The organism is Pseudomonas sp., assembly GCF_049300855.1.
Taxonomy (GTDB): domain Bacteria; phylum Pseudomonadota; class Gammaproteobacteria; order Pseudomonadales; family Pseudomonadaceae; genus Aquipseudomonas.
The window spans coordinates 1-40405 of record NZ_JBAQKH010000057.1; the positions used below are offsets into that span (position 1 = coordinate 1).

The 40405-nt window shown below is 60.3% G+C and carries 39 protein-coding genes, 4 tRNA genes and 1 riboswitch; of the genes, 12 read left to right on the forward strand and 31 right to left on the reverse strand.

Annotated features, from left to right (window positions below):
- The 6 genes from WA225_RS27550 to WA225_RS27575 all read right to left on the reverse strand — a co-directional run.
- Window positions 1-2035: DUF6531 domain-containing protein (locus WA225_RS27550; protein WP_422610390.1), on the reverse strand; the 2035-nt coding region annotated here is incomplete at its 3' end.
- Between the two features lie 239 nt (window positions 2036-2274).
- Entirely contained in the window at window positions 2275-2682 is a 408-nt protein-coding gene (locus WA225_RS27555; RefSeq protein WP_422610391.1) for a sel1 repeat family protein, read from the reverse strand.
- Window positions 2683-3054: a hypothetical protein gene (locus WA225_RS27560; RefSeq protein WP_003223109.1), complete on the reverse strand. Its 372-nt coding sequence runs from the start codon at window positions 3052-3054 to the stop codon at window positions 2683-2685.
- Window positions 3051-3392 carry a helix-turn-helix domain-containing protein gene (locus tag WA225_RS27565; protein WP_422610392.1) on the reverse strand — a complete coding sequence of 114 codons (342 nt, stop codon included), beginning with the start codon at window positions 3390-3392 and terminating at the stop codon, window positions 3051-3053. Before WA225_RS27565 ends, WA225_RS27560 begins: the two co-directional genes overlap by 4 nt.
- Before the next feature lie 112 nt (window positions 3393-3504).
- On the reverse strand, window positions 3505-3960 hold the full coding sequence (locus WA225_RS27570; protein ID WP_077571749.1) for a YkvA family protein: 456 nt from the start codon (window positions 3958-3960) through the stop codon (window positions 3505-3507).
- Between the two features lie 292 nt (window positions 3961-4252).
- Entirely contained in the window at window positions 4253-4972 is a 720-nt protein-coding gene (locus tag WA225_RS27575; protein WP_008077889.1) for an FKBP-type peptidyl-prolyl cis-trans isomerase, read from the reverse strand.
- 270 nt (window positions 4973-5242) lie between these two features.
- Between WA225_RS27575 and WA225_RS27580 the strand changes: the two genes are divergently transcribed.
- Both WA225_RS27580 and WA225_RS27585 read left to right on the forward strand, forming a co-directional pair.
- Entirely contained in the window at window positions 5243-7051 is a 1809-nt protein-coding gene (locus WA225_RS27580) for a di-heme-cytochrome C peroxidase (RefSeq protein WP_422610393.1), read from the forward strand.
- Entirely contained in the window at window positions 7048-8217 is a 1170-nt protein-coding gene (locus tag WA225_RS27585) for a catalase family protein (protein ID WP_422610394.1), read from the forward strand. The genes WA225_RS27580 and WA225_RS27585 overlap by 4 nt, the downstream gene beginning before the upstream one ends.
- A gap of 150 nt (window positions 8218-8367) precedes the next feature.
- On the opposite strand, the gene WA225_RS27590 is transcribed toward WA225_RS27585, so the two are convergent.
- The 4 genes from WA225_RS27590 to WA225_RS27605 all read right to left on the reverse strand — a co-directional run bounded on the left by WA225_RS27590 (window position 8368) and on the right by WA225_RS27605 (window position 8901).
- A tRNA-Asp gene (locus WA225_RS27590) sits at window positions 8368-8444 on the reverse strand.
- Window positions 8445-8463: 19 nt separating this feature from the next.
- Window positions 8464-8539 (reverse strand) — tRNA-Val (locus WA225_RS27595).
- A gap of 190 nt (window positions 8540-8729) precedes the next feature.
- Window positions 8730-8806, reverse strand: a tRNA-Asp gene (locus tag WA225_RS27600).
- Window positions 8807-8825: 19 nt separating this feature from the next.
- Window positions 8826-8901, reverse strand: a tRNA-Val gene (locus tag WA225_RS27605).
- Between the two features lie 159 nt (window positions 8902-9060).
- On the opposite strand from WA225_RS27605, the gene rdgC reads away from it, so the two are divergent.
- The 3 genes from rdgC (at window position 9061) to sugE (ending at window position 11542) form a co-directional block, all read left to right on the forward strand.
- Window positions 9061-9981: a recombination-associated protein RdgC gene (gene rdgC, locus WA225_RS27610; protein WP_007919763.1), complete on the forward strand. Its 921-nt coding sequence runs from the start codon at window positions 9061-9063 to the stop codon at window positions 9979-9981.
- Window positions 9982-10142: 161 nt separating this feature from the next.
- On the forward strand, window positions 10143-11108 hold the full coding sequence (locus WA225_RS27615; protein ID WP_422610395.1) for a bile acid:sodium symporter family protein: 966 nt from the start codon (window positions 10143-10145) through the stop codon (window positions 11106-11108).
- 119 nt (window positions 11109-11227) lie between these two features.
- On the forward strand, window positions 11228-11542 hold the full coding sequence (gene sugE, locus WA225_RS27620; protein ID WP_122597317.1) for a quaternary ammonium compound efflux SMR transporter SugE: 315 nt from the start codon (window positions 11228-11230) through the stop codon (window positions 11540-11542).
- 122 nt (window positions 11543-11664) lie between these two features.
- Here the strand turns inward: sugE and WA225_RS27625 are convergent, their stop codons facing one another.
- From WA225_RS27625 to WA225_RS27640, 4 genes are all read right to left on the reverse strand, one after another.
- Entirely contained in the window at window positions 11665-13539 is a 1875-nt protein-coding gene (locus WA225_RS27625) for an MFS transporter (protein WP_422610396.1), read from the reverse strand.
- Window positions 13540-13638: 99 nt separating this feature from the next.
- Window positions 13639-14790 carry a TDT family transporter gene (locus WA225_RS27630; protein ID WP_422610397.1) on the reverse strand — a complete coding sequence of 384 codons (1152 nt, stop codon included), beginning with the start codon at window positions 14788-14790 and terminating at the stop codon, window positions 13639-13641.
- A gap of 105 nt (window positions 14791-14895) precedes the next feature.
- Window positions 14896-15207 (reverse strand): cupin, encoded by a 312-nt coding sequence (locus tag WA225_RS27635; RefSeq protein ID WP_422610398.1) that lies wholly within the window; start codon window positions 15205-15207, stop codon window positions 14896-14898.
- A 51-nt stretch (window positions 15208-15258) separates the two neighbouring features.
- Complete coding sequence (locus WA225_RS27640; RefSeq protein WP_422610399.1) at window positions 15259-16446, reverse strand: MFS transporter; 1188 nt, start codon at window positions 16444-16446, stop codon at window positions 15259-15261.
- A gap of 91 nt (window positions 16447-16537) precedes the next feature.
- On the opposite strand from WA225_RS27640, the gene WA225_RS27645 reads away from it, so the two are divergent.
- A complete protein-coding gene (locus WA225_RS27645) occupies window positions 16538-17080 on the forward strand; it encodes a TetR/AcrR family transcriptional regulator (protein ID WP_422610400.1) in 543 nt (180 codons plus the stop codon).
- A 247-nt stretch (window positions 17081-17327) separates the two neighbouring features.
- Window positions 17328-20798 carry a NahK/ErcS family hybrid sensor histidine kinase/response regulator gene (locus WA225_RS27650; RefSeq protein WP_422610401.1) on the forward strand — a complete coding sequence of 1157 codons (3471 nt, stop codon included), beginning with the start codon at window positions 17328-17330 and terminating at the stop codon, window positions 20796-20798.
- A gap of 109 nt (window positions 20799-20907) precedes the next feature.
- On the opposite strand, the gene rmuC is transcribed toward WA225_RS27650, so the two are convergent.
- The 3 genes from rmuC to WA225_RS27665 all read right to left on the reverse strand — a co-directional run bounded on the left by rmuC (window position 20908) and on the right by WA225_RS27665 (window position 23525).
- Window positions 20908-22272, reverse strand: a complete 1365-nt coding sequence (gene rmuC, locus WA225_RS27655) for a DNA recombination protein RmuC (protein WP_422610418.1) — start codon at window positions 22270-22272, stop codon at window positions 20908-20910.
- 175 nt (window positions 22273-22447) lie between these two features.
- Window positions 22448-22771 carry a hypothetical protein gene (locus WA225_RS27660; RefSeq protein ID WP_081265164.1) on the reverse strand — a complete coding sequence of 108 codons (324 nt, stop codon included), beginning with the start codon at window positions 22769-22771 and terminating at the stop codon, window positions 22448-22450.
- A gap of 400 nt (window positions 22772-23171) precedes the next feature.
- Complete coding sequence (locus WA225_RS27665; protein WP_422610402.1) at window positions 23172-23525, reverse strand: hypothetical protein; 354 nt, start codon at window positions 23523-23525, stop codon at window positions 23172-23174.
- Window positions 23526-23732: 207 nt separating this feature from the next.
- On the opposite strand from WA225_RS27665, the gene WA225_RS27670 reads away from it, so the two are divergent.
- The 3 genes from WA225_RS27670 to WA225_RS27680 all read left to right on the forward strand — a co-directional run bounded on the left by WA225_RS27670 (window position 23733) and on the right by WA225_RS27680 (window position 26133).
- Entirely contained in the window at window positions 23733-23957 is a 225-nt protein-coding gene (locus WA225_RS27670) for a hypothetical protein (RefSeq protein WP_034156218.1), read from the forward strand.
- Window positions 23958-24232: 275 nt separating this feature from the next.
- Window positions 24233-24715 carry a hypothetical protein gene (locus WA225_RS27675; RefSeq protein ID WP_008077902.1) on the forward strand — a complete coding sequence of 161 codons (483 nt, stop codon included), beginning with the start codon at window positions 24233-24235 and terminating at the stop codon, window positions 24713-24715.
- 146 nt (window positions 24716-24861) lie between these two features.
- Window positions 24862-26133, forward strand: coding sequence for an OmpP1/FadL family transporter (locus WA225_RS27680; RefSeq protein ID WP_422610403.1), 1272 nt, complete (start codon window positions 24862-24864; stop codon window positions 26131-26133).
- Between the two features lie 102 nt (window positions 26134-26235).
- Here WA225_RS27680 and WA225_RS27685 read toward each other — a convergent pair whose 3' ends face one another.
- The 14 genes from WA225_RS27685 to cobO form a co-directional block, all read right to left on the reverse strand.
- Complete coding sequence (locus WA225_RS27685; protein WP_422610404.1) at window positions 26236-26796, reverse strand: glutathione peroxidase; 561 nt, start codon at window positions 26794-26796, stop codon at window positions 26236-26238.
- Between the two features lie 54 nt (window positions 26797-26850).
- A complete protein-coding gene (locus tag WA225_RS27690; RefSeq protein ID WP_422610405.1) occupies window positions 26851-26973 on the reverse strand; it encodes a hypothetical protein in 123 nt (40 codons plus the stop codon).
- A complete protein-coding gene (locus tag WA225_RS27695) occupies window positions 26970-28178 on the reverse strand; it encodes an MFS transporter (RefSeq protein ID WP_422610406.1) in 1209 nt (402 codons plus the stop codon). The genes WA225_RS27690 and WA225_RS27695 overlap by 4 nt, the downstream gene beginning before the upstream one ends.
- A 53-nt stretch (window positions 28179-28231) precedes the next feature.
- Window positions 28232-28636, reverse strand: a complete 405-nt coding sequence (locus tag WA225_RS27700; RefSeq protein WP_007919794.1) for a MarR family winged helix-turn-helix transcriptional regulator — start codon at window positions 28634-28636, stop codon at window positions 28232-28234.
- 174 nt (window positions 28637-28810) lie between these two features.
- Window positions 28811-29542, reverse strand: coding sequence for an adenosylcobinamide-GDP ribazoletransferase (locus tag WA225_RS27705; RefSeq protein ID WP_422610407.1), 732 nt, complete (start codon window positions 29540-29542; stop codon window positions 28811-28813).
- A gap of 1 nt (window position 29543) precedes the next feature.
- Entirely contained in the window at window positions 29544-30119 is a 576-nt protein-coding gene (cobC, locus tag WA225_RS27710) for an alpha-ribazole phosphatase family protein (protein ID WP_422610408.1), read from the reverse strand.
- The gene (cobT, locus tag WA225_RS27715; protein WP_422610409.1) at window positions 30116-31171 is read right to left on the reverse strand and encodes a nicotinate-nucleotide--dimethylbenzimidazole phosphoribosyltransferase; all 1056 of its coding nucleotides are present in this window, start codon (window positions 31169-31171) and stop codon (window positions 30116-30118) included. Before cobT ends, cobC begins: the two co-directional genes overlap by 4 nt.
- On the reverse strand, window positions 31168-31689 hold the full coding sequence (gene cobU / locus WA225_RS27720) for a bifunctional adenosylcobinamide kinase/adenosylcobinamide-phosphate guanylyltransferase (protein ID WP_422610410.1): 522 nt from the start codon (window positions 31687-31689) through the stop codon (window positions 31168-31170). Before cobU ends, cobT begins: the two co-directional genes overlap by 4 nt.
- Window positions 31690-31836: 147 nt before the next feature.
- Window positions 31837-33288 (reverse strand): cobyric acid synthase, encoded by a 1452-nt coding sequence (locus tag WA225_RS27725; protein ID WP_422610411.1) that lies wholly within the window; start codon window positions 33286-33288, stop codon window positions 31837-31839.
- Entirely contained in the window at window positions 33285-34277 is a 993-nt protein-coding gene (gene cobD / locus WA225_RS27730; RefSeq protein ID WP_422610412.1) for a threonine-phosphate decarboxylase CobD, read from the reverse strand. Before cobD ends, WA225_RS27725 begins: the two co-directional genes overlap by 4 nt.
- Window positions 34270-35178 (reverse strand): adenosylcobinamide-phosphate synthase CbiB, encoded by a 909-nt coding sequence (cbiB, locus tag WA225_RS27735; protein ID WP_422610413.1) that lies wholly within the window; start codon window positions 35176-35178, stop codon window positions 34270-34272. The genes cobD and cbiB overlap by 8 nt, the downstream gene beginning before the upstream one ends.
- Window positions 35175-35825 (reverse strand): 5,6-dimethylbenzimidazole synthase, encoded by a 651-nt coding sequence (gene bluB / locus WA225_RS27740; protein ID WP_422610414.1) that lies wholly within the window; start codon window positions 35823-35825, stop codon window positions 35175-35177. Before bluB ends, cbiB begins: the two co-directional genes overlap by 4 nt.
- Window positions 35822-37222 carry a cobyrinate a,c-diamide synthase gene (locus WA225_RS27745; protein WP_422610415.1) on the reverse strand — a complete coding sequence of 467 codons (1401 nt, stop codon included), beginning with the start codon at window positions 37220-37222 and terminating at the stop codon, window positions 35822-35824. The genes bluB and WA225_RS27745 overlap by 4 nt, the downstream gene beginning before the upstream one ends.
- On the reverse strand, window positions 37219-37830 hold the full coding sequence (cobO, locus tag WA225_RS27750) for a cob(I)yrinic acid a,c-diamide adenosyltransferase (protein WP_003223053.1): 612 nt from the start codon (window positions 37828-37830) through the stop codon (window positions 37219-37221). Before cobO ends, WA225_RS27745 begins: the two co-directional genes overlap by 4 nt.
- Before the next feature lie 80 nt (window positions 37831-37910).
- Window positions 37911-38136: riboswitch (cobalamin riboswitch) on the reverse strand.
- A 163-nt stretch (window positions 38137-38299) separates the two neighbouring features.
- On the opposite strand from cobO, the gene WA225_RS27755 reads away from it, so the two are divergent.
- On the forward strand, window positions 38300-38884 hold the full coding sequence (locus WA225_RS27755) for a hypothetical protein (protein ID WP_422610416.1): 585 nt from the start codon (window positions 38300-38302) through the stop codon (window positions 38882-38884).
- Window positions 38885-38950: 66 nt separating this feature from the next.
- Window positions 38951-40264 carry a PQQ-dependent sugar dehydrogenase gene (locus WA225_RS27760; RefSeq protein WP_422610417.1) on the forward strand — a complete coding sequence of 438 codons (1314 nt, stop codon included), beginning with the start codon at window positions 38951-38953 and terminating at the stop codon, window positions 40262-40264.
- Window positions 40265-40405: the final 141 nt, after the last annotated feature.

Below are 40405 nucleotides of genomic sequence, written 5' to 3' on the forward strand. Positions count from 1 at the left end.
CCAGCCGCGCACGCTCGTCGTGGACGTAAACCTCTTCGGTGCCATCGACGTAATGCACCGCGACACTGCCGTCGTCCGCCCAGACGTAACGGGTGTTCATCTGCGAGAACGAGGCCCAATGGCGCACGCAACGAGCCGATTTCCCTGACCGTTCCCATTCCCAGAAGAAACTCGCTCCGCCGGTGAGCTGCCGCTGCAGAATCACGTGGGCGTCGTCGTAGTCGTAACGCTCGCTGTCGCCGATAGCATTGGTCGCGGCCAACAAGCGCTGACGGGCGTCGTAGCAGTAACTGACCAGCGTCTGCTCGGTGTGCCAGACGCCTTCACGCCAAACCTGATAATCGACCGCGAGCAATTGCGCGCGCTCATAGCGCAACAACAACGAGCGTCCGGCCCCGTTGTCCAGTCGCTGAATCCTGTCAGACCGATCGCGCTGCACGGTCAGACGATTGCCATACGCATCGCTGATTGCAGTCAGCCGCCCGGCACGAAAGTGATAAAACCGCGGCGCTTGCCCCGCCAGCGCAAGGATCAATTCCTCCGGCGCATCGCCGAGAAAAATCGCCGCCCGCGACAGGCTGTTGTGAATCGCCGGGCGCTCGATGTTCGGCAGCGGAAATCGCGTACGGCGGTTTTCATGGTCGACCCAAACAACACAATCGCCCTCGAACTCCAGCCGATGCGCCAGCGAATGACTCCAGCCAAACCCCAGCCCGGAATCGAGTTCCACCGCGCTGCTGCGGTACAAACGCGTGAACTCGAACGGCAGCACGCCATCGAGCACCGCATCGGTCAGGGTCAGCAGTTCCTCGCCGGTGACCATCGACACCGGACAGCCGTTGGTGCAGGTGCGCGGTACGCAATCTGTGCTGTCGCCGTTGGGGTTTTTCGCCTGATCCGGCGAGTCGTCGTGATGCTCGTCTTTCTTCAACAAGGCGTTGCGCCTGGCATCCCAGCGCAATTGCATCCGGCCCTTTTTCACCCCGGCTGCGATGCCACGGGCAGCAACGGTTTTGTACTGGTCGACGTATTTGATGAAGCCCTCGACGATGCCGAACATCGCCTTGACCAAACGCACCACAGCCGACAGCAATTGCACGGCACGGTCCGCCAGACGCAGCGTCAGATAAGCGATGCCGGCGCCACCACTGACGAACGTTAAAACGACGCCGATCAACACATCGATGAGCAACTGCACCATCATCATCGACGCCGCTTCAGCGGTTTTGCCGGCGATCTCGCTGGGCGGCAACATCTCCAGCCACAGGCTGGCGGTGCGCAGCAATAAACACAGTGCGGCTTCGTCACTGACCAGCAGTTGAAGCTTTTCCATGACGTCGGGAGCCGTCGCCGCCAGTTGCATCAACTGCGTGGCACCGTCCCCCAACCGCTCGGCGAACGCCCCGGGATCCTTGAGAATGTCCGAGAGCAGGCCAATGCTGTCCCACACGCCCTCGATCGCCGCCCAGCTCCCGGCGAGCATGCCGTTACCCGCCGCCGTCGCCACCGACTGCGACCACTGCGGCTTGAAGCCCTGCCACTCACTGCGCAGCCAGCCATCCAGCTCGGCGCTCAGGCCGTCATAGGCTTTGAAAAGATCCTCGACCTGATCGGAGGTGACCTTGCTGTGCACCAGCACCCGATAGAACTTGCCAGGTGTTCCTTTGAATGAGCCCTTGCCCTGCGCATCAAGGGTGACAGGCGTGGTTTCGCCACTGTCCATGGCGATCACATCGACCACGATGTTGCCCAGCGGAATGTCGTAGACCGATTCGAATTTGCTTTCGATCAGCATCGGGCCGCTCTTTGGGCACTGGACGACACCGGAGAAAAATTCACTGTCGCTGCTGCTGACGGCAGTGCTATCGGCGCCGAAGCGAATGATCCGCTCCATGCCCATCAACGACGGCAGATCCGCCGCGTGACTGACGTTATCCGCCGCTCGACTGGCCCAATGCTTGAGCTGCTCGCGGTAGAGGCTGAGGGTGTCGGGAAAGCGGTCGAGTGCTTGCTCGATGCGGGTGACGGCTTCCATCAGCGCACGCGGGTGTGCGAAGTGGACGGAATAAGCGGGTCAAACATGAGCGTTCCCTCGCGCAAAAATTAGGCGCGGGAACTGTGCGGGGGATCAATCAGGAAAGAAGTCAGGCAAGTAGGCGATAGCTGTAGGACTAATCTGTAAAAACCAGTTTGTAGATAAACAGGTGCGCGAAAACGCAAACGTGGCTTGAGGAAAACCTCACGCCACGTTTATCTGAGCAGACATAAATGGATTTACTGCGTTGAATCCCGAGCATTCAGCGCTTTCAATTTCAGCTCGGCCAACGGATGCCCGGCCTTGGCGGCCATGCCCCACCATCGGGCGGCCTCCGCCGGGTCTGGCGCCTTGCTCGGCGTACCGGCGAGGCTGATCACGCCGACCTGATAAGCCGCTTTGCCATCACCCGCCAGTGCTGCCAGACGCAGCAAGCGCACGCCCTCCTCGCGCGCGCCCAGGCCAACACCACGAAAGGTCAGGATGTGCCCATAGAAGCTTTGCGCACCGACATCACCAAGATTGGCCATGCGCGCAAACTGCCCTTCAAGCCAGCGCCAGCCACGTGGCTGGCGGACAAACCATGACCAGTGAAACAGCCGGCGGGCCAGCCAGTAACTGGCCCGCGCCTTGAGGCGTAAAAACACTCAGGCCTCCGCCGATTCCGGGTACTCGTATTCGAAAACCCTGACCACTTCCGAGGCATGCCAAGAGGCGGCAGCAACGCCGTCGGACGGCCCGGAAAAACGCCCCAGGCGTTCAACACACTCAAAAAAACCGGTGCGTGGCAAACGGCTGGCACCCTGGCTGATCACCAGCGAACTGCGCAAGGGTTGTTCAGCCTTGGCGTCCAGCGCCGCCAGATGCTCGAGTGCTGCGGTCAGGGTCTGCATCGCCGGCGTCGGCAACTGCAGACGCTCGAGCAAGGCCCGATAGGTCAGCAGATGGCGCTGGCGTCGCGCCTGATCCAGTTCCCCGAGCAGTCCGTCCCAATGTTGACGACTGATGCGTACGCTCACGATTCGTCCCTCCAACCTGGCACCGTCAGTTCCCAGGCCAGGCTGCGACGAATCGCGGCGTCGGGTTGACGCTCGCCACTTTCGATCATGGCCAGATAAGACGGGCTGATGCCTACCGTGCGGGCCAACGCCTCGATGGCGATGCCCTTCCCTTCGCGCAAACTGCGTAGTTGATCCAGACCTGGAAGAATCGGGTCTGATGTTGCCGCAATCGGCACTTGAGCCGGCTGCGACGGTGCTTCGTTGATCCCTGCTGCTTTCAGTAGAGCCTGATATTGAGCCCAAGGTAGAACCGCGTATTCGGGCTCGCCATCGCGTGCAATTATCTGAATATCCATGACTACCCCGTAGGACAACAACACTTAGCGAGTCGGCACTTTTCCCTAGAAGTGTAATCCTAACAGCGGCCAAGGTCGCGGGGGGTATCTATCTACAGGAAGACTTAATCAATCAGGGCTTTTTCGGACCCTGAAGTTGCAGTTGTTCAGGGGTATCGGGCAGGCGCTCGACCACGGCGAGTTTTTCCGGTTGCTGGCGGTTGCGCCACAGGCGAAAGGCATTGAGTTCATCGTCGAGGGTTTTCATCAGCCAGGCGAGGACGGCGATGTCATCGAGCATGCCGAACACGGGAATAAAATCCGGTATGGCATCCACCGGGCTGAGGAAATACATCAGGCCCGCCACCACCGACACCAGCGCTTTACCACTGATCGCACGGTACTCACCGCGCCAGTAAGCCAGGCACAGCGCCTGCAGCAAGCGCAGGTCGTCCTTGAGTTTGCCCAGACGATTGCCTTGCGCCGCGCCTTTGCTGGCCACCGCAAACAACAGCGTCGGCAAGCGTCCCCGGGCCAGCAGGCGGCCAGCGAGGGGCAGGAATCGAGCGAAATTCCACGGAGCTTTCATCTATTCCTCCCGTTGAAATGTTATCCACACAAATTGTGGATAACCTTGTGAACAGAGCTGCATTTCAGCGCCAAGAGCCCCGTTTTATAAGGGCTGCGCTCAGATCGGGCGTTTTTTACTCACATAAAAAACCCCAAGATTTCATTGACTTGGCGGTTCAGGGCGGCTAGCGCCAGGCGCCTCAAAGCTATGACTCTCCTGACCGACGTCGGTTCGCTCTGTTTACCCTTGCCATCCTCCAGATGCAACAACGCCCCGCATAAGCGAGGCGTTGTTGTCGAAACCGAGGTGCTTACTTGGCAGCAGCGGCGTCTTCTTTGGCTGGATCCTTGATGGCCAGCAGTTCCAGGTCGAAAACCAGAACCGAGTTGGCAGGGATTGCCGGGCTTGGCGATTGAGCGCCGTAAGCCAGATCGCTAGGGATGTACAGTTTGTACTTCTCGCCAACGTGCATCAGTTGCAGGCCTTCAACCCAACCCGGGATCACGCCGCTTACTGGCAGATCAATCGGGCTGCCGCGCTCGACGGAGCTGTCGAATACGGTGCCATTGGTCAGCTTGCCGGTGTAGTGAACGGTCACTACGTCAGTCGGCTTGGGCTGTGGGCCGTCGGCTTTCTTGACCACTTCGTACTGCAGGCCGGAAGCGGTAGTCGTTACACCCGCCTTCTTGCCGTTTTCTTCGAGGAATTTCTTGCCGGCAGTAGCCGACTCTTCGCTCATCTTGGCCATACGCTCTTCGGCACGCTTTTGCAGCGCGGCGAAAGCTTCGACCAGTTCTTCATCTTTCAGCTTCTGTTCTTTCTTGCCGACGGCATCTTCGATGCCCTGGGCTACTGCTTTGGAGTCCAGATCATCCATGCCTTCCTGAGCCAGGCTCTTGCCCATGTTCAGGCCGATACCGTAGGAAGCTTTCTGCGCCGGGGTTTTCAGCTCTACGCTGGTCTGCGAATCACAACCCGCGAGGACCAGGCTAACCAGGGCTACCGCCGCCGCCAACCGATGCTGTTTCATGCTATTTCCTTGTTCATGCGCCGAAAGGGCAATCGAGTAAAGCCGCGAGCTTATCAGGCCGCCACGACCAATGGCTACCGGCATGAGAGCAGTAAAGCGGCGATAAGTTCAGGGATTAAAACGCTTTTGGGCAAAGGCACGATGAAGCTTCTGTCATCTTGCCTGCGAATGAATTGCCCGCCATGCCCACAACAACTGGCGTAATGGCCACTTGCCGCATAGGGTCCGGCTCAGGCATAACAGCGGAACAACTCGACAAGGATGTTTATCTTGCGCCTCTTATTCCGTGTGCTGACCCTGATCGCGCTGCTGCTTGGCTTAATCCTCGCGGTGGTTTTGTACTATGTCGCCAACCCGAAACTGCCGTTCTACGACCCCGTTCAACAGGTGCATTACCTCAATCAATGGACGGATGAACAACGCCAGACCTACTACTTCACGCCGCAAGGCACGCAAGTCAAAGGCTTGCGTTACGAGTGGTTTCAGGTGCTTGAGCTGCCGTTCTCCGAGCAACGTTTCGCCGCCCCGGACTACCTCGCCCGCTTCGGCTTTTTGATTGATCCACAGCAAAAAGCCACGCCCGCCAACCCCGGCAACCTGCCCGTGGGTTTTGCTCGACACCAGAACCCTGGCAGCTCAGCGCAATACCTCGACATAACGTGCGCTGCGTGCCACACCGGCGAACTGCGTTTCAAAGGCCAGGCCGTGCGCATCGACGGCGGTAGCGCGCAGCATGTATTGCCTTCAAGCGTTCCTACACTACGCGGTGGCAGTTTCGGACAGGCATTGGTGGCAAGTCTCACCGCGACTTACTACAACCCCTGGAAATTCGAACGCTTCGCGCGAAACGTGCTGGGCGATCAATACGAGGCGCGCCATGAGCAACTGCGCAAGGACTTCAAAGACTCGCTGAACACCTTTGTGAAGGTTGCCTGGAATGACACCCATCGCGGCCTCTATCCGACCGAGGAAGGCCCGGGGCGCACCGACGCGTTCGGGCGTATCGCCAACGCCACCTTCGGCGATGCGATCTCCCCTGCCAATTACCGCGTTGCCAATGCACCGGTGGATTACCCGCAGTTGTGGGACATGTGGACTTTCAACTGGGTGCAGTGGAACGGTTCGGCGCAACAGCCGATGGCGCGCAACATCGGCGAGGCCCTGGGTGTCGGGGCGACGTTGAATTTCTTCGACGCCAACGGCCAGCCGCTGCAGGGCGAACAGCGGTATGCCTCAAGCGTGCGCGTGCGTGATCTGCACAAGATCGAAGAAATCCTGCAAAAACTTCAGCCTCCCGCCTGGCCGGAGGAGCTGCTGGGCGCCATCGACAAACCTCTCGCCGCGAAAGGACGCACGCTGTTCGCGGAAAACTGCGCCGGTTGCCATGTTCCACGCCAAACCCAGGAAGGCCTGCGTTGGGTGCAGCACCTGCACATGTTGCCAGTGGACGTCATCGGCACTGATCCGAACGCGGCCACCAACATCGCCAACCACCGTTTCGACCTGACGGCCCTGCAATGGGACGTCAAAGAGCTGGAAAAGATGGACGTCAAACTGCACCCCAAGCCCAAGGAGCCATTGGACTTGAGTCAGCTCTCGGTGGCCAAGGGCCTGGCTTACGTCACCGCATTCGTCGAGAACCGGGCTTATCGCGAAGCACAGGTGACGCCGGAGGAAAAACCGCAGCTCGATGGCTTCGGTTTGCCCATCGGCGTTCGGGAAAAAGTGGCGTACAAGGCGCGCCCATTGGCAGGCGTCTGGGCCACCGCGCCGTTCCTGCATAACGGCTCGGTGCCGAGTATTTATCAGCTGCTGTCACCGCAGGATGAACGCGCCACCACCTTCTATAAAGGCACCTTCGAATACGACCCGCGACACTTGGGATATCGCACCGAAGCCTTTACCAACGGATTCCTGTTCGACACGCGAATCAGCGGCAATCACAACAGCGGCCACGAGTTCCGCGCCGGCGAGCGCGGCAAGGGCGTGATCGGTCGCTGGTTGCAGCCCGAAGAACGCTGGGCGCTGCTCGAATACCTGAAAGTCCTCGGCGGCCCATTGGAGGCGCAATTGCCATGATCTTGCCAACCTTCAAGAGAGAACTGCCGCTGTTGGCCAGAATCTGGCTGTGGCTGGGCCGCTTGCTCGGCAAAACCCTGCTGATTCTGCTCGCCATCGGCCTGATCGGTTGGGCCATTGCCACCGCCTGGTTCGCCTGGCAGCACCGCGGACCGGTGTCTGCCGTGGAACAGATTGCGCCCGGCGAAGCGGCGATGACTCAGGACGTGATCCAGACGGCGGTGCGCATCGTCGATCAGCATCGCGAGGGCACGCGTTATCTGCGTGATGCGCACGCCAAGGCGCATGGTTGCGTCAAAGCGCAGGTGCAAGTGTTGCCGCAACTGGCGCAATCACTGCGCCAGGGAGTCTTCGCAGAGCCTGGGAAAACCTGGCAGGCGATGATTCGCCTGTCCAATGGCAACGCCTATCCGCAGTTCGACAGCCTGCGCGATGCTCGGGGAATGGCGATCAAATTGCTCGATGTGCCGGGAAAATCCTTGCTCAATGACCGCCAGGAGCAGCGCGAACAGGATTTCGTGATGTTCAGCCACCCGAACTTTTTTGTCAGTGACGTCGCCGAGTATCGGCAGAACGTGGCGGCGCAGGCTGACGGCAAAAAGATCATGGCGTTTTTTCCGGGGTGGGATCCGCGGACCTGGCAGGTGCGTCATGTGTTTATTGCACTGGCAACGCTGTCACCGCCGCCGGACAGTCCGACCGAGACCACTTACTTTTCGGTATCGCCGTACAAATTCGGTGAGGCCAACGCAAAGTTTCGGGTGGCGCCGGACCCGGACAATTGCCCGGCCTACACGCTGCCAAAACAGAATCATGATTTGCCGAACTTCCTGCGCAGTGCGCTGAGTCAGCAATTGTCGACAGACCGGATACCCGCATGTTTCGTCCTGCAGATCCAGCGTCAGGATACCAACAAGTACATGCCGATCGAGGACACCAGCATCGAATGGCGCGAGCAGGACTCGCCGTTTGAAACCGTGGCGCGGATCACTCTGCCGCCGCAAGACTTCGATACACCGGCGTTGAATCTGGCGTGTGACAACCTTTCGTTCAATCCGTGGTTCGGCATCGAGGCGCATCGGCCGATTGGCGGGATCAATCGTCTGCGCAAGGCGGTTTACGAAGCGGTGAGCGATTACCGGCACAGCCAGAATGCCAGCCAGTAAAAAGATGCACACATCACCTGTGGCGAGAGAGCTTGCTCCCTCGCCACAGGTTCAGCAAAGTATCCCGAGAGCCAAATCCCAGACAGCAAAAAGCCCGCACTAGGCGGGCTTTCTGTGGCATCTGGCGTTCAGTGTTCCAGATGCCGAATATGGCGCAGCGGACGGGACTCGAACCCGCGACCCCCGGCGTGACAGGCCGGTATTCTAACCGACTGAACTACCGCTGCGCGAAACGCTTGAAACGAATGGTGGGTGATGACGGGATCGAACCGCCGACATTCTGCTTGTAAGGCAGACGCTCTCCCAGCTGAGCTAATCACCCTTCGCTTCGTTACGGGACGCATTATGCCACAAGTTTTCGTAAAGTGTTGATTTAATTGAAGTTTTTTCAAATAAATCCGAAAACCAGTAAAACGACACATCCCGCGGGTACAACCTTGGAGCAGAAAAAAACCCGCCTTGGCGGGTTTTTCCGTGGTGACCTGGCGTTCAGTGGTCCAGGTTACCGAATATGGCGCAGCGGACGGGACTCGAACCCGCGACCCCCGGCGTGACAGGCCGGTATTCTAACCGACTGAACTACCGCTGCGCTAAACACTTGAAACGAATGGTGGGTGATGACGGGATCGAACCGCCGACATTCTGCTTGTAAGGCAGACGCTCTCCCAGCTGAGCTAATCACCCTTCGCTTCGGTGTGGCGCGCATTCTACGGAGCGACCCAACCTCTGGCAAGCACTTTTTTAAATAATTTTCTCAGGCCTTCCAAAGGCTTAGAGAAGGGTTGGCCTATGGCACGGCGAAGACAATAATGCCCCCCTTTGTATAAAGGAGAGACTCACCCCATGTGGTTCAAGAACCTGCTTATCTATCGCCTGACCCAAGACCTGCCTGTCGATGCCGAGGCGCTGGAAACTGCACTGGCCACCAAACTGGCGCGTCCATGTGCAAGCCAGGAGTTGACCACCTACGGTTTCGTCGCGCCGTTCGGCAAGGGCGAAGATGCTCCACTGGTGCACGTCAGCGGTGACTTCCTGCTGATTTCCGCGCGCAAGGAAGAACGCATTCTGCCGGGCAGCGTCGTGCGTGACGCGGTCAAGGAAAAAGTCGAAGAGATCGAAGCCGAACAGATGCGCAAGGTCTATAAGAAGGAACGCGACCAGATCAAGGATGAAATCATCCAGGCGTTCCTGCCGCGCGCCTTTATCCGTCGCTCGTCGACCTTCGCCGCCATCGCGCCGAAACAAGGCCTGATCCTGGTCAACTCGGCCAGCCCGAAACGCGCTGAAGACCTGCTGTCGACCCTGCGTGAAGTGATCGGCACCCTGCCCGTCCGTCCGCTGACCGTGAAAATGTCGCCAACCGCGACCATGACCGAATGGGTCACCACGCAAAAAGCCGCTGACGACTTCTATGTACTGGACGAGTGCGAACTGCGCGACACCCACGAAGACGGCGGTATTGTCCGTTGCAAGCGTCAGGACCTGACCAGCGAAGAAATCCAGCTGCACCTGAGCACTGGCAAGGTCGTGACTCAACTGTCGCTGGCCTGGCAAGACAAGCTGTCGTTCATGCTCGACGACAAGATGACCGTGAAACGCCTGAAGTTCGAAGATCTGTTGCAGGATCAGGCGGAACAGGACGGTGGCGACGAGGCACTGGGTCAACTGGATGCCAGCTTCACCCTGATGATGCTGACCTTCGGCGACTTCCTGCCGGCGCTGGTTGAAGCGTTGGGTGGGGAAGAGACTCCGCAGGGCATCTAAAGCCAACCAGTTCCCAATGATGGAACCGGTTCAAATGTGGGAGCTGGCTTGCCAGCGATAGCGGTGTTACAGATGGCTTATAGGGAGTCTGACACGCCGCCATCGCTGGCAAGCCAGCTCCCACAATGTTTTGTGGTGTAACAAACAATAAGGAACAAGCCATGCGCGCACTGGCTGCACTCAGCCGCTTTGTCGGCAATACCTTCGCTTACTGGGTTCTGATTTTCGCGGTGATTGCGTTCTTGCAGCCGGCGTGGTTCCTCGGCCTCAAAGGCGCGATCGTGCCGCTGCTGGGCCTGGTGATGTTCGGCATGGGCCTGACCCTCAAACTCGACGACTTCGCTGCTGTCGCCCGCCAGCCATGGCGCGTGGCACTGGGCGTGGTCGCGCATTTCGTGATCATGCCCGGCATGGCGTGGTTGCTTTGCCAGGTGTTTCACCTGCCGCCGGAAATTGCCGTCGGGGTGATTCTGGTCGGCTGCTGCCCGAGTGGCACGTCGTCCAACGTGATGACCTGGCTGGCCCGCGGCGACCTGGCGTTGTCGGTGGCCATCGCCGCCGTCACTACCCTCCTCGCCCCGCTGCTGACCCCGGCGCTGATCTGGCTATTGGCTTCGGCGTGGTTGCCGGTGTCGTTCATGGAGTTGTTCTGGTCGATCCTGCAAGTGGTGCTGCTGCCGATCATTCTTGGTGTGGTTGCCCAGCGCTTGCTCGGCGACAAGGTTCGTCACGCCGTGGACGTGTTGCCGCTGGTGTCGGTGGTCAGCATCGTTATTATCGTCACCGCCGTGGTCGCGGCCAGTCAGGCGAAAATCGCCGAATCCGGTCTGCTGATCATGGCCGTCGTCATGCTGCACAACAGCTTTGGCTACCTGCTGGGTTATTTCACCGGGCGCCTGTTCAAACTGCCATTGGCTCAGCGCAAATCGCTGGCGCTGGAAGTCGGCATGCAGAACTCGGGATTGGGCGCCGCACTGGCCAGCGCACATTTCTCACCATTGGCGGCGGTGCCGAGTGCGCTGTTCAGCGTCTGGCACAACATTTCCGGGGCGCTGCTGTCGACCTACTTCCGGCGCATGAGTGAAAAGCAAGATCGCGAGGCAGTGGCGCAGCGAGCGGTCGACTGAGGCGCCAACTTGATCCCCGGGTTAATGCTCGGCACACTATCGCGCAACGCGGGGACGACCCTGCGGCTCGGTCGAGTTATTAATCTGGGGACGACCCCGTCAATCGATGGAGGTCTTGCATGTCCTGGATCATTCTGTTTTTCGCCGGCCTGTTTGAAGTCGGCTGGGCCGTCGGGCTGAAATACACCGACGGTTTCACCCGTCCGCTCCCCACCGTACTGACCATTGCGGCCATGGCCATCAGCCTGGGTCTGCTGGGTCTTGCGATGAAGGAATTACCGCTGGGTACGGCTTATGCGATCTGGACCGGCGTCGGTGCCGTGGGCACGGTGATTGCCGGGATCATCCTGTTCGGCGAGTCGATGGCGTTGATTCGCTTGGCCAGTGTGGCGTTGATCATTACCGGGTTGATCGGGCTTAAGGTCAGCGCCTAAGCTTCTGGCCCCATCGCTGGCAAGCCAGCTCCCACAGGTTCGTTGGTGGCCTCAAATCAGGTGTCCACTGAAGATCACTGTGGGTGCTGGCTTGCCAGCGATGAGGCCAGCACAGCCACCGACTATCTGACTGCCCCACGCAATTCGCCCACCAACCCCTGCAACTTCGCCGGCTCAGCCGCTTCAACGCCTACCGGCGCACCCGCCACCAGCGTCACCCGCGACCACAACCGGTGAAACAGGCCCTTGTTCGGATCGCGACTGAAGAAACTTCCCCACAACCCCTGCAACGCCAGCGGAATCACCGGCACCGGTGTCTCCTCGAGAATCCGTGTCAGCCCACCCTTGAACTCATTGATCTCGCCATCGGCGGTCAACTTGCCTTCCGGGAAGATGCACACCAGCTCACCGTCCTTCAGGTATTGGGCAATCCGGGTGAAAGCCTTTTCGTAAATCTGGATGTCTTCATTGCGCCCAGCTATCGGAATCGTCCCCGCCGTGCGGAAGATAAAGTTCAGCACCGGCAAATTATAGATTTTGTAGTACATGACAAAGCGAATCGGCCGACGCACCGCGCCGCCAATCAGCAAGGCATCCACAAACGACACGTGATTGCACACCAGCAGCGCGGCGCCTTCGTCAGGAATCGCCTCAAGGTTGCGGTGCTCGACACGGTACATGGAATGGCTGAGCAGCCAGATCATGAAGCGCATGCTGAATTCGGGGACGATTTTGAAGATGTAGGCGTTGACGCCGATGTTCAGCAGCGACACCACAAGGAACAACTGCGGGATCGACAGCTTGGCCACACTCAACAACACAATCGAGACGATGGCCGACACCACCATAAACAGTGCGTTGAGGATGTTGTTGGCGGCAATCACCCGCGCGCGCTCGTTCTCGGCGGTGCGCGACTGGATCAGTGCGTACAGCGGCACGATGTAGAAACCACCAAAGATGCCAAGACCGAGGATGTCGACCAACACCGCCCAGGTGTGCACGAAACCAAGCACTTCAATCCAGCTGTGGCCGCTGACGCTGTCGGGGATTCCACCGGAATGCCACCACAACAGCAGACCGAACACGGTCAGGCCAAACGAGCCGAACGGCACCAGGCCGATCTCGACTTTGCGCCCGGAAAGCTTCTCGCAGAGCATCGACCCCAGCGCAATACCCACCGAAAACACGGTGAGAATCAGCGTCACCACGGTTTCATCACCGTGCATCCACTCTTTGGCGTAGGCCGGAATCTGTGTCAGGTAAATCGCCCCGACAAACCAGAACCACGAGTTACCGACGATCGAGCGCGACACCGCCGGGGTTTGGCCCAGACCGAGTTTCAAAGTGGCCCAGGACTGGCTGAAGATGTTCCAGTTCAGGCGCATTTCCGGGGAGGACGCCGCCGCGCGAGGGATGCTGCGGCTGGCCAGATAACCCAGCACGGCAATGCCGACAATGGCCGTCGAGACCAGCGGCGCGTAATGGGTCGATGACATGATGACCCCGGCACCGATCGTCCCGGCGAGAATCGCCAGAAACGTGCCCATCTCCACCAGGCCGTTACCGCCCACCAACTCATCCTCACGCAGTGCCTGCGGCAGAATCGAGTATTTCACCGGCCCGAACAGCGCTGAGTGCGTGCCCATGGCGAACAGCGCCACCAGCATCAGCGACAAGTGATCAAAGAGAAAACCGACCGATCCTACGGCCATGATCGCGATTTCTGCGAGCTTGATCAGACGGATCAGCGCGTCCTTGGCGAACTTCTCCCCGAACTGCCCGGCCAATGCCGAGAACAGAAAGAACGGCAGAATAAACAGCAGCGCACACAGATTGACCCAGATCGAGCGGTCACCCTCGATGGTCAAGCGATAGAGAATGGCGAGGATCAGCGACTGCTTGAACACGTTATCGTTGAACGCGCCGAGCGACTGCGTGATGAAAAACGGCAAGAAGCGCCGCGTGCGCAGCAGGTTGAACTGTGAGGGGTGACTCATCTTCCGTGTTTTCCTGATGTTGAAGGTAGCGAGGCCTGGGTACTGCTTATTGGAATCGCGAAGCGCGATCCAGGCCACACCTTACCTAAAACTTTCAGGTTATTTCTTCAAACCTGCAATGCACGGCGAGACAAACAGCTCGCCACGCCACGCACCTTGCACGGTGCGTTTGCCGACAATCAGCCACATCACCGCCAGCAACAGCACCAGCGCGGTGCCGAAAACACTGAAAAACGTCAGGTTCAGGGTGCTTGCCAGTTTCAGGGTTGCCAGCGAATACACGCCCAACGGAAAGGTAAAGCCCCACCAGCCGAGGTTGAACGGAATGCCGTCGCGCAGGTAACGCACGGTGATCAGCAACGCCATCAACATCCACCACAGACCAAAACCCCACAGCGTGATACCGGCGACAAGGCCCAGGCCCGAAGCGATTTCGCCGACACCCGGCAGGCCGTTGGCGGCAAAGATCGCTGGTGCATCACCGCCCAGCAACAACATGCCCAACGCACCAGTGCCGATCGGACCAAGTGCCAGCCAGCTCGATGCCGCCATGTTTTCGTGAGGCAATTTGTGCAAAGCCATGCGCAGCAAGAGGATGGTCAGAATGCTGAACGCGACCGGCAGGGAAAACGCCCAGAGGACATAGCTCGTGGTCAGCACCACCAGTTGCGCGTGAGCATCGGCCAGATGCGGGGCGAGCAAACCACCGCTGGCCGCCGCCACTTCCGCGGCCACCACCGGCAGCAGCCAAACGGCGGTCATCTGGTCGATGCTGTGTTCCTGGCGGGTAAACATCATGTACGGGATCAACACGCCGCAGGCCAGCGACATGGCCACGTCAATCCACCACAACACTTCGGCGAGATGAATCACACCCTCGCCCCAGCGTGGCAGGCCGAATACCAGAAAGCCGTTGATGATGGTCGCCAGGCCCATGGGAATGGTGCCGAAAAACATTGATACGGTGGAATGCCCGAAAATCCGCCGGGCTTCGTCGAAGAAAAGTATCCAGCGCGCCGCATAGGCCACGGTAAACAGGCTGAATAACAGAATGTTGAACAACCACAGCCCTTCGGCCACGGCGTGCAGTGCGGGATTGGCCAGCGACAATTGTGCGAGCGCCAACGCCAGCACCCCGGTGCCCATGGTGGCGGCGAACCAGTTCGGGGTGAATTGGCGGATCACTTCGCGCGGATGCTGAAGCTGGCTGAACGGCTTGATGCCGGGTTTGGCGCTGTTGGGGCAAGTCATCATGAACTCCTGTCCTCTGGTGAGGTTGAGTCCATGGTAGAACCGAATAGAATATCTATATAACGGGTAATATCTCTAACTGTTATCTGTTTTGTAGATATGTGCTCAGACGCTGCCTTCGCTTTCGATCACCAGAATCCGCGCCACGCCTTGGGGATGGGCGACGTGCTCGGTGCCCACGCTCGCATAGAAGATGTCACCGACATCAAGCTGCACCTGTTTTTCTTCGCCATGCTCGCGGTAATGCATCTGCACTTGCCCATCGAGCACCACGAACACTTCCTCGCCATCGTTGACGTGCCATTTATATGGCTGATCGGTCCAGTGCAGGCGCGTGGTGATGCCGTTCATGTTGGCGATGTCCAGCGCGCCCCAGGCACGGTCCGCGGTGAAGGCCTTGCTGCGAATAATCTTCATGAATCCATCCGTTAGATAAGGGCTGGGCAAGGCTAACCGAAACCGCGACGGTTATGGAGCACTGCAGGCCTTGGCCGCTGGTGACCGCAGACTGAGTAACAGCGCGCCGACCGCCAACACAATCAAAATCACCCCGTAACCATCAGTGGTCGCCAGCAACCCGTAGTGGCGAGATAAATGCCCGGCGAGCAGCGCCGGCAGGCAGAACGCCAGATAGCTCAGCGCGTAATACGCCGACATCAATCCCGCGCGCTCATGGGGCAATGCCAGCGGTACCAGACTGCGGACCGCGCCAAGAAATCCCGAGCCGAAACCACAACCGGCCACCAGCGTGCCGAGGAAAAACAACGCCAGGCTGGCACTGTGCACGCCGAGCAGAATCAGTAGAAGACCGATCGGCAGCAAACTCGCGCCCAATTGCAGCGCGCGGGCGGCAGGTCGGTTGCGCATCGTGAAAATCATCAGCGCGCCCGTGACGGTCAGTGCCGCCACCGTGGCGCCGCCGATCAGATTCGACGTCGAACCGGTGGCAGTGCGCACCAGCGACGGCGCCAGCGACGCGTAAAAACCACCGAGCGCCCAGGTCGCAGTGTTCAACGGCAGTACACGCCACAGGGTGGCGCGCGCCTGCACCGGCACGTGCAACGTCGGCCGCAGCGACGCCCACGCTCCGGCTTGCCGAGTGACGCTTTCTGGCAGGCGCCAGACATACAACGCCTGCAATACGAAAAGGCCGAGCAACAACCAGTACGTCAGTTGCAGCGGTGCCGGGGCGAACTCGGCCAGCAAGCCACAACCCATACCGCCCAGTGCCATGCCCAGCAGCGGAGCGACGCTGTTGATCAACGGCCCTTGCTGGCGATCCGTATCGAGCAGCGTCGCGCTCAACACAGCGGTGGCCATGCCGGTGGCGAAACCCTGCAACACGCGAGCACTGATCAGCCACGCGACGCTGTCGGCGTAGATAAACAACAACATCGCCAAGGCGTTGAGCAGCACGGCGGTGAAGATCACCGGTTTGCGGCCCAGGTGATCGGACAGCGAACCGACGGTTAATAGCGCCGCCAGCAAGCTGAGCGCGTAGACACCGAAAATCAGGGTCAGGACAGCGGCCGAGAAGTGCAATTGATCCTGATACAGGTGATACAACGGCGTCGGCGCCGTGGACGCGGCGAGAAAACTCAGTAGCGTTATCGCCAGAAACCACAGGCTGGAACGGTTAGAAGCTAGGCTGGTCATGGACACACTCCGCAAAAGCTAATTTTTTGCTTTTGCGGAGTGTGCTACCGCCTCGCGCTTAAAGCAAATTCTTTGTGTTAAGGTCTGCGCCATGGCTATTAAAGAAGGTTTACGCCCCGGCGGCCGCAGTGCCCGGGTGCAAGATGCAATTCATTCGGCAGTCCGCGCGCTTCTGCAGGAGCAGGAGCGTTCGAGCGTGACCGTCCCGCAGATCGCCGCCCGTGCGGGGGTGACGCCGTCGACGATTTATCGGCGCTGGGGTGATCTCGCAGCATTGCTCGCGGATGTCGCCCTCGCGCGCATGCGCCCTGACAGCGAGCCGGCGCAAACCGGCAGCCTGCGCAGCGATATTCGCGCGTGGGCCGAGCAGTATCTCGACGAGATGAGCTCGGAGCCTGGGCGCAACATGATGCGCGACGTGCAGGCCAGTGCTACGCCGGGCTACTGCGTGACGATCATTGGTGCGCAGTTGCAGACGATCATTGAGCGGCATCCCGATGAGGTGGCGCCGAGTGTCGATCGATTGATCAATCTGGTGGTCGCGCCGGTGGTGTTCCGGATTCTGTTTTCGGCGGCGGCGCTGGAGGTGGAAGAACTGCATCGGCTGATTGATATTGCATTGCAGCAGAATTGACGCCATCGCTGGCAAGCCAGCTCACACAGGGAGCGTCAGCGAATGCGGATTTTCTGCTCACCCGAGTCACTGTGGGAGCTGGCTTGCCAGCGATGAGGCCCGCCTGGTCACCGCAAAAACCACCCGGTTCCATACCTGCGACACCCCGCCACGCCACGACCTTGGTCGACACTGACTAACCGCCCCGCGCATGCGAGACTGTCCGCCCGGGCAGGAGTGCCGGGGAGTCTTCTGTCGGGAGTGTTGCATGTCGTTGTCCACCGGGCTGATCGCCGCCGTCGCCCTGGCCTATATGGCCATCATGTTCGCCATCGCCTTCTACGGCGACCGTCGCAGCGCGCCCTTGCCGCCGCGCATGCGTGCCTGGGTGTACAGCCTGTCGCTGGCGGTTTACTGCACCAGTTGGACGTTCTTCGGCGCCGTCGGCCAGGCGGCGGAACAACTGTGGTCTTTCCTGCCGATTTACCTCGGGCCGATCCTGTTGTTAGTAGGCGCACCGTGGGTTCTGCAGAAGATGGTGATGATCAGCAAGCAGGAGAACATCACCTCCATCGCTGACTTTATTGCCGCGCGTTACGGCAAATCGCAATCGCTGGCGGTGGTCGTCGCGCTGATCTGTCTGGTCGGCGTCCTCCCCTACATCGCCCTGCAACTCAAAGGCATCGTCCTCGGCGTGAACCTGCTGATCGGCGCCGGTGCCGATGCCATGGGCACCCGCGCCCAGGACACCGCGCTGATCGTGTCGCTGGTGCTGGCGCTGTTCACCATCGTCTTCGGCACGCGCAACCTCGACGCCACCGAGCACCACCGTGGCATGGTGCTGGCGATTGCCTTCGAATCACTGGTCAAACTGTTTGCCTTTCTCGCCGTCGGCGCCTTCGTCACGTTTGGCCTGTATGACGGTTTCGACGACCTGTTCAATCAGGCGATGCTCGCCCCAAGGCTTGAGGAATACTGGAAAGAAACCATTAACTGGCCGTCGATGGTGGTGCAGACCGGCGTGGCGATGATGGCGATCATTTGCCTGCCACGGCAGTTCCACGTGACGGTGGTGGAGAACATCGATCCGCAGGATCTGCGGCTGGCCAAATGGGTGTTTCCCGCTTATCTGGCGTTGGCCGCCCTGTTCGTCGTGCCGATCGCGCTGGCCGGGCAGATGCTGCTGCCGAGCGACGTCTTGCCCGACTCGTTCGTGATCAGCCTGCCGCTGGCCCAGGCGCATCCGGCCTTGGCGGTGCTGGCCTTTATCGGTGGCGCGTCGGCGGCGACCGGCATGGTGATTGTCGCCAGCGTGGCGTTGTCGACCATGGTCTCCAACGACATGCTGTTGCCGTGGTTGCTGCGGCGCAACAACGCCGAGCGCCCGTTCGAGGTGTTCCGCCAGTGGATGCTCTCGGTGCGCCGCGTCAGCATCGTGGTGATTCTGTTGCTCGCCTATGTCAGCTACCGCTTGCTCGGCTCGACGGCAAGTTTGGCGACCATCGGCCAGATTGCCTTTGCGGCGGTCACTCAACTGGCACCGGCCATGCTCGGCGCCTTGTACTGGAAACAAGCCAACCGTCGCGGCGTTTTCGCAGGTTTGGCTGCGGGCACGTTCCTCTGGTTTTACACGCTGATCCTGCCGATTGCCGCGCACAGTCTCGGCTGGTCGCTGAGCAGTTTTCCCGGGCTTGCGTGGTTGCACAGTAACCCGCTGAACCTGCCGATCACTCCGCTGACCCAAGGCGTGGTGCTGTCGCTGGCCGGTAACTTCACGCTGTTTGCCTGGGTCTCGGTGCTGTCGCGCACACGGGTGTCGGAACACTGGCAGGCCGGACGGTTCATCGGTCAGGAAATCAGCGCACGGCCGAGCGCACGCTCGATGCTGGCGGTGCAGATCGACGATTTGCTGCAACTGGCGGCACGCTTCGTCGGTGAGGAACGCGCCCGTCAGAGCTTCATCCGCTTCGCTTATCGTCAGGGCAAGGGCTTCAACCCCAATCAGAATGCCGACAGCGAATGGATCGCGCATACCGAACGTTTGCTGGCCGGTGTTCTTGGCGCGTCGTCGACGCGCGCTGTAGTAAAAGCCGCCATCGAAGGTCGGGAAATGCAACTCGAGGACGTCGTGCGCATCGCCGACGAAGCCTCGGAAGTACTGCAGTTCAACCGCGCCCTGCTACAAGGCGCCATCGAGAACATCACCCAGGGCATCAGCGTGGTCGACCAGTCGCTGAAACTGGTGGCCTGGAACCGCCGCTATCTGGAGCTGTTCAACTACCCGGACGGCTTGATCAGCGTCGGCCGGCCGATTGCCGACATCATTCGCTACAACGCCGAGCGCGGCTTGTGCGGCCCCGGCGAAGCGGAAGTCCACGTTGCCCGCCGCTTGCACTGGATGCGTCAGGGCCGCGCGCACACCTCTGAACGACTGTTTCCCAACGGCCGGGTGATCGAGCTGATCGGCAATCCGATGCCCGGCGGTGGCTTTGTCATGAGTTTCACTGACATTACCGCGTTCCGCGAAGCCGAGCAGGCGCTGACTGAAGCCAACGAAGGCCTCGAGCAACGGGTCAGCGAGCGCACTCAAGAGCTGTCGCAGCTCAACGTCGCCCTGACCGAAGCCAAGGGCACTGCCGAAGCGGCCAACCAATCGAAAACCCGTTTCCTCGCGGCAGTCAGCCATGACTTGATGCAACCGCTGAACGCCGCGCGCCTGTTCTCCGCCGCGCTCTCCCATCAGGACGACGGCTTGAGCAGCGAAGCGCAGAAACTGGTGCAACACCTCGACAGTTCGCTGCGCTCGGCCGAGGACTTGATCAGCGATCTGCTGGACATCTCCCGCCTGGAAAACGGCAAGATCAACCCGGATCGCAAGGCGTTTGCGGTCAACGAGCTGTTCGACACGCTGGGCGCCGAATTCAAGGCGCTGGCGCAGGAACAGGGTTTGAACTTCCGGGTGCGCGGCAGCCATCTGCGCATCGACAGCGACATCAAATTGCTGCGGCGCATTTTGCAGAACTTCCTGACTAACGCTTTCCGCTACGCCAAAGGCCCGGTGCTGCTGGGCGTGCGGCGACGCGACGGCGAGTTGTGTCTGGAGGTGTGGGATCGCGGGCCGGGCATTCCGGAAGATAAACAGCAGGTGATTTTCGAGGAGTTCAAACGCCTCGACAGTCATCAGACCCGCGCCGAAAAAGGCCTTGGACTGGGGTTGGCGATTGCCGATGGTTTGTGTCGCGTGCTCGGTCATACGCTGCGTGTGCGCTCATGGCCCGGGCGCGGCAGCGTGTTCAGCGTCAGCGTACCGTTGGCCCGCACGCAAGCGGCGCCAGCCAGCGCTGCGGTCGAATTGAATGGCAAATTGCTCAGCGGCGCGCAGGTGCTGTGCATCGATAACGAAGACAGCATTCTGATCGGCATGAACAGCCTGTTGAGTCGCTGGGGCTGTCAGGTGTGGACGGCGCGCAACCGTGAGGAATGTGCGGCGTTGTTGAGCGATGGCATGCGCCCGCAACTGGCACTGGTCGACTATCACCTCGATCACGGCGATACCGGCACAGAGTTGATGGCGTGGTTGCGCACCACGCTGGGCGAGCCGGTGCCGGGGGTGGTGATCAGTGCTGACGGGCGACCGGAGATGGTTGCACAGGTGCATGCGGCGGGGCTGGATTATCTGCCGAAACCGGTGAAACCGGCGGCGTTGCGGGCGTTGTTGAGTCGGTATGTGCCGTTGTAGGCGGTGGCTTTACTGACGCCTTCGCGAGCAAGCTCGCTCCCACATTGGAATGCATTTCTAATTGTGGGAACGAGCTTGCTCCGGGTGGCGATCCGACGCAGCTTTTGGGCTATTCAGGAAGTTCGACGAGGCCATCGACATCGGTCATCGCCCGCTCCAGCAGATCTGCCGGCAAGCTCTTGCTGGCACGCGCACCCAGCAACTTGAGCTGCTCACTGCGACTGACCAGATTGCCGCGTCCTTCGGTCAGCTTGTTGCGCGCTGAGCTGTAGGCCTTGTCCAGTTGCTGCAGACGATTGCCGACCTCGTCGAGATCCTGAATGAACAGCACGAACTTGTCGTATAGCCAGCCCGCGCGCTCGGCGATTTCCCGGGCGTTCTGACTTTGGCGTTCCTGCTTCCACAAGCTGTCGATCACGCGCAAAGTCGCCAGCAAGGTGGTCGGGCTGACGATGACGATGTTGCGGTCGAAGGCTTCCTGAAACAGCGCTGGCTCAGCCTGCAATGCCGCCGAAAACGCCGCCTCGATCGGCACGAACAGCAAAACGAAATCGAGGCTGTGCAGGCCTTCCAGGCGTTTGTAATCCTTGCCGGCCAGACCTTTGACGTGATTGCGCAGCGACAGCACGTGCTGTTTGATCGCGATCTGCCCGAGGGTGTCGTCGTCGGCAGCCACGTATTGCTGATACGCGGTGAGACTCACCTTGGAATCCACCACCACTTGCTTGTCGCCGGGCAGGTAAATGATCACATCAGGTTGAAAGCGCTCGCCGTCCGGGCCTTTCAAATTGACCTGGGTCTGATACTCGCGCCCCTTCTCCAACCCTGCGTGTTCGAGCACGCGCTCGAGGATCAACTCGCCCCAGTTACCTTGAGTTTTCTGGCCTTTGAGGGCACGGGTGAGGTTGGTCGCTTCATCACTCAGGCGCAGATTGAGTGCCTGCAAGCGCTCCAGCTCCTTGGCCAGCGAGAAGCGCTCGCGGGCCTCGGCCTGATAACTTTCTTCCACACGTTTTTCGAAAGACTGAATGCGTTCTTTCAACGGATCGAGCAACTGACCAAGCCGTTGCTGACTGGTCTCGGCAAAGCGCTGCTCACGCTCATCGAAGATCTTGCCCGCCAGTTCGGCGAACTGCGCGCGCAGTTCATCGCGTGAACCTTGCAGGTCATTGAGGCGTTGCTGGTGGCTTTCCTGTTGCTCGCGCAATTCTGCGTTCAGCGAGGCCGCCTGCGCGTCGAGGCGGCGCAGTTCAGCCTCCTTGTTGGCGCGCTCCAGATTCCAGGCGTGAGAGGCATCGCGGGCGTCGTCGCGCTCGATCTGCAGCAGTTCGACTTCACGGCGCAGGGCGGCAAGATCAGCCTGCTTGGCGGCATTGGCCTGAGCGAGGTCAGCGATTTCGTCGCGACTGGCCTCAAGCTGCGCATTAAGCCCGTCCTGCGCCAGTTGCGCCATGGCCAACCGCTCTTCGAGCAAGGCGACCTCAGCCTGGCCGTTACTGGCCCGGCGTTGCAGTTGCCAGGCCAGCGCCAGCAGTGGCAACCCCGCCCCTGCAAGCCCCAGCAATACGCTGGTCAAGTCCATAGCCATAGCCACTCCCGCCGATCTTATAAAGCCTGAAGGTTAACCAAGGCGTCAGGTCTTGGACAGCTCAGTCTTCGATCAGACCGAGTTCCTGTTGCGCACGCCGGTCACCGGCACGGGCGGCCTGGCGCAGCAGGTCCTGACCGATGCGGCGATCGCGGGCATTGCCGCACTCGCGGCACATCAATTGACCGAGACGGCTTTGCGCAACGACTACGCCTTCGCGCGCCGGCTGCTTGAGCAGGCGCCCGGCAAGGTGCTTGGCATTACGGCTGTCGCCCAGACGCGGGCTGTCGAGCAGCCATTCGGCCACGCGCACGGAAAATCGCTTGGGGGAGGTAACACGAGGAGGTTCTGAGGTAACAGGGTCTGATACTGAGCGAAACTTCATAAAGCACTGTGGGACAGATCGGAAGGCGCGCCACTCTACTCTCTTTTTCTTACAGGTAAAGTCGAAAAACAACCCGGCACGCCCGTCCTAGAGCAAGCGCTTGGGACAATCCACAGAAGCTGTGGATAACTCAGTGGACAACCGCCCTTCAACCCTCGCAAAGCCTTATGGAATGGGGCCCGCAGTCAAACTGACGATTTTTTCACCAACAAAAAAAAGCGATGTTTTTCATTGACTTAAACTTTTGATGCAGGCAGCTACCGGAGTCAGGATTGATGTGACAGCGCCGTTACAGCCTGCGCAACTAATGTGCACAAGTAGCGGTTACCCGGTTATATCGATGCGCTTTTTCGGGTCGCTTTCATGAGTTTCCTGGGGATAAGCCGGTCTGGCACGCGATTCATGAACATTTCTTCACCGACCGACGGTCGCAAAAACGAGTCAATGCAGGGCGCGCCAGCGCATCGAGAGTAGAGGCTGGCAATCGCTGCAAACTTTTTTCACGCAGGGTTTGCTTTACCCATTTCGATCCGTTAGTATCCGCGGCGTTAGTACCAAGCTGAAAGTCAATTCCGGTCGAACATATCCCCACGGTCAGCCTTCTACCAAGAAGCCCAACCGAAAAAAGCGGGAACGACCCCTCGATGGTTTCCAGGTAAATCTTGCGCCAACACGGCCTTCGAATGATGCGAAGGGTGTTGCGAAGAACACTTACTCTGACCGAACCAACCTGCAAATTGATCAGGATCTTCACCCCGGGCCCAGAACCTTTGCCCTCGTTGTGATGCCTGCCCTCCTAAGTACCTACCTGCCAGCCCAAGCGCGCCAACTTAATAGCGCTTCAAACTGGCTGCTTTGTTCCAGTCGGGTTCTTCGTTCGATCAATGGTGATCGACGTTACTGGAACGTTTTAACGTTGCACGGTTCTTATCCGTGTCATTTGTAGGAACACCTAATAACTATGTCTACTCAAATCCATACTCAGGATGCCATTCGCACCCTAACCAACGCTTTTGCACCAATGAACTGCCTGATCATGGCCGCTCGCAAAGGCTGCTTCAGCTTTACCCTGGTCAACGAACACGGTATCGCCCGCCACAGCGAGCGTCTGTACCCCGATCAGTACTCCAGCGCCGAACCGCTGCAGGCCGTGATCGACCGGACCCGTCAGGCATTGATTGCCTGAGAGCCGAAAAGGCTGCAAAAAGCACAAGCCCCGCTTAAAACGCGGGGCTTTTTATTGCCTGATGTTTCGTTTTTTACCCTTTGCGCTTAAGCACCATCGGATATAACGGTTATAACTCCACGCCGGAAATATTTTAAAAACAGGCCTTTACGTCGTGAATATGACACTACACTTCAACTCAAGCGGCGTGATCCGCTTCCGGCGAGCCTGAGTCGATCCACCGCTGCCAAGGCCCCTTCAGGCATCGCCGCCCAATAACAAGATCCGAGGATTTTATGGGTATCGCTGCCAGCGAACTGTGCCGCTATGTGATCCGTCCCACGCTGATTTATCTGGGGCGTCACTGCGCAACTGCCGAGTCCCTTTTACTGGGCATCGCTGCCAGCCAGTCCGCCCTCGGGTCCGCCCTGCATGACCGCCGTGGTCACGGCCTCTACCGCATTGCCGAGCACCGTCATCAGGCTCTGTGGGATGATTATCTGGCTCTCGATCCGGAGCGCGCCAGCCTGGTTCGCGGCCTCGCCAGCCAACATGCTTTTCTCAGTGGCCCGCATCTGGAACTGACCGTTAACCTGCGTTACGCCACAGCCATCGCCTGGCTGCTGGTAGAAGAACAAAACCCCACCCTCCCCGACCCCGACGATTTGCTCGGAATGGCGCGCATCTGGCGTCAGACCTTTCAACCGCAGGGTCGTCTGCGTGACTTCACCTGCGCTTGGCAAACCTGTGTTTCACCGCTGAATCAGGTCGCTTGCTGACCCATGAGTTTCACAAGATCGCTCATCAGGTGGCGAATTTGGTCGGATTGTCCTACAAAACCGCTCTAACTCAAGGCATACGGACTATAGCGCCGGAGCGAAAATGTTGGTAATTTTCGCCCCGGTGATCACCAGGAGTTCTAATAATGAAAAAAGTAATGCTCAAAACCACCCTTAGCCTCGCCGTTACCATGGCATCCACCCAGATCTTCGCAGCTGGCTTTGCCATCAACGAACACAGTATCAGCGGGATGGGCACTGGTTACGCTGGGCGATCTTCTTCTGCCGACGACGCAAGCACTGTTTATGGCAACCCTGCCGGCATGTCGCGCCTCAAGCGCGAACAAGTCACTGGCGGTGTTGCATTCCTCGATGCAAAAACCGATATCAGCGATGCCAGCTCCAGCCCTAACGGCGGCAGCAACAAAGGCGACATGGTGCCCTTCACCTCCGTACCTATGGGCTTCTACGTCAAACCAATCGATGATCATTGGGCATTCGGCCTCGGCGTCTACGTGCCGTTCGGCCTGATTACCGACTACGAAAACAACTTCGCCGGCCGTTATTTCGGCAGCAAGTCCGAAGTACAAGTGATCACCTTCCAGCCAACCGTCAGCTACGCCTTCAACGACAAGGTGTCGATCGGTTTCGGTCCGACCATCAACCGCATCGACGGTACGCTGGAATCCAACCTGTCGATCACTCAGGCCGCGCCGGATGGCAAGGTCAAGATCAAGGGCGACGACACCGCGCTGGGCTACAACATCGGTGTACTGGTACAAGCCACTGACACCACTCGCCTGGGTCTGACGTACCACTCGAAAGTCGACTACAAGCTCGAGGGCAACACCAAGGTCAACTACGGTGTGCTCGGTGCAATCGGTCTGGGCGCCAACCAGAAGTACGACGCTTCGCTGAAGATCACCACGCCTGAATCCGTCGACTTCTCGGTTACTCAGGCGATCAACGATCGCTGGAACGTTTACGCCGGTTCGACCTGGACCCGCTGGAGCCAGCTGGAAAAAATCACCGTCAAGAACTCCGGTGTGCAGCCGTTGCTGGCCGGTCAGTTCGGTGAAATCACCGAAGACCAGAACTGGCACGACTCCTGGGCTTACGCCGTGGGTACTTCGTACCAGTTGAACAAGGAATGGGTACTGCGTACCGGTCTGACCTTCGACCAGTCGCCGACCAACAACGTTGACCGTTCGCCACGTATTCCTACCGGCGACCGGACTATCTTCAGCATCGGTGCCGGCTGGAGCCCGACCGAAGACCTGACCATCGACGTTGCTTACTCGTACCTGAAGGAAGAGTCGGTCAAGATCCGCAACGAAAACGATCGTGGCCAGACTTACAACGCCAAGTATGAAAACTCGGCAAACGGTTTCGGTGTCGGCGCGACCTACCGCTTCTGATGCTGCACGGCGAGGCTGACCCCTCGCCCACGAAAAAGCCCCGCTCTCTTTGCAGAGGCGGGGCTTTTTTATCTCCGGCGTTTTTGCCTCACTGCGGCAGCGCTAGGGCTTAAGGGGTTTTGACGCAATAGCCTTTTCGATCGCAGCAATAAACTCCGGATCATCCGGCTTGGTCAGGCTGGAGAAATTGGCAATCACCTTACCTTGTCGATCGACCACGTATTTGTAGAAATTCCACTTCGGCGCGCTGCTCTGTGCCGCCAATACCTGGAACAAGTGCGTGGCGTCATCGCCACGGACCTTTTGCGGTTCGGTCATGGCGAACGTCACGCCGTAGTTGGCGTAACAGACCTTGGCGGTCTCGGCGCTGTCTTTGGATTCCTGCTTGAAGTCGTTGGACGGCACACCGAGCATTTGCAGCCCTTGCGACTCAAAGCGCTTATGCAGCGCCTCAAGGCCTTCGAACTGCGGGGCAAAACCACAGAAACTCGCGGTATTGACCACCACCAATGGTTTGTCAGCGTATTGCTGGCACAGATCGATGGATTCCTTGGCCCGCAGCTTGGGCAGCGAGCCTTGCAGCAATTCGGGACAGTCAGCGGCTTGAGCCAAACCAGTCAACGCCATCAGCAACGCGGGAACAGCACACCAGCGCATCAGCATGTCGAACATCCTTGAGCAGTCGTCAGAGTTCGACGTTACTCGTCACGCCACGTTCTAGCAAATGCTCATGCCCAACTGCATCAGCGCCAGACCGCCCTGATGCCATCCCCACCACACCAGCGTCAGCAAAGCGGCGCCGAGTGCGGCAATGACGATACGCGGCCAGAGTCGACTCATGCGGCGCTCGCAGCGGCTTGCAGACGCGCGACCGGACGCTCGCGCACCGGCCAGTTCAACGCAGCGGCCAAAAGGCTCAGAAGAATCGCCACTTGCCAGATCAAGTCATAACTCCCGGTGCGGTCATACACCACCCCGCCCAGCCAGCCGCCGAGGAACGAACCGAGCTGATGGAACAGGAACACGATGCCACCGAGCATGGACAGGTTTCGCACGCCAAACAAGGTCGCCACCGTACCGTTGGTCAACGGCACCGTCGACAGCCAGAGGAAACCCATGGCCATGCCGAACAGATACGCCGACGTAGTCGTCACCGGCAGCCACAGGAACAGCACGATCACCACTGCACGCAGCAAATACAGCGCGGTCAGCAAGCGCGGCTTGGACATGCGCCCGCCGAGCCAGCCGGCGGTGTAAGTGCCGAAGATATTGAACAGACCGATCAACGCCAGCACCGTAGTGCCAACACTGGCGGGCAGATGCTGATCGACCAGGTAGGCCGGCAGATGCACGCCGATGAACACCACCTGAAAACCGCAGACGAAAAAGCCGAATGCCAACAACCAGAATCCGGAATGCGAGCAAGCTTCGCGCAGGGCCTCGGACAGCGTTTGTTCATGACCGAGTACCGGCAGCGGCTTGTCCTTGAGCATGCTCACCAGCGGCACGATCAGCGCCACCAGCAGGCCGAGCACCAACAGCGCTGCCGACCAACCGAGCCAGCCGATCAACCCCAGAGTGCCCGGCAGCATGGCGAACTGGCCGAACGAACCGGCGGCGCTGGCAATACCCATGCCCATGCTGCGTTTTTCGGCTGGCACGGCACGCCCGACCACGCCGAGAATCACCGAGAACGAGGTGCCGGACAAACCGATGCCGATCAGCAGACCGGCGCTCAGCGACAGCGTCACGGCCGAATCCGACAAGCCCATGCAGACCAGGCCCAAGGCGTAGAGCACGCCGCCGATCAGCACCACTTTTGCCGCGCCAAAGCGGTCGGCCAGCGCGCCGGTAAATGGTTGCGCCAGCCCCCAGATCAGGTTCTGCAAGGCGATGGCGAAAGCAAACACCTCACGCCCCCAGCCAAATTGCGCACTCATCGGTGACAGAAACAAGCCGAAGCCGTGCCGCACGCCCAATGACAACGCCAGGATCAGCGCACTACCGACCAACACCCAACCGCACGTACGCCACATCGATGTCATTGTTATTCTCCGCTTGCGGGTATATACCCGCTTGAGTTTGGAAAAAACCGGCCTCAGGCCAGTTCATCCAGCAATCTGAGCAAGGTTTCACGCTTCTCGGCGCCCAGTCGGTCGATCAACCGCTGCTGCGCCGCTTCCCAGGCCGGCAGTGCGGCCGCCAGGCGCTGCACGCCGGTCTCGGTGAGTTTGACGATGCGGTTACGCATGTCTTCGCCTTCGGCCAACGCCACCAGCCCCTCACCTTCCAGCACCCGCAGATTGCGCCCGAGAGTGCTGCGATCCAGACCCATGGCTTCGGCCAGTTCCGAGATGCTCGGTTGATCCAGACGCTGCAGATTGCACAGCAGAGAATACTGGGCAACGTTGATCCCGAAGCCGTCGAGAGCGCCGTCGTAATGCCTGCTGACGCCACGAGCGGCGCGACGCAGGTTGGTGCACAAACACTGAGAGGGAAGCATGATGCGTGTATATACCCGCGACTGTGTTAAATCAAGTTACAGATGAGTTTACCCATAACATTTGTGCTGCCGGTGAGGCCGCCTTCGCGAGCAAGCTCGCTCCCACAGGAGAGCGCATTTCAAATGTGGGAGCGAGCTTGCTCGCGAAGGGGCCAGCATGACCGATAAAAAACTTCAGACCAAAACCAATCCAACCAGCACTACCATCTCCAGCAATTCCAGCAATGCCCCCGCCGTATCGCCCGTCGTCCCACCCAATCGCCGCATCATCACCTGCCGCAACCAGACAAACACACCGACCGAAATCACCAGCGCAACGACGGCACTGAACCCGGCAATCAGCAAGCAGACCAATGCACTGACGCCCAAGACCCACCATCCAGCCTTGCGCGGCAGATGATCCGCCAACGCTTGCCCCAGCCCGCCAGCCCGCACATACGGCGTGGTCAGAAACAACCCCAACAACGCCGCCCGCCCGAGCAACGGCACGATGATCAACGCCAGCCCATGCCCCTGCTCGATCAGCGCCAGCAACGCCGCAAACTTGAGCAGCAACACCAACACCAATGTGACGACCGCAATCGGCCCGCTGCGCGGATCTTTCATGATCGTCAGCGTGCGCTCGCGATCACCAAAACCGCCAAGCCAGGCATCGGCGCTGTCGGCCAGGCCATCAAGGTGCAACGCGCCGCTGAGCAACACCCATACCGTCAGCAGCAGCGCCGCATGCAGCAACAACGGTGCGCCCGCCAACGCCAGATTCAACGCCCACAGGATCACGCCGAACAGCAGCCCTACCAGCGGATAAAACAGCAGCGAACGCCCAAGCTGTTCCGGCTCGGGCATGCCCGGCAAGCGAATCGGCAGACTGCTGAGAAATTGCAGGGCGATCCACAGCGGCAACATATCAGTGACTTTCCTTGAGTGAACCGTCGGCCTCGACCGTCAGCGCAAACAACGCGCCGTGAGCGACCTCGACATTGAGCAGTTGTTCGCGCGGCAATCCGCGCGCTTGCGCCAGCAACAGGCGCATCACGCCGCCATGACTGATCAGCAACACCCGCTCACCCGCGTAGGTACTGTGCAAGCGCGCAACCGCTGCCAGCACTCGAGAAGAAAACTCGCTGACCGGTTCACCCTGCGGCGGCGTAAACGAATACGGATCGGCCCAGAACAACCCCAAGGCTTCGGCATCCGTCTCCATCAACGCTGCCGCGCTCTGCCCTTCCCAGGCGCCGAAATGCAGTTCTTGCAGATCCTTTTCCAGCTGTACCGGCAGCTTCAGTTGCTCACCGAGCTCTGCGGCAAACCGCGCGCAACGCTGTAAAGGCGAACTGACGATCCGATCCCACGGCCCGCCCTCGACCACGGCCGCACGCATCTGCGTCCAGCCGTTTTCGGTCAGCGCATCATCGAGGCTGCCGCGCAAACCACCGCCCAACTCAGTCTCGCCATGGCGCAGCAGATCCAGGTGCAGGGTCATGCCGGACGATCCGCCACCGCCGCTTCGGCGAACGTCGCCATCTGCCCGTGCAGATCGCAGGCCAGACGCAACAACGGCACCGCCAGCGCGGCGCCACTGCCCTCACCCAGGCGCAGACCGAGCTCCAACAACGGCTCGGCGCTCAGCGTTTCCAGCACATGGCGATGGCCCGGCTCGGCGCCACGGTGACCGAACAACAGCCATTCGCGGCACGCCGGATTCAAGCGCACCGCCACCAACGCAGCGACCGTACAGATGAACCCGTCGACCAACACCGCAACGCCTTGTTGCGCCGCCGCCAGATAGGCGCCCACCAGCGCGGCGATTTCAAAACCACCCAGATTGAACAGCGTCTGCAACGCATCGCCACGCTGCGCTGCATGCAATGCCAATGCGCGTTCGATCACTTGCGCTTTATGGCTGACACCTTCGGCATTCAGCCCGGTGCCCGGACCGGTCAGATGCACCACCGGGCAATCGAGCAAGGCGCAGGCCAGCGCACTCGCCGCGGTGGTGTTGCCGATGCCCATCTCGCCGCCGATGAACAACTGCGCGCCAGCCGCTTTCGCCCGCAGCACACTGTCGCGACCGGCCTGCAACGCCAGCTCGCCCTGAGCCTGAGTCATCGCCGCGCCATGGACGAAGTTCGCCGTACCCGGACCAATGTTCAAGTGGCGCACACCCGGCAGGTTCAGCGAAGGATTGACCGTGCCCAGATCGACCACTTCCAATTGTGCACCGAGCTGCCGCGCGAGCACGCTGATCGCCGCGCCGCCGCTGACGAAGTTGAGCAGCATCTGCCCGGTGACTTCCTGCGGGAACGCCGAAACACCTTCTGCGACCACGCCGTGATCACCGGCAAAAATCGCGATCCAGACCTGTTCCAGCGTTGGTTTGACCTGGCCTTGCAGACCGGCCAGTTGCACCGCCACCGCCTCCAGACGACCGAGGGAACCGGCCGGTTTGGTCAGTTGCTGCTGCCGCGCCGTCGCTTGTTCAACGACGTTCAGATCGACCGGTTCACACGGGTTCAGCCACCAGGATTGAGTCATAACGCAGGTCCTTTCAGAGTCAGGGGCAGGCCGGCGACAGTCAGGACAACACGCTGACAGCGCTCAGCCAGAGCTTGATGCAGCCAACCGGCTTCATCGACGTAGCGGCGAGTCAATTCGCCCAGCGGCACGACACCCATTCCGGTCTCGTTGCTGACAAAAATGATTTCACCCGGCAACGCGGCCAGGCATTCGAGCAAGGCTTCGCGCTCGGCGGCGAGGCGTTCGGCGTCATCGAGCATCAGCAGATTGGTCAGCCACAAGGTCAGGCAGTCGACCAGCAGGCAACGCTCGGCGCTGGCACTTTCGCGCAGGACGCGGGCCAGTTCCAGCGGCTCTTCGATGAGCGCCCATTCGGCGGGACGGCGGGCGCGATGGTGGGCGACGCGGTCGTTCATTTCGCCATCCAGCGGTTGGCTGGTGGCGATGTAGGTGACCGCAAGATTACTGTCGCTGGCGAGTTTTTCGGCCAGACGACTTTTGCCGGAGCGGGCGCCGCCGAGGATCAGTTGGAGCATGGTTGTATCCACAGAATTATGTGGTGAGGCAACTGGCCCCTTCGCGAGCAAGCTCGCTCCCACAGGGTTATGGGGTGTAAACAGAATCTAAAGCCAACCGATAATTGTGGGAGCGAGCCTGCTCGCGAAGAGGCCAGCACAGGCACCTCAAATCCCACAGAACCGCCGCAACAGTTCAGTGTCCAGATGCTTCTCCACCAGATCCGCCAGGCGCTCGATATCGCGCTCGCGCAAGCCGTGATAATCCACCTCCTGCACATTGCTCAAGCCGGCCCAGCGCAGCAACGCCGCACTCGCCATCGGCGATTCGAACAGGCCGTGCAAATACGTGCCGAACACTTGTCCGTCGGCACTCTGAGCACCGTCGCAACGGCCGTCATCCAGATACACGGCAGCGGTTTCCAACGCCGGTCCGCTGGTCACGCCGGCATGAATTTCATAGCCGCTGACCTCGGCATCTTCCAGCGCCAGCCGTCCGCGCACATTGCGCAACTGCTTCTCGGCTTCAAGCGTGGTTTCGAACGCCAGCAAGCCCAAACCGGCGCTGGAGCCTGGCGTGCCTTCGAGGCCGAGCGGGTCATGTACCTGCTCGCCGAACATCTGCAGACCACCGCAGATCCCCAGCACTTTGCCGCCGTAACGCAGATGCCGATTGATCGCGGTATCCCAGCCGTTGGCGCGCAGGTAAGCCAGATCGCTGCGCACACTTTTCGAGCCCGGCAGGATGATCAGGTCAGCCGCAGGAATCGCCTGCCCCGGGCCGACAAATTGCAGGTCGACCTGCGGATGCAAACGCAGCGGATCGAAGTCGGTGTGGTTGCTGATACGCGGCAGCACCGGCACCACCACTTTCAAGACCTGTTCGGCCTTGTCGGTCTGGCGCTGATCGATGCCGTCCTCGGCCTCCAGATGCAGATCCATCACGTACGGCAACACACCAACCACCGGTTTGCCGGTGCGTTGTTCGAGCCAGTCGAGGCCCGGTTGCAGCAAGGCGATGTCACCGCGAAAACGGTTGATGATGAAACCTTTGACCCGCGCCTGTTCGCTCGGCGAGAGCAACTCCAGCGTGCCGACCAGATGGGCGAAAACGCCGCCACGGTTGATGTCGGCAATCAGCAACACCGGGCAATCCACCGCTTCGGCAAAGCCCATGTTGGCGATGTCGCCAGCACGCAGATTGATCTCCGCCGGCGAGCCCGCGCCTTCGACCATCACCAGCGGGTACGCAGCGCTGAGTCGCTCGTGGGAGGCCAGCACGGCTTTCATCGCGATGGCTTTGTAGTCGTGATACGCCACGGCATTCATCGACGTCACCGCGCGGCCATGAATGATCACTTGCGCGCCAGTGTCGCTGTTCGGCTTGAGCAGCACCGGGTTCATGTCGGTGTGCGGCTCAAGAAACGCCGCTTGCGCCTGCACCGCTTGCGCACGACCGATCTCGCCACCATCGGCGGTCACTGCACTGTTGAGCGCCATGTTCTGCGGCTTGAACGGTACGACCGCCACGCCCTGACGCGTCGCCCAGCGACACAGCGCCGTCACCAGCGTACTTTTACCGGCGTCGGAAGTGGTGCCCTGCACCATCAGCGTGGTCATGGATTGTCCTTGGTGAAGGCGATCAACGCGTGCTCGAGACGCGCCTCTTCAGCCGCGTCGGCCGGCAAGCCAAAACGCAGACTGCTGTTGTGGCTGAAGAGGCGCAGGAGAATGCCGCGTCGGGCCATGAATTCGTATAACGCTTGCGCCTGATCGGTGATCAGCCACTGAAACAAGGCACAGCCGCCCTGCGGCTTGAAGCCGTAGCGCTCAAGCAACGCGGCCAGCCGTTCGCTCGCTGCATCGCTGCGAATCCGCTGGCGAGTGTGGTTTTCAGTGTCTTGCAGACAGGCTTGTCCCAGCACTCGCGTCGGCCCGCTCACCGCCCACGGCCCGACCTGTTCGGCGAGCAGTTTGAGCAACTTGCGCTCGGCGAGGACAAAGCCCAAACGCACGCCGGCGAGGCCAAAAAACTTGCCGAACGAACGCAGCACGATCAGCCCGACTTGATGCGCATGCGCCGCCAGACTCAACTGCGGCGTGTTGTCCATGAACGCTTCATCGACCACCAGCCAGCCACCGCGCTGAGCCAACCTCGCGTGCCAGTCGAGCAATCGCGCCGGGGTCAGGCTGAGGCCGGTGGGGTTGTTCGGGTTGACCACCACCAACACGTCGAGACTGTCGAGAAAGAACTCGACTTCCTGTTCCAGCACTTCGCGCACGATGTAACCGCTGCGGCGCCAGGCTTCGGCATGTTCGGCATAACACGGCGACAACACGCCGACCTTGCCGGCCCGGCGCAAACGCGGCAGCAACTGGATGGCCATCTGCGAACCGGCCACCGGCAGCACCTGCGCGGCACCGTAGTAATCGCACGCGGCCTGCTCCAGACCGTCATCGGTTTCCGGCAAGCGCGCCCAGGCGCGCAGCGGGATGTCCGGGATCGGGAATGGCCACGGCGCCAGACCGCTGGACAGGTCGAGCCAGTCCGCCTCGGCGATGCCGTAATCGAGTGCAGCCCTGCGCAGCCGGCCACCGTGCTCAAGCATAGAATTCAGCCCCCACGCAGAGAATCAGCAGCCATAACCATACCCCGCGCTGGACCAATTGCCAGCCGCGATCGATGGAATCGGCGTCAGCCGCTGCGCCCTCGCCAAGTTGCGGGCGCTCGTGCAGTTCACCGTGATAAATCGCCGGCCCACCCAACTCCACGCCCAAGGCACCGGCGCCCGCCGCCATGACCGGACCGGCGTTGGGGCTGTCCCATTTCGGTGCCTGCGCACGCCAGCATTTCAAGGCGAGTCGGGTTTTGCCGAGCAGCGCGTAAGTCAACGCCACCAGGCGCGCAGGAATGTAGTTCAACACGTCGTCGATTTTCGCCGCTGCCCAGCCGAAACGTTCAAAGCGTTCGTTGCGATAGCCCCACATCGCATCGAGCGTGTTGCTCAAGCGATAGAGGACCACGCCCGGCGCACCCGCCACGACAAACCAGAACAGCGCGGCAAACACCGCGTCACTGCCGTTTTCCAACACTGACTCAGTGGCAGCGCGAGCGACAGCGGTGCTGTCGAGTTCATCGGTCTGACGACTGACCAGATAGCCGACACGCTTGCGCGCCTCGTCCAGATCATCTGCGCGCAATGCGGCAGCCACCGGGGCGACATGCTCACCGAGGCTACGCATGCCGAGTGCGCAATACAGCGCGAGAATCTCGACGACCCAACCCACATACGGCGCCCAGGAAAACGCCGTGGCGAGCAAGGTCAGCGGCAGCACCGCGATCACCCACGCGGTGACGCCATGGCTGCGCCAGCCTCGGCCACCGGCGTTGAACCGTTGCTCGATGCGCCCGGCGAAATTGCCGAACGCCACCAGCGGATGCCAGCGTTTCGGTTCACCCAGCAGCGCATCCAGCGCGACCGCGGCGACACTCAACAACGCCACACTCATTGACTCACTCCCCAATAATTTTCGTACAGCAACTCATTGAGCGGACGCGCCTGCGCCCATCCTTCGAGTACCAGCATCGGCGCCGGATAGAATTCCTTGACCGGGCCCAGACACAAAACGGCGAGCGGCTTGGCGCCTTCCGGTAATTTCAGCAGATCGGCCAGCGCCTGCGGCTCGAACAACGAAACCCAGCCCATGCCCAGGCCTTCAGCGCGCGAGGCCAGCCACAAGTTCTGGATCGCACAGGACAGCGAGGCCATGTCCATTTCTGGCAGCGTGCGGCGACCGAAGATGTGTTTTTCGCGATCATCCATCAGCGCCGCGACCAGCACTTCGGCGCAATCGTGGATGCCTTCGACCTTGAGTTTCATGAACTCGTCACTGCGCTCGCCGAGTGCTTCAGCGGTGCGCACGCGTTCTTCTTCGACGAGATTCTGGATCTGGCCGCGCAAGGTTCTATCGCTGATGCGGATGAAGCGCCAGGGCTGCATCAGGCCGACACTTGGGGCCTGGTGGGCGGCTTCCAAAAGTCGGCGCAATAGCTCCGGCTCGACGCTGCCTCCGGTGAAGTGGCGCATGTCGCGGCGTTCGGCGATGGCTCTATAAACCGCTTGGCGCTCGACTTCGGAGAATGCGTTGTCGGTCATGGCCCCATCGCTGGCAAGCCAGCTCCCACAGGGGATTGCGTACCTTCAGGCATTACACCGCCCACTGTAGGAGTGAGCCTGCTCGCGATAGCGTCCTCAAGGGACGGTGCAAACAATGCTGCGACAGCCACAGGATTCGACGGAAAATAGAAGTGCACATAAGAAGCCGTCATCCGCCCTTGCCGATAAACCGCCTCGGCCCCACGCCCGCCATTCGGGCTCAAACCCCGCGCAATCGGCGCCAGTTCGGTAGTCGTCAGCGAATGGTGATAAGTGTGCCCACGCAACGAACCTTCCGGCAGATCCACAGCTTGCAACGCCAACGCCGCCAGACGCTTCTGCATCACCGCGTCGCCTTTAAGCAGCCCAACCAATTCGGCGCGAGTGCCTGCAACGTCAGTCAAAGAATCGAGCAGATACAGCATCCCGCCACATTCAGCGAGCAACGGTTTACCCGCTGCATGATGCACGCGAATCGCTTCAACCATCGCGGTGTTCTGCGCCAGCGCAACGTGATGCAATTCCGGATAACCACCGGGCAGATACACGCTGTCCGCTTCAGGTAATTGCGTATCGCGAATCGGCGAGAAGAAACTCAACTCAGCACCCATCGCCCGCAACAGATCGAGACTCGCGCCGTAGGTGAAGGCAAACGCTTCATCACGGGCGACGGCAATTCGCACATTCTTCAGCAGCGGCTCGACAGCGATCACGTCCGGTGCGGCAAACTCCACGGCCGGTGGCAGCGCTACTTCGCAACTGCTGGCCAATGCTTCGGCAGCGGCATCGAGACGCACATCGAGGTCATTCAATTCACTGGCCTGCACCAGGCCGAGATGACGACTTGGCAGCTCGATGCCCGTCTCGCGGGACAACGCGCCATACCAGCGCAGACCTTCGGTGAGGCTGCCTTCGAGCAACTGCGCATGGCGCAAGGTGCCGACGCGATTAGCGAGCACACCGGCAAACGGCAGATCCGGCTGGTACTTCGCCAAGCCCAACGCCAACGCACCGAAAGTCTGCGCCATGGCCGTGCCGTCGATCACGCCGAGCACCGGCACACCAAAATGCCGCGCCAGATCGGCGCTGGACGGCGTGCCGTCAAACAGGCCCATCACGCCTTCGATCAGAATCAGATCCGCCTCGGCAGCGGCTTCCCACAACAGCCGACGACTTTCCTGCTCGCCGACCATCCACATATCGAGTTGATACACCGGCGCACCGCTGGCGCGCTCAAGGATCATCGGATCGAGAAAGTCCGGGCCGCATTTGAACACGCGTACCTTGCGCCCCTGATTGCGATGCAAACGGGCCAGCGCGGCGGTGACGGTAGTCTTGCCCTGACCGGAGGCCGGCGCGGCGATAAGTACCGCCGGGCAGTGACGAGGTTGATTCAAAGTTCGACGCCTTTCTGCGCTTTGATGCCAGCCTGGAAGGCGTGTTTGAGCATGCCCATTTCGGTGACCGTGTCGCCCATTTCGATCATTTCCGGCTTGGCCGCACGACCGGTGACGATCACGTGCTGCATTGGCGGACGCGCCTGCAAATCGCTGAGTACCTGATCGAGATCGAGATAGCCGTGCTTGAGGGCGATGTTCAGCTCATCGAGCACCACCAGACCGATCGACGGATCACGCAGTAATTCGCGCGAGACTGCCCACGCGGCTTCGGCGGCGGCGATGTCGCGCTGACGATCCTGGGTTTCCCATGTGAAACCTTCGCCCATCACGTGGAAACGCACCTGCTCGGGGAAGCGGCGGAAAAACAGCTCTTCGCCGGTGCTGTTGCGGCCCTTGATGAACTGCACCACACCGCACTGCATGCCGTGGCCCATGGCGCGGGCGAGCATGCCGAACGCCGAACTGCTTTTGCCTTTGCCGTTGCCGGTCAGCACCAGCACCAGGCCGCACTCGTCGGGCGAGTTGGCGATGCGTTCGTCGATCACGGCTTTTTTGCGCTGCATACGCGCCAGATGGCGTTCGTCGCGCTCGGGGGAATCAGTCATGGGGGAGCTCTCCGTTGAGGCTGGATAACGGCGGGCAGGCACAAGATAGACGGCAAAAAGCCTGGCATCGCCCACCGTGATGCCGCTGGATGAATCAGGCCGGTCTCCGGGCTCATGAGCGGCGTTGGCCTGACTGCGCGCCTTCCCGCTGTTGAGCAGTGGCATTCGACGCAGTTTTCACTCATTTACCGTTGCGGGGGCAGCGCCGGGATTGTGGTGGTGCTTCGAGCGAAGACAACCCTCACCGGCTTCCCTGTTTCACTCTGTCGACGGGGGTCACAGAGCACCTGAAACAAGCGGCGAAGGTTAGAGGGTTGGGGGTGGAGCGTCAATTAAAGAGGCGGCCATCGGGCGAATAACTGCCGCCGATCAATTATCTGACGCCAATCTTGTGCCACACTGATACAAATGATATCAAAGAGCCATGCTTTTCCCGAAAAGCCCACCACAACAATAAAGGATGATGACGATGCAAGGCATGATCATCAGCAACCCGCGCCTGGAATTTCTGCGCCCGGTGCTTGAACGCTGGTTTGACTGTATCGACCGTTACAACGCCGTGCGCGGCGACAGCGACACCCCGTACTGGCATGACGAGAAAGCCAATCTCGGATTGCTCTCGGCAGCGGCGTGGATGGCCGAACTGGTCACGTTGAACGACACTGCCACGCGCAAACAGAACGAAGAAGGCGAGCGCAACGCTCGCGCCGACCTGTTCCTCGCCAGCGCCGAAGATCGCGCCTTTATCCAGGCCACTCAGCGCTGGCCGAAGGTTACCAACTTGAATCTGACCCAAGCCCTGCTGGACATCACCAACGACGCCAAGCGAATCAGCTATGCCAGCGATCTCAAGCTTGGCTGCCTGTTTGTCGCGCCGCAAAAAGCCCAGCACAGCGCCAGCCCCGAAGAACTGCAGGACATGGTCGACGACCTGCAAAAGGAACACACCTGCGCCGTCGCCTGGTATTTCCCCTATGCCTACCGCAAATTGCGCAGCGAAGCCGGCAACTATCACCCGGGCATCGCCGTGCTGTTCAAGGAAGCGCGCGGCTGAGCAGTGGAACCATCGGGCTTGCGCCCTCCTCTATGATTAGGAATGCATTCATAGGGAAGATCAGCAATGCGCACGCCCCAGCTCGTTTTTGTCATCGCCGTCGCCGGAGGGCTCGCCGCCTGTGGTGAATCCTCCAGCCTGCAAGTCTCCGACGGCACTGGCCCGTCACCGAAGCTGCCCGAACCGAACAAAACCCTGATCCCCACGGTGAACATCGCCCCGGCGATCGGCTGGCCCGAAGGCGCTAAACCGACGGCAGCGGCCGGTACCCAGGTCGCGGCATTCGCCGAAGGCCTCGACCATCCGCGCTGGCTCTATGTGCTGCCCAATGGCGATGTGCTGGTGGCGGAAACCAATGCCCCGCCAAAGCCTGACGACAGCAGCGGCATCCGTGGCTGGGTGATGAAGAACGTCATGGGCAAGGCCGGTGCTGGCGTGCCGAGCCCGAATCGCATCACCCTGCTGCGTGACGCCGATCACGATGGCGTGGCCGAGACGCGCACAGTGTTTCTGCAAAACCTCAACTCGCCGTTCGGCATGACGCTGGTTGGCAACGATCTGTACGTCGCCGATACCGATCGCCTGCTGCGCTTCAACTACGAACCCGGCACGACCGAGATCAAGTCGCAGCCGATCAAGGTGGTCGATCTGCCGGGCGGCACCCTGAATCACCACTGGACCAAAAACGTCATCGCCAGCAAGGACGGCAGCAAGCTGTACGTCACGGTCGGCTCGAACAGCAACGTTGGCGAAAATGGTCTGGATAAAGAGGAAGGTCGCGCAGCGATCTGGGAAGTCGATCGGGCGACCGGTAATCACCGGATCTTCGCCTCAGGCATCCGCAACCCCAATGGCCTGGCATGGGAGCCCAACAGTGGCGCGCTATGGACAGCAGTGAATGAGCGCGACGAGATTGGCAGCGACCTGGTGCCGGACTACATCACGTCGGTCAAGGACGGGGCTTTCTATGGCTGGCCGTTCAGCTATTACGGTCAGCACATCGACGTCCGCGTATCGCCGCAAAACCCGGAACTGGTGGCGAAGGCCATCGCCCCGGATTACGCCGTCGGCCCGCACACCGCCTCGTTGGGCCTGAGCTTTGCCGAGGGCAACACCCTGCCGGCGCAGTTCAAGGAAGGCGCATTCATCGGCCAGCACGGCTCGTGGAACCGCAAGCCGCACAGTGGCTACAAAGTGATTTTCGTGCCGTTTACCGCAGGCAAGCCGAGCGGTACACCGGTGGATGTGCTGACCGGTTTCCTCGACAAGGACGAGAATGCGCTAGGTCGGCCAGTGGGCGTGGTGATCGATCAGCAAGGTGGCTTGCTGGTGGCGGATGATGTCGGCAATAAGGTGTGGCGGGTGTCTTCTGCCAAATAACTTGCCGCCTGACGCATAAAAAACGTGGGAGCGACGGTGCGACGATTCGACTTGCTCGCGAAAGCGTCGGGTCAGTCAATATTGAATTGAATGACACACCGCCTTCGCGAGCAAGTCGAATCGTCGCACCGTCGCTCCCAC

Bases quoted from the DNA above. Each gene is read 5' to 3' on its own strand.
- WA225_RS27680 (WP_422610403.1), top strand. From the start codon at position 24,862: ATGAAAAAAGTAATGCTCAAAACCACCCTTAGCCTCGCCGTTACCATG.
- cobU (WP_422610410.1), bottom strand. From the start codon at position 31,689: ATGCTCCAACTGATCCTCGGCGGCGCCCGCTCCGGCAAAAGTCGTCTG.
- WA225_RS27675 (WP_008077902.1), top strand. From the start codon at position 24,233: ATGGGTATCGCTGCCAGCGAACTGTGCCGCTATGTGATCCGTCCCACG.
- cbiB (WP_422610413.1), bottom strand. From the start codon at position 35,178: ATGAGTGTGGCGTTGTTGAGTGTCGCCGCGGTCGCGCTGGATGCGCTG.
- bluB (WP_422610414.1), bottom strand. From the start codon at position 35,825: ATGACCGACAACGCATTCTCCGAAGTCGAGCGCCAAGCGGTTTATAGA.
- WA225_RS27690 (WP_422610405.1), bottom strand. From the start codon at position 26,973: ATGAGTCGACTCTGGCCGCGTATCGTCATTGCCGCACTCGGCGCCGCT.
- WA225_RS27760 (WP_422610417.1), top strand. From the start codon at position 38,951: ATGCGCACGCCCCAGCTCGTTTTTGTCATCGCCGTCGCCGGAGGGCTC.
- WA225_RS27570 (WP_077571749.1), bottom strand. From the start codon at position 3,960: ATGAAAGCTCCGTGGAATTTCGCTCGATTCCTGCCCCTCGCTGGCCGC.
- WA225_RS27700 (WP_007919794.1), bottom strand. From the start codon at position 28,636: ATGCTTCCCTCTCAGTGTTTGTGCACCAACCTGCGTCGCGCCGCTCGT.
- WA225_RS27660 (WP_081265164.1), bottom strand. From the start codon at position 22,771: ATGAAGTTTCGCTCAGTATCAGACCCTGTTACCTCAGAACCTCCTCGT.
- cobD (WP_422610412.1), bottom strand. From the start codon at position 34,277: ATGCTTGAGCACGGTGGCCGGCTGCGCAGGGCTGCACTCGATTACGGC.
- WA225_RS27645 (WP_422610400.1), top strand. From the start codon at position 16,538: ATGGCTATTAAAGAAGGTTTACGCCCCGGCGGCCGCAGTGCCCGGGTG.
- cobC (WP_422610408.1), bottom strand. From the start codon at position 30,119: ATGACCCTGCACCTGGATCTGCTGCGCCATGGCGAGACTGAGTTGGGC.
- WA225_RS27695 (WP_422610406.1), bottom strand. From the start codon at position 28,178: ATGACATCGATGTGGCGTACGTGCGGTTGGGTGTTGGTCGGTAGTGCG.
- WA225_RS27565 (WP_422610392.1), bottom strand. From the start codon at position 3,392: ATGGATATTCAGATAATTGCACGCGATGGCGAGCCCGAATACGCGGTT.
- WA225_RS27615 (WP_422610395.1), top strand. From the start codon at position 10,143: ATGCGCGCACTGGCTGCACTCAGCCGCTTTGTCGGCAATACCTTCGCT.
- WA225_RS27640 (WP_422610399.1), bottom strand. From the start codon at position 16,446: ATGACCAGCCTAGCTTCTAACCGTTCCAGCCTGTGGTTTCTGGCGATA.
- WA225_RS27625 (WP_422610396.1), bottom strand. From the start codon at position 13,539: ATGAGTCACCCCTCACAGTTCAACCTGCTGCGCACGCGGCGCTTCTTG.
- cobT (WP_422610409.1), bottom strand. From the start codon at position 31,171: ATGACTCAATCCTGGTGGCTGAACCCGTGTGAACCGGTCGATCTGAAC.
- WA225_RS27705 (WP_422610407.1), bottom strand. From the start codon at position 29,542: ATGTTGCCGCTGTGGATCGCCCTGCAATTTCTCAGCAGTCTGCCGATT.
- WA225_RS27670 (WP_034156218.1), top strand. From the start codon at position 23,733: ATGTCTACTCAAATCCATACTCAGGATGCCATTCGCACCCTAACCAAC.
- WA225_RS27755 (WP_422610416.1), top strand. From the start codon at position 38,300: ATGCAAGGCATGATCATCAGCAACCCGCGCCTGGAATTTCTGCGCCCG.
- WA225_RS27685 (WP_422610404.1), bottom strand. From the start codon at position 26,796: ATGCTGATGCGCTGGTGTGCTGTTCCCGCGTTGCTGATGGCGTTGACT.
- WA225_RS27575 (WP_008077889.1), bottom strand. From the start codon at position 4,972: ATGAAACAGCATCGGTTGGCGGCGGCGGTAGCCCTGGTTAGCCTGGTC.
- WA225_RS27725 (WP_422610411.1), bottom strand. From the start codon at position 33,288: ATGACCACGCTGATGGTGCAGGGCACCACTTCCGACGCCGGTAAAAGT.
- sugE (WP_122597317.1), top strand. From the start codon at position 11,228: ATGTCCTGGATCATTCTGTTTTTCGCCGGCCTGTTTGAAGTCGGCTGG.
- WA225_RS27630 (WP_422610397.1), bottom strand. From the start codon at position 14,790: ATGACTTGCCCCAACAGCGCCAAACCCGGCATCAAGCCGTTCAGCCAG.
- WA225_RS27635 (WP_422610398.1), bottom strand. From the start codon at position 15,207: ATGAAGATTATTCGCAGCAAGGCCTTCACCGCGGACCGTGCCTGGGGC.
- WA225_RS27650 (WP_422610401.1), top strand. From the start codon at position 17,328: ATGTCGTTGTCCACCGGGCTGATCGCCGCCGTCGCCCTGGCCTATATG.
- cobO (WP_003223053.1), bottom strand. From the start codon at position 37,830: ATGACTGATTCCCCCGAGCGCGACGAACGCCATCTGGCGCGTATGCAG.
- WA225_RS27585 (WP_422610394.1), top strand. From the start codon at position 7,048: ATGATCTTGCCAACCTTCAAGAGAGAACTGCCGCTGTTGGCCAGAATC.
- rdgC (WP_007919763.1), top strand. From the start codon at position 9,061: ATGTGGTTCAAGAACCTGCTTATCTATCGCCTGACCCAAGACCTGCCT.